Source organism: Streptosporangium sp. G12 (assembly GCF_052983175.1).
In genome coordinates, this window is record NZ_JBRIQO010000024.1 from 1 (window position 1) to 55,781 (window position 55,781).

Here is a 55,781-nt window from a genome sequence, read left to right on the forward strand (position 1 = left end):
TCGGCCTCCACCCGGATCGCTCCGGTGGTGAACCGGCACGAGGAAACGGCGCGGTGCTTGGACTTGAACCGGGGAAACCCGATCTTCGGCCCCTTACGGGTGCTGTTGCGGGAGGCCGACCAGTTCCTCAACGCCCGTACCACCCCGTCCAAGCCGCTGTTGTACGCCTCTTTGGAGTTGTCGGCCCACCACGGGGCGATGACCTCTTTGGAGGCGTTCCAGGCGCGGCGCAGGCCATACAGCGACCACGGCACCTCGGTCAGCATCTCATCGGCGATGTCGTAGGACTGCTCGGCCGCACGCTGATCCATCGCGGCCTTGATGCGGGCCAGGCCCCAGTTGAAGGCGAACCGGGACGCGCCGCAGTGGGAGGCGAGCAGGCGCGCCTGCTCGGGGGTGGGGTCCAGGGCGTAGCGGTAGGCCTGGTGGACCCGCATCAACCCTCCCCGTCACGGTACGTCATTGACCGTTAACGTAACGTAGGAGTCATGATCAATGACTACCCGATCGGCGAAGAGACAGACGCCCGCCTCGGTAGCGCATGAAGCCGTAGAGGGAGCCGGTGGTCTTGTCAGCCGTGGCGGTGTCGGTGGCGTCGATCTGGATCTCGTAGCCGCCCGCGACCGCCGAGGTGGGGTCGGTGGAGGCGGGCAGGTCGATGAAGACGCCTCCGCCGAAGAGACGCAGGCCTACCCCATGGTGGTTGCGTCGTGCGAGGCGACGGGATCGACGTCTGGGCCAGGATCAGCCGTCCGACCTTACAGGCGGGCACGGGCCAGGCGCCTTCCCGATACCACCGGTAAGCGGTGATCGGGTGGACACCCTGTGCCTTAACCCACTCTTTCAAGATCACTCACGTGTACTGATACCTGCTCCACCACCAACTGCTTCCAACCCCATGTCGCCTGGCTGTCACCCGGCCCTCGATCCGGACCGTGAGCCGGGTGCCCGGACCGCCGATCGCCCGGAACGCCGCTCGGAACAGGGCTCAGAACAGGGCGCTGGCCAGGTTCCTGCGGGCCCTGCCGATGGAGGGGTCGTCACCGGGGAGCGTGTCGAACAGTCCGAGCAGGTGCACCCTGGCCGTGTCGCGGTCGGCGCCCGAGGTGCGGCGCACCACGTCGACGAGCCGGTCGAAGGCCTTGTCCACCTCGCCGGAGAGCATCTCGAAGTCGGCGGCCAGGAGCTGGGCCTCGATGTCGGCGGGGTCGGCCAGGCGGCTCTGCAGGCCGGCCGGGTCGACGTCCTGGGTACGGCGGATCAGGCCGAGGCCGGCCAGGCCCAGCTTGGCGTCCTGGTCGTTCGGCGAGCGGGCCAGCAGCCGCTCGTACGCGGCCACCGCGCCGTCGAGGTCACCGGCGTCGATGGCCTGCTCGGCGGCGAGCACGTCCGGGTCGACCGGGGGTTCCTGCGGCTGCTGCTCCTCCGCCCCGTTCGCGGCCTCCTCACCGGGGGGCGGGAGGTACTGGGCCAGTGCCTCCATCAGCTGCGACAGCCAGTCGCGCAGCTGCGGCTCGGTGGCGATGCCCGGGACGACGGCCACCGGCTGCCCCTGGAAGATCGCGTACAGGGCGGGCACGTTCTGCACCCGGAGCGCCTGCGCGATCTGCGGGCTGAGCTCGACGTCGACCCTGGCCAGGACCCACCGGCCGGTGTTCTCCGCGGCCAGTTTCTCCAGAAGCTGGCTGTACTGCTTGGCCTGCTCGGCACGGGTGACGGTGAGCTCCAGCAGCACGAGGCCGTTCATGGAGCGTTCGACGACCTCGGTCGCGAAGTTGGCGTCGTCGATGTCGATGACCGGCGCCGGAACACCGCCGGTTCCCTGCGCGGTGGTCTCCCGCCGCGCCTGTGCCTCGAGTGCCTGCTTGCGGGCGCCGAGATCGACGGCGCCGTAGAGCGATCCGGGTCGAGTGAAGTCCGCTGGGCTCATGACTCCAATCCTGCCGTATCCCGGTCGATGCCCCGACGCGCCACCGCTAGAAGCGGGCCGGTTCGGTGTAGACGCCCCATTCGTCGCGCAGCGCGTCGCAGATCTCGCCCAGCGTGGCCTCGGCCCTGGCCGCGTCGAGCATGGCGGGGATCATGTTGCCCTCACCCTTGGCGACCTGCACCATCGTGGCCAGGGCTGCGTCCGCGGCCGCCTGGTCGCGGGTGGCGCGGCGCTCGGCCAGGACGCGGTTCTGCTCGCGCTCGACCTCATGACTGACCCGGAGGATCTCCAGCGGCTCGTCGATGGAGGCCGTGTGGCAGTTCACCCCGACGATCCTCTTCTCGCCCTTCTCCAGCTTTCGCTGGTAGTCGAAGGCCGCCTCGGCGATCTCGGACATGAACCAGCCGTCCTCGATGCCGCGCAGGATGCCCGAGGTCATCGTGCCGTCCGAGCCCATCTCCCTGATCCTCGTGAAGATCGCCTCGGCCTCGGCCTCCAGCCGGTCGGTCAGCGCCTCCACGTACCAGGAGCCGCCGAGCGGGTCGGCGACGTTGACGATCTCGGTCTCCTCCATGAGCACCTGCTGGGTGCGCAGCGCGATCTCCGCCGCCTTCTCGGAGGGCAGCGCGAGGACCTCGTCGAGCGCGTTGGTGTGCAGCGAGTTGGTGCCGCCGAGCACCGCCGCGAGCGCCTCGACCGCGGTGCGCACCACGTTGTTGTACGGCTGCTGCGCGGTCAGCGACACACCGGCCGTCTGGGTGTGGAAGCGCAGCCACTGGGCCTTGTCGGTCTTCGCGCCGTAGACGTCGCGCAGCCACCGCGCCCAGATCCGCCGGGCGGCCCTGAACTTCGCGATCTCCTCGAAGAAGTCGATGTGCGCGTCGAAGAAGAAGGACAGGCCCGGGGCGAAGACGTCGACGTCCAGGCCGCGCGACAGGCCCAGTTCCACGTAGCCGAACCCGTCGGCCAGGGTGAAGGCCAGCTCCTGGGCGGCCGTGGACCCGGCCTCGCGGATGTGGTAGCCGGACACGCTGAGCGGCTTGTACGCGGGGATCTCGGTGGCGCAGAACTCCATCAGGTCGCCGATCAGCCGCAGGTGCGGTTCGGGGGCGAACAGCCACTCCTTCTGCGCGATGTACTCCTTGAAGATGTCGGTCTGCAGGGTCCCGTTGAGCTTCCCGAGGGGCACCCCCTGCCGTTCGGCGGCGACGACGTACATGCAGAAGATCGGGACGGCCGGGCCGCTGATCGTCATCGAGGTGGTGGTGTCGCCGAGCGGGATGCCGTCGAAGAGCAGGTCCATGTCCAGCGCGGAGTCGATCGCCACGCCGCAGTGGCCGACCTCGCCGAGCGAGCGCGGGTCGTCGGAGTCGCGGCCCATCAGCGTCGGCATGTCGAAGGCCACGCTCAGCCCGCCGCCGCCCGCGCCGAGGATCATCTTGTAGCGCTCGTTGGTCTGCCTGGCGTTGCCGAACCCGGCGAACTGCCTGATGGTCCACGCCTTGCCCCGGTAGCCGGTGGGGTGCAGACCGCGCGTGAACGGGTACTCGCCGGGCCAGCCGATGCGCTCCATGCGCGGATCGCCGCCCTCGGGCCCGTAGACCGGCTCCACGTCGATCCCGGAGAGGGTGCGGAACTCCGCCTCGCGCTTGCGCGCCCCGTCGAACCGCGCCTGCCAGCGAGCCCGTCCCGCCTCGATCCGCTCAGCGTCCATGGCCAACTCCCTTGTACGGCATGTGGCTTCTTATCCGGCTTGTGGCCTCATGCAGATACTAGGACGTCCTATTAATTCTTGGCCAGGCGTACGGCCGCGCGCTGCGGGGGACCGCTGCCGGAGACGTGAGGCGGCGCCGGGGACTGGACCGAGGAGAGCGGGGTCGCGAGGAACGAGCGGCCTCGTTCGACGAGGGAAGGAGCCGGGTAAGAGCGGCCTCACCGCGACGCGCAGCGTCGCCTTCAGCCCGTGAGGCCGCGCCGGGGACTGGACCGAGGAGAGCGGGGTCGCGAGGAACGAGCGGCCTCGTTCGACGAGGGAAGGAGCCGGGTAAGAGCGGCCTCACCGCGACGCGTCGCCTTCAGTACTGGAAGTCGCCGGCGGCCACGCGGAGGGTTCTGAACAGGTCGAACATCTGGTCCAGCTTCGTCTCGTCGTACATGGGCAGGGCGAAGTCGGCGTCCATCAGGTCGGCGGTCGCCCGGCGGACGGTCTCGCGGCCCCGGTCGGTGATCTCGGCGAGCACGCCCCGGCCGTCGCGGGGGTTGGGCATGCGCCGCACCAGACCGGCACGTTCCAGGCGGCTCACGGTGTTGGTCACGCTCGTGGGGTGGACCATCAGGCGCTCGCCGATCTTGGAGAGCGGCAGCGCCCCCGTCCTGCTGAAGGTCAGCAGCACCAGCGCCTCGTACCGGGCGAAGGTCAAGTCATGCGGTTTGAGCAGCGTGTCCAGTTGCGACAGCAGGATCTGGTGCGCTCTCATGATCGATGTGACGGCGGCCATGGCCGAGGAGGGCCCGAAGTGAACGCGCCATGTCTCCGCGGCACGTTCGATGGGGTCAAACGGGAGATTCAGCTGACCTGTAACCACAGGGCTACGGTAGCGCGGCCTCATCCCGGTTCGCCCATATACGTAGAGTCACCGGACTGATGGCTTCACCAAGAACCCGGACGCCAAACGTCACGCTCCGTTATGGTTCCCACATCGAATGGTGAGGCCGTGGCCAAGTGGCCACGATGACTCAGTCCGGCCTGCGGGGGACGCGAGCCGGACCGGTGCCGAGGGGACCGGCGTCCGCACATTCACGGCACGGGGGGTGCTTGATGAACGACAACTTGACGGCGTTCGAACGCCGGACGGACTTCGGCTACACCGACACGGCGTGGGTTCTCACCACGCCGGCCGGTGCGTGAGCACAGGGGCGTTTCACGCGAGGAACTCCAGCAGAGCGGGCTGATGGCCGTCGCCATCCTGCTCGTGCTCGGGGTGGTCGCGGCGTGGAGCGTCCTGGTTCCCGGTGTCAGCGCGTGGGAGAACATCGTCGTCGCGGTGATCGGCTCGCTCCGGCTGACCGGCCCGGTGGCGGCCGCGTTCGCCGCCTGGGTGGCGGTGCGCAGGCGGCGCGGGACACGCGGGCGGTCGATGACGCCGTGGCAGGCGGTGCGGGCGCCACTCGCGATCCTGGTGGTGTCGGGGGGCGCGTTCACCGCCACCGTCGTGGTCCTGGCGGTCAGAACCATGATCACGGAGCAGGCCGGGCGGCTGCTGCCCAGCGGCCTGGTGATGGGCGCGGCCGGACTGGCGCTGTACGTCGTCATCGGCTGGGTGGTCGGCTGGCTGCTGCCGTGGACGATCACCCCGGTCCTGGCCGGGCTCGGCTGCTACAGCCTGTTCACCTGGCTGTGCCAGGGGCCGGCCTGGGGCGACCGGCTCGCCCCCGCGACGCGGGAGCCGTACGACCCGTTCCAGGGGCTGAACGCGGCGGCGTTCACCGACCAGACGCTCTGGCTGGTGGGGATCAGCTCGGCGCTGCTGCTCGGCTGGGCGGCGGTCGTGACGCGCCAGGCCCTGGTGCTGGCCGCCGCGCTGATCGCGGTGCTGGCCGCGGGGACCGGCATGGCCCGGCTGTTCACCGAGCAACAGCCGGTCTCGGCCCAGCAGGTCGTCTACAGCTGCCAGGAATGGCCGATCATGGTCTGCGTGCACCCGGGGATGCGCGCCGGCCTGCCCGAGCTGAGCGCGGAGTTCATCAAGATCGCGTCCCGGCTGGCGGGGACGCCCGGGGAGTTCTCCCGGGTGGAGCAGCACCCACGGCGCGACACCACCCCGGTCGCCGCGGGCGTGATCGCGATCCACGTCGACGACCTGGCGGCCGGGTTCGCCGAGAAGGCGGCCGACGAGTTCGTCGACGGCCTGGCCGCCCGGTGCGACGCCACCCCCGCGGCGGGCTACCGCGACATCGTGGCCGCGTGGCTGCGCGGCGAGCCTCTGCCCGGCGGACCGCTCCCGGAACACCGCTACGCCGCGGCGTGGTTCTCCGGCCTCACGGACGTCCAGCGGCGCGACTGGCTCCGGCTCTACTACGCCGACTTCACCGGCTGCCGGCTACAAAGCACTCACTTCGGGGGCCAGGCAGGGCAGACCTCTCAGACAGGGCAGACCGGGCAGGGGGCGGGGGGCGCCTCGACCGGCCCCGAACCCCGGCCCGGCACCGGCCACCAGGCACCCGGCGGACCCCCGTCCCCGGGAGCGAGCACCCTGGACGGCCCCTGGCGCGTCCCCTTCGCCGAAGGCGGCGCGCTCCCGTCGCCACGGGGATAGGAAGATCGGCATAGGCTCCGCGTGAGAAGGTCATCGTCCGGGGAAGGAGAGCGCTGTGAAAGCCTCCCAAGAAGCTCCGCCCGCGGCGCCCCAGGCGGCCCGACGCGGGCGCGGCTGGCGTTTCCTCGCCGGGCTGCTCGTCGTCGTCGTCCTTCTCGTCGTGGGCGCCCGCCTCACCTGGTCGTGGCTGAACCCGTTCGGCGAGGAGACGGTCGATCGCAGCCAGCCGGTGCTGCTGGAGTCCATCCACAACCTCAGCCGCTTCGAGGCCGCCACCGGCAACTTCCAGGTCGTGGTCGACCTGGAGAAGGACGCGGCCTTCCTGCCCGACGCGGTCAAGGGCAGCCGGACGCTCTTCGTCGGAGCCGGCGGCGTCGACGCCTACGTCGACTTCGGCGGCATCGCCGGCAACGCCCTGACGGTCTCCCCCGACCGTACCGAGGTCACGGTGAAGCTGCCCCGCGCCCAGCTGGAGAAGCCGAATCTCGACAACAAGCGCTCGTACGTCTACGCCCAGCAACGCGGTCTCTTCGACCGGGTCGAGGACCTGCTGTCCTCCTCCCCCGCCGACCAGCGGGAGCTCTACATGCTGGCCGAGAGGAAGATCGCCGAGGCCGCCCAGGCCAGCGACCTGCGCAACCGGGCCGACCAGAACACCAAGATCATGCTTGAGGGCCTGCTGAAGGGTCTCGGCTTCGAGAAGGTCACCGTCAAGTTCGCCGACGAGACCTGAGCCCCGGTGTCCGAGCCCCGGCACACGGGTTCGGACACCGGAACGCGGACCTCGCTCAGCCCGCGGCGGCCAGGAGCTCGTCCGCCGCGGTGTAGGGGTCGAGTCCCGCGTCCAGGACGCGGGTGGCGAGGGCGTCGAGGCGCCGGTCGCCGTGCAGGTGGGCGAAGCGGGAGCGCAGGGTGGTGAGGGCGATCGCCTCGATCTCGTCCCTCGCCCTGGCGTGGCGGCGGCGGACGAGCTCGCCCGACGCCTCCAGATAGGCCAGGTGGTCGTCAAGGGCGCCGACCACCTCCTCGCCCCCCTCGCCCCGGTAGGCCACGGTCTGCACGATCGGCGGCCTCCAGGGCCGCTCGACCAGGGCGATCATGTTGCGGAGCTCGCGGACGGTTGCCTGGGCGCCCTCGCGATCGGCCTTGTTCACCACGAACACGTCGGCGATCTCCAGGATGCCCGCCTTGGCCGCCTGGATGCCGTCGCCCATCCCGGGGGCGAGCAGCACGACGGTGGTGTCGGCCATCGAGGCGATGTCCACCTCCGCCTGGCCGACCCCGACGGTCTCGACGAGGATGACCTCGCAGCCGGCCGCCTCCAGGACGCGCAACGCCTGGGGCGTGGCCCACGACAGCCCTCCCAGGTGCCCCCGGCTCGCCATCGACCTGATGAACACGTCCGGGTCGGTGGCGTGGTCCTGCATCCGGACCCGGTCGCCCAGCAGCGCGCCGCCGGTGAACGGCGAGGACGGGTCGACGGCGAGCACGCCGACCCTCAAGTCCCGCTTGCGGAACGCGTGGACCAGCATGCCGGTCGAGGTGGACTTGCCGACGCCGGGAGAGCCGGTGAGCCCGATGATCCGGGCCCGGTGCGGCCGGTCCGCGCAGAGCAGCCCGGTGATCTCCCGCAGTCGCGGGGAGCCGTTCTCGACCATGGAGATCAGCCGGGCCACGGCCCGCGGCCTTCCCTCCCTGGCCATCGCGACCAGGTCGGAGACCTCCGCGGTCATGCCGAGGGGACGCGGATGATCAGGGCGTCGCCCTGCCCGCCACCACCGCAGAGACCGGCCGCGCCGAGACCGCCGCCCCTGCGCCTGAGCTCGTGGGCGAGGGTGAGCACGATGCGGGCGCCTGAGGCGCCGATCGGGTGGCCGACGGCGATGCCGCCGCCGTTGACGTTGATCCTGTCGAGGGAGACGCCGAGCTCCTTGGCCGACTGGAGGACGACCTGCGCGAAGGCCTCGTTGATCTCCAGCAGGTCGAGGTCGCCGACCGAGAGTCCCTGCTTGCCGAGGGCGTGCTTGATCGCGTTGGCGGGCTGCGACTGGAGCGAGTTGTCGGGCCCGGCGACGTTGCCGTGGGCGCCGATCTCGGCCAGCCAGTCGAGGCCGAGCTCCTCGGCCTTGGCCCTGGACATCACGACCACCGCGCAGGCGCCGTCGGAGATCTGCGAGGCCGACCCGGCGGTGATCGTGCCGTCCTTGGCGAACGCGGGCCGCAGCCGCGACAGGATCTCGACGGTGGTGTCCCCGCGCACACCCTCGTCGGCGGAGAAGACCACCGGCTCGCCCTTGCGCTGCGGGATGGCCACCGGCACGATCTCGTCGTCGAGCGTCCCGTTCTTGATCGCGGCCGCGGCGAGCTCGTGGGAGCGGGCGGAGTACGCGTCCTGCTCCTCGCGGGTGAGGCCGAGGCGCGCGTTGTGCCGCTCGGTGGACTCGCCCATGGCCACCTGGTCGTAGGCGTCGGTGAGGCCGTCGAAGGCCATCGAGTCGACGATGCCGGCGGAGCCGTACTTCACGCCCCTGCGCAGGCCGGGCAGCAGGTGCGGGGCGTTCGACATGGACTCCATGCCGCCCGCGACCACGATGTCGAACTCGCCGGCGCGGATGAGCTGGTCGGCCAGGGCGATGGCGTCCAGGCCGGAGAGGCAGACCTTGTTGATCGTCAGGGACGGCACGGTCATCGGGACGCCCGCCTTGACGGCGGCCTGGCGGGAGGGGATCTGACCGGCGCCCGCCTGGAGCACCTGCCCCATGATCACGTACTGCACCGCCTCGGGGGCGACGCCGGAACGCTCCAGCGCGGCCTTGATGGCGATGCCGCCGAGTTCGGCGGCCGACAGGCCGGACAGCGAGCCGAGCAGTCTTCCGATGGGCGTACGAGCTCCGGCGACGATGACGGAACCAGACATAAGTGGAGCCTCCCTGGCGGGCTTGGGGCGACTTTGCCACCATACCCATGAGTACATCAGCGATCGCCATGGAGGATGTCCCTATGTTCATGCGCATCGATCATGTGGGAATCGCCTGCCACGACCTTGAGGAGAAGATCGCTTTGTTCGAGCGGATCTTCGAGCTCACGGTGGTGGCCCGCGAGGTGAACACCGAGCAGGGAGTGAAGGAGGCCATGCTGCACATCGCCGACGGCGAGGGCGGTGGATCTTATATCCAGCTCCTCGAACCGCTCGGCCCCGACACGCCGGTCGGCAAATTTCTCGCGAAGCGCGGGGAAGGTGTTCATCATGTCGCCTTCGGCGTCCCGGACGTCGTGCAGGCCCTGGAGAAGATCGGCGACAGGGGTGTCCGCCTCCTCGACAAGCAGCCGCGCCACGGATCCCTGGGCTCCTCGATCGCTTTTCTTCACCCCAAAGACGTCGGGGGAATGCTCACCGAACTCGTGCAGGCCGCGGAAAGGCAAGCCGAGGTCACGCCGAATGCAAGAAACGCTGATACGTAACAAGTCACGCATAAAGCCGGACGAGACCGCCAACTCGGCACCGGCGGAGTACGCTGGCGTACCACCGGACGTGGATCCCGCCCCGGCTCCCGCTTCGGATGCCTGAAACCCCCGTCCGGCCCGTGTAGCCGTCTCGACAACCCAGGATCGAGCCTCCATGCAGTCCGACATCGACGCCCAGCTCAACAACTTCTTTGAAGACGCCCCCGCTCGGGAATTCGACGTGGTGCTCCGTGGCTATGACCGGCACCAGGTCCACGACCACCTGAAGCAGCTCGACAGCGAGCTCCGGCAGTCCCGGGAGCAGGTTCAGGGCCTGCAGCGGGATCTGTCCGACTCCCAGCGCCAGCTTCAGGAGCAGGAGCGCCCGACCTACTCGGGGCTCGGCGCCCGCATCGAGCAACTGCTCCGCCTGGCGGAGGAGCAGGCGACCGAGCTGGTCCAGGCGGCCAGGTCCGAGGCGAACGAGATCAAGGCGGCGTCCAAGGTCGAGGCCGCCGACCTGCGCGCCGCCGCCGAGAACGAGGCGGCCGAGAAGCGCGCCCTCGCCACCCGCGAGGTCGACGAGATGCGCACCAGCGCGGAGCGCGAGGCCGAGGAGATCCGCTCGACGGCCCGCCGCGAGGCCGACGAGCTGACCGCCACCACCGAGCGCGAGGTCTCCAAGCTGCGCGCCACCGCCGACCACGAGGTGGCCGAGAAGCGCGCCGACTCCGAGCGTGAGATCGCCAAGCTGCGCACCACCACCGAGCGCGAGGTGGCCCAGCTGCGCGCCTCGACCAAGCGCGAGCGCGACGAGGTCCTCACCACCGCCAAGCGCCAGGCCGACGAGATGCGCGCCCAGGCCCAGCGGGTGCTCGAGGAGTCCGAGGCCAAGCGGGCCCAGGACGAGGCGGAGTTCGAGATCCAGCTCGCCGCCAGGCGCGAGGAGGCCGAGCGCCAGGAGGCCGAGCGCCACGCCAACGCGCAGGCCGCGGCCCAGCAGCTGACGGCCACCGCCGAGCAGCGGGCGGCCACCGCCGAGCAGCGGGCCACCAAGGCCACGCAGCAGGCCGAGCAGACCCGCCGCGAGGCCGACACGCACGCCAAGCAGCTGCTGGCCAACGCGCGCAAGAACGCCGACCAGGTCGTCTCCGAGGCCAAGGCGAGCGCCGAGTCCATCGTCTCCGAGGCGAAGGCCGAGTCCGAGCGCAGCCGCTCGGTCGCCCAGCGCCAGGTCGACGAGCTGACCCGTCAGCGCGACAGCATCACCAGCCACCTCGCGCAGCTGCGCCAGCTGCTCGGTGGCGCGCCGCTCCCGGCCGCCGAGCCGGAGCCCGCGATCGCCGCGGCACCGCCGAAGCCGGCCATCCCCGCCGCCGCCAACGGCGCCGAGAAGCCGGTTCCCGCGCCCGCCAGGGCCGAGACGAAGGACGACGACGCGGAGTGGTGGCAGGAATAGGCGGCCGCTGACTCCGGGGCGTTGGCGACGGCTACCAGAGAGCCTGGCGACCTTCACGGTCGCCGGGCTCTTCCTGTCTCACCGCCGCCCCGCCAGGCCGTCCATGCCTGTGACGCCGCCACGGCGCGGCGATCGCGCCGCTCATCCGCGAGGTGGCGATCCCCTCATCCGCGAGGTGACGACCCCCCGGCGAGCCCGGCGACGAAGCCGGACACCGCCCGGTTGAACGCCTCGGGCTGCTCGACCGCGCTGAGGTGACCGGCCTTCTCGATCACGGCGAGCCGCCCGTCGGGCACGGCCTCGACCATCGCCTCCGCCTCGGCGAGCGGGGCGATCTCGTCCTCCTCACCCACGATCACCAGAACGGGCGTCTTGAGCGCCCGCAGCGTGTCGAAGGAGTCGGGGCGGCCCGCCATGGCCCGCTGCGCCCAGGCGACGGCCGTCGGCGGGGCCGACTGGACCAGCCCGCGCACCCGGCCGAACACCATCGCCCTGCGCCGCACGGTGGTCTGCCCGACCAGCCCGGGAAGCACCTCCCGCAGCAGGACGGACGTGCCCTCCTCCAGCACCGCGGCGGCGATCCGCTCGCGGTTGGACCTGGCGGCCTCCGGGTCGGCCCCCGCCTTGGTGCCGGCGAGGATCACCCCCAGCAGCCGGTCGGGGTGGCGGCGGCACAGGGCCATCGTCACGTAGCCGCCCATGGACAGCCCGCCGACGACCGCGCGGTCCACGCCCTCGCGGTCCAGCAGGCGTACGACGTCGTCGGCCATCACGTCGAGGGAGGGCTCGTCCTCGCCCAGCACCGAGCCGCCGAAACCGCGCAGGTCGGGGGTGATGACCTTGCAGACCGTGGACAGCCCCTCCCGCTGGGCCAGCCACATGGCCGACGAGAGGGGGAACGCGTGAAGGAGGACGACCGGAAGCCCCTCTCCCGCCGACCGTGTGTACAGCTGCACGCCGTCCACCGTATTCCCGGGGTCCCCTCCTGGCACCCCCGGTTCCACAACCGTTTATGACGTTGTGGTAACTCCGCCGTCAACGAACGGGACCCGCCCGGCGATACGGCGACGAAGATCCCGTGAGAGGTCCGAACCGGACAGGCTCCTAGGCGTCCGGGACCTCGGTGGGCAGGGGGTGGGCGGCCGGATTCACCCGCAGGACGATCCGGTCGAGGACGATGCGCACGTACGGCTCGCCGACCCACAGGTGCTTGGCGTCGTCGACACCGACGACCTCGGCCTGGGGCACCCTGGCGAAGCGCTCGCGGGCCTGCTCGGGACGCAGGTAGTCGTCGAACTCCGGGATCATCGCGGTCAGCGGCCGGCCGAACTCCGCCCACGCGTCGAGGTCGGCGTCGGTGGCCCGGTGCAGCGGCGGGGAGAGCAGGATCGCGCCCTCCACCAGCGGGTCGCGGCCCCACTTGAGCGCCAGCTCGGTGCCGAAGGACCAGCCGAGCAGCCAGACCCGGGGCAGGTCGTGGAAGTCGGCGTACTCCAGGGCGGCGGCGACGTCGAGGTGCTCGTCCTCGCCCCCGCCGAAGGCGCCCTGGGAGGTGCCCCGCTCCGAGGTGGTGCCGCGCGTGTTGAAGCGCAGCACGGCCAGGTCGGCGAGGGCGGGCAGCCGGTTGGCCGCCTTCTTGTAGACGTGGCTGTCCATCATGCCGCCGTGGGTGGGCAGCGGGTGCAGGCAGACCAGCGTGGCCACCGGGGGCCGGTCGGCGGGAAGGGCCAGCTCGCCGACGAGCGTCAGGCCGTCGCCGGTGTGCAGCTCGATCGGCTCCCTGCGCGCGGGCAGCACCGTAGAGGCCCGAATCTCCATGTCTCTCCTCGAATCCGCTTCGGCCGGCCGACGTCAGCGCCGGTCGTGGCCAGTCGTGCCGGTCGTGGCCGGCCGGTCAGTATCTGCTTCGGCCGGGACCGCGCCTGACCCGGTTGCGCCAGCACGCGGTGTGCCAGTGCCTGCGCTCGTCCTCCCCGCCCTGCCAGGCGGGCCAGCTGACCAGGTGCGGCAGGCCTGGCCTGATCTCCTGGTCGCAGCCGGGGCAGCGGTAGACCTTGTCCGCCGCGCCGCCGGTGACCCGGCGCACCTGCCAGTCGCCGTCGGGCCACTCCTCGGTACGGTCGAGGCCGGGCACGAAGCCGCCGACGGGACGGGAGTGTCCCCGGTTGCCGCCTCGGTCGAAGGGGTCGGCGCGGCGGGCCTTGCGGGGGCTCACGGCAGGTCTCGGATGCTCCGGACCCACGCGGCGCCGAGGTCGTCCGTCCCGGTCCCATCGGGTGTCCCGGTCACCTCGACCGCCTCAAAAGTGCTCGTCATCGCTCTCCCACCCTGCCCGCCAGGTCCGCCCCACATGGCGGACCGCCCTTTCCGGCATCGCAACAGTCTCCCAGAGAGGTACCGACTACCCCAAAAGCCGGTCGGGTGACCGAGGAGCAGACAGAAAGTACTTGAATCAGAGTTGAGTAGTAATTACCATTTGAGGATGTGAGCGGAGGAGGAGACGTGAAGGACGAGATGACACCGGAGGAGGCCCTGCGGCGGATCGCCGAGGTCGACCGGCGGACCAGGCGGCCGGCGCGCGTCGTCGGCCTGCTCTACGCGGTCGTCGGTCTGGGCACGATCGTCTACTGGCCCGTCATGTTCCTCGGCCCCGCCTGGTCGCGGGTCACGGCCGGGGTGGCGTGGATCGTGCTGACCGTCCTGTTCGTCGGATACCTCGGCGGCATGAGGGTCCAGGACCCGGAGGTCACCTGGGCCAACAGGTCGAACGGCCCCGTGACGATCTCGTACGTCGTCCTGGTCGTGATCGTGTTCGTGTTCGGCGCGTTCCTCCGTCCCGACGACCCGGGCGTCGGCTGGAGCGCGGCGCTGATCGCGCTGTCGCTCTGCGCGAGCGTCCCGCCCCTCTACGCGGCGTGGCGCGTGCTGCCGGCGGGGCGGTGAGCGTGGCGAACGGCACGAACGGCGACGCGAACGGCACGGAGGGGGCGGGCCGTACGCGTCGTACGGGCGGCGGCGCGGGCCGGGCGACGCGCGACGCGGGGAGCACGGGGGGTGGCACGGGAAGCACCGGGGGTGGCACGGGCTCGCACCCCCGGCACGACCTCGACGACGTCATCCACGCACCCGTCCGGCTGTCGATCATGGCCGCCCTCTCGGCCACCGACAAGGCCGAGTTCCGTTTCCTGCGCGACACGATCGAGGTCAGCGACTCGCTGCTCTCCAAGCACGTCATCACCCTGGAGGAGGCCGGCTACGTGCACGTGGAGAAGGCCTTCGTGGGTAAGCGTCCACGCACCTGGCTGGCCATGACCGACGAGGGCCGCCGGGCGTTCCATGACTACGTCTCCGTGTTGAGGCGCCTCACCGAGGGATCCCCCCAATGATCGAGTTAGACGACCTGCACAAACGGTACGGCGACAAGGTCGCCCTGGACGGTGTGACGTTCTCCGTGAAACCGGGCGAGATGTTCGGCTTCGTCGGAGCGAACGGCGCGGGCAAGACCACCACGATGCGCATCCTGATGGGCGTGCTGACCGCCGACTCCGGCTCGGTGCGCCGCGACGGCAAGGCCCTGACGTTCGACGACCGGCGCCGGTTCGGCTACATGCCGGAGGAGCGCGGCCTCTACCAGAAGATGAGGGTCGCCGAGCAGGTCGAGTACTTCGGCAGGCTCAGTGGACTGACCCCGAGCGGGGCCAGGAAGGCCACCGCCGACCTGCTCGAACGGCTCTCGCTCACCGAGCGCGCCAACGACGCGGTGGACGCGCTCTCCCTGGGCAACCAGCAGCGCGTGCAGCTCGCGGTGGCGCTGGTGCACGATCCCGAGGCGCTCATCCTGGACGAGCCCTTCTCCGGGCTGGACCCGCTCGCCGTCGACGCGCTGGCCGAGGTGCTCGCCGAGCGCCGCGCCGCGGGCGTGCCGGTGCTCTTCTCCAGCCACCAGCTGGACCTCGTCGAGCGGCTCTGCGACTCGGTCGGCATCATCTCCGCGGGCCGCGTGGTGGCCAGCGGCACGGTCGAGGAGCTGCGCGACCGGGAGGGGCGCGGCCGGCTCAGGGTGGTCGTCAGGGACGCCTCCCCCGGATGGGCCGCCTCCCTGCCGGGAGAGGTCACCGAGAAGGGCGACGAGGTCCTCGTCGCGGGCGTCGACGGCGACGGCCAGGAGATCCTGCGCCTCGCGGTCAAGGCCGGAAGGGTCGAGCACTTCGGCTGGCAGCGCCCCACGCTCACCGAGATCTTCAGGGAGGCCGTCGCGTGAACGGGTTGTGGCTGGTCGCGCGGCGGGAGATCGTCACGCGCGGCCGTACGAAGGCGTTCGTCATCGGGCTCGTGGTCAGCGCCCTCCTGGTCGCGGCGCTGGCGTTCCTGCCCAAGCTCTTCTCCGGGCCCGACTCCTACACCGTGGGACTCGCCGGAGCGCAGGCGCAGGCGCTGGAACCGGCCCTGACCGGCGCGGCGAAGGACGTGAAGATCACCATCAGGAAGTTCCCCGACGAGGGGGCCGCGGTCAGCGCGATCAGCCTCGACGAGGTGGACGCCGCCGTGGTGGACCGCCGCAGGGTGCTCGCCGACGGCGAGGTGGACGGCGAGCTCGGCCTGCTGCTGGAGACCGCGAACCAGACCACCCAGACCCAGCGGCAGCTGTCCGAGGCGGGCCTCGATCCGGCCAAGGTGGCCGCCGCCATGCGGGTCGCCCCCCTGGAGCAGGTCTCCATCGGCGCCGACGCCCGCTACGCGGGGGTGCGGGTGGGCATCGCGTCCCTGCTGGTCATGGTGCTGTTCTTCCTGCTCATCTACTCCTCCATGTACGTCGCGATGGGCGTGGTCGAGGAGAAGGGCAGCCGGATCGTGGAGATCCTGCTCACCTCGGTCCGCCCCTGGCAGCTGCTCGGCGGCAAGATCGTGGGGCTGGGCGCGCTCGCGCTGGCCAACATGGTCGTGATCATCGTGGCCGGTCTCGGCGCGGCGGCGGCGACCGGCCTCGCGGCCGACCTGCCCCCGGGCATGACGGGCATCGTGGTCAGCGCGCTGTTCTGGTTCATCCTCGGGTACGCCTTCTTCGCCGCGATGGCGGCGGCGCTCGGGTCGCTGGTGTCCAGGCAGGAGGACGCGAACAGCGTCCTGACCCCGATGACGATGCTCATGATGATCACCTACCTGGTCGCCTACTTCGCGGCGGTCCAGCCGGGCAGCCCGGTGGCCAGGATCCTGTCGCTGGTGCCGCCGTTCTCCTCGATGGTCATGCCGGTCAGGATGGCCGGGGGCGAGGTGTACACCTGGGAGATCCTCGTGGCGGCGGTCCTGATGCTGCTGGCGACGGTGGGCACCCTGATGCTCGGCGCCCGCATCTACAGCCGCGCGGTCCTGCGTACCGGCGCCCGCGTGAAGCTCTCCGAGGCGATGCGCTGACCCTGCGGCCCTTCCTCTCGACGGGCGTGACTCCCCGAGCCGTACGGCCGGGGAGTCCGTCTTCGTTCACCGGGCCGCCAGGTCATCAGGCCGCCCGGCCGGATCACGGGGATCCGGGCCTCGTCCGGCCGATAGGGTTCGGTCATGCGTCTGGTCATAGCGCGGTGCAGCGTGGATTACGTCGGGAAGCTCACCGCCCATCTCCCGATGGCGCCCCGGCTCATCCTCATCAAGGCCGACAGCAGCGTCTCCATCCACGCCGACGACCGGGCCTTCAAGCCGCTCAACTGGATGAACCCGCCGTGCAAGCTCCGCGAGGAGGAGGGCACCTGGACGGTGACCCACGGCAAGACCGGCGAGAAGCTCGTCCTCACCATGGAGGAGATCATCCACGACACCAGCCACGAGCTGGGCGTGGACCCGGGCCTGATCAAGGATGGCGTCGAGGCCCACCTGCAGGAGCTGCTCGCCGAGCACATCACCACCCTGGGCGCGGGCTGGACGCTCGTCCGCCGCGAGTACATGACGGCCATCGGCCCCGTCGACATCCTCTGCCGCGACCACACGGGCGCGTCCGTCGCCGTGGAGCTCAAGCGCCGCGCGGGCATCGACGCCGTGGAACAGCTCACCCGCTACCTGGAGCTGATGAACCGCGATCCCCTGCTCGCCCCGGTCGGCGGCGTCCTGGCCGCCCAGAGCATCGCGCCCCAGGCCAAGACCCTCGCCGAGGACCGCGGCATCCGCTGCGTCACCCTCGACTACGACGAGCTGCGCGGCATCGAGCGCAACGACACCCTGTTCTGAGTTCCGACGCCCGACGCACCGACGGCCGGTCTTCGGCGGGGATCTCCGCGATGCGATCCCGTGGGGATTCCCGCCCCGGGGCCGGGCGTCACGCCTGCTCCGTCAGTCACGCTCCCCGGCCGGCCTCCCGTCGCCGGGTGCCAGGTGCGGGGTGTGCGTCCTGACCGCTTCGAGCAGCCGGGCCTTCGACGGGTTCACCATCGCCTTTCCGGCCACGGTCACGGTCGGTACGGTCTCGTTCCCGTCCGCGACCGAGCGGACGAACGCCGCCGCCTCGGGATCTCTCCAGATGTTGACCTCGCTGTAGCGCAGCCGCGTGAAGCGCAGGCGCGTGCGCAACTTCATGCAGTACGTGCAACCGGGGCGCCAGTAGACGACCACGCCCCCGTGGTCCGCGTTCTCGTACGACGCCGTCCGGCCTCGGCGAGGCAGGTTCGTGACGACGAGCAACACGATGGCGAGAACGGCGAGAACAAGGAGCGCGAAGGACACCGGGGACATGGGGGAAGTATCTCAAGCCGCTCGTGACCTGACGGCATGGACCTCACCGACCTCGCCGGTCTCACCGCCCCGGCGCTTCGCGCGAACCAGGCTCAGGCCGTGTCTCCTCAGGGTCTCCTCAGGGTCTCCTCAGGGTCTCCTCAGGGCACCGCCCCGAACCCCGGGCGAAGGGCCTTTTCGGCCCCTCGCGCTCCCCGGTCGTTCTGTGGTCCCCCTGACGACGGTCCCCGTTACACCGGTTCCCCTGACAACCGAACCGGATGACGCGGCCCCGTGTCCTCCGTTCGGTGGACACGGGGTTCCATCGAACGTCGGTGCCGCACGGACCGTGCGAACGCGACGCTTGGGACATGCACACAGCGGTGAGAGTGAGAGGCCTGACCAAGCGCTACGGCGACGTCCAGGCCGTCGGGGGGATCGATCTCGACATCCACGCGGGCGAGGTGTTCGCGATCCTGGGCCCGAACGGGGCCGGGAAGTCCACCACGGTGGAGATCATGGAGGGACACCGCACCAGGGACGCCGGGGAGGTCAGCGTCCTGGGGGTGGACCCCGGCAGGCCCACCCGCGCGTGGCGTTCGCGGATCGGCGTCGTGCTGCAGACGGCCGACGACGCGGCCGAGGCGACCGTACGGGAGACCGTGCGGCATTTTGCCGGCTACTACCCGAGGGGCAAGGACCCGGACGAGGTGATCGAGCAGGTCGGGCTCACGGAGAAGGCGGACCAGCGCATCCGGAAGCTCTCGGGCGGCCAGCGGCGCCGGGTGGACGTCGCGCTGGGGGTGATCGGCGACCCGGAGCTGCTCTTCCTGGACGAGCCGACCACCGGGTTCGACCCGGAGGCCCGCAGGCGGTTCTGGGAGCTGATCGAGGGCCTGGCCCGCGACGGCACCACGATCGTGCTGACCACCCACTACCTGGACGAGGCCGAGGCACTGGCCGACCGGGTGGCCGTGGTCGCCGGGGGGCGGATCGTGGCCGAGGGCGAGCCCAAGACCCTGGGCGGCAGGGCCACCGCCAAGGCCCTGGTGAGCTGGTCCGACGCGGGTGAACGCCGCTCCCTGGAGACGGACACGCCGACCAGGACGGTCCTGGAGCTGACCGGCCGCTTCGACGGCGAGGTCCCCGAACTGGCCGTGACCCGTCCCACCCTGGAGGACGTCTACCTCCGCCTCATCGAGACCCCAGCCTGATCGTCTCCCGTACGAGCGCCGACCGATCCCCCGAGGTGATCAGCCATATGAGCCAGACCCTTGCCCGCCCTTCCGCCCCGGCCGTCCAGGCCGGGCAACCCTCCGTGATGCGACTGGGGCTGTCACGGATGGTCCTCGAGAACAGGATGTTCTTCCGCGAGCGGGACGCGGTGATCTTCACCTTCGCCCTCCCGATCGTCATGCTGGTGCTCTTCGGCTCGATCTTCTCCAGCGAGATGGAGGGAACCGGCCTGACCGTCTCCCAGCTCTACGTGGCCGGACTCATCGGGACCGCCGCGATGACGGGGTTCCAGAACCTCGGCATCAACGTCGCGATGGACCGTGACGACGGCACCCTCAAACGGCTGGCGAGCACCCCGCTGCCCCGTACCTCCTACTTCATCGGCAAGGCCCTCAACACCCTGTTCGTCTCCTTCCTGCAGGTCGTCATCCTGCTGGCCATCGGGGTCGCGCTGTTCGACCTGGACCTGCCGTCGGAGGCGTCCAGGTGGGTGACCTTCACCTGGGTGTTCGTGCTCGGTGTGGCCGGCTCGTCCCTGCTCGGGGTCGCGATCAGCAGCCTGCCCAGGTCGGCCAAGAGCGCCGGCGCGGTGATCGCGATGCCGTTCGTGGTGCTGCAGTTCATCTCCGGGGTGTTCATCCCCATCGGGCAGTTGCCGGCCTGGCTGGTGAACGTCGCCTCGATCTTCCCGCTCAAGTGGATGTGCCAGGGTTTCCGGTCGGTCTTCCTGGGTGACGCCGGTGCCACGCTCGAGGTCGCGAACTCGTACGAACTCGACCGGGTCGCCCTGGTTCTGGGAGCCTGGGCGATCGGAGGACTGCTGCTGTGCCTGATGACGTTCCGCTGGAAGAGCCGCCGAGACGGATGAGCCGCGACGGCCACACCGAGCCCCCCGTCCGGGGGGCCGGTGCCCACGCCTGGGAGTCGCTGTGGGGCTGGGAGATACTTCTGGTCCTCGGGCTCCTCCCGCCCATCTGGGGCGCGCTCGCCGCCGACGTGCCCGTGTCGGAGAAGGTGATCGTGGCGGGCTGCCTGGCCGCGATCCTGCCGCTCTACGTCCTGCTGGGCCGCCCGGCGATCGTCGGCGGTGACCGGGTGCGAGGGGCGATCTACATCGTCCTGCTGATCACGCTGTTCGTTCCCCCGGGGCTCACCGCGTCCTACGTGACGTTCGCCCTGTTCGGCCTGTGCCCGCAGTGCTTCATCGTCTTCCGCGTCAGGTGGGCGATCATCGCCATGATCGCGCTGAACCTCTCCCCGATGATCCGCTACCTGTTCCTGGAGGAGAATCCGGAGCCGTTCAACTTCCTGGTGGTCGCCATGACCACCATCTTCTTCTCCTCCACGTTCGGCATCTGGATCGAGCGGATCACCACGCAGAGCGGGGAGCGGGCCGCGCTCATCGAGGAGCTGGAGAGCAGCCGGGCCGAGATAGCCAGGCTCTCGGCCGAGCGCGGGGCACAGGCCGAGCGCGAGCGGCTCGCCGGGGAGATCCACGACACCCTGGCGCAGGGCTTCACCAGCATCATCATGCTGATCCAGGCGGCCGAGGCGCAGCCGGACCCGTCCCGTCACCTGGCGCTGGCCGTCCAGACGGCACGGGAGAACCTGACCGAGGCCCGTCTGCTGGTCACCACGCTGAGCCCGGCCCCTTTGAACGACTCGACCCTGGACGAGGCGCTGCGGCGGCTGACGAACCGGCTCGGCGAGGAGACGGACCTGTCCGGCGGGTTCGAGGTGCACGGGGAGCCCCGGCCGCTGAGCGCGCCCGTCGAGGTGGTGCTCGTCCGCGCCGCCCAGGAGGGCCTGGCCAACGTGCGCAGGCACGCGGCCGCGGAGTCCGTCGCGGTCTCGATCGCCTACCGCGACGGCTCCGTGCGGCTGGAGGTACGCGACGACGGACGCGGTTTCGAGCCGCTCGGCGGCCAGGGGTACGGCCTGCGGGGCATGCGCGCCCGCGTGGAGCAGGTCGGCGGGACCCTCACGGTGACGGGACTCCCCGGCGGGGGGACGGCACTCGAAGTGGTCGTCCCCACCGGCCGGCCCGCCCTCCCCGCCGACGGCGACCTCCCGGAGCCGACCGGCGCCCCCACCGATCCGCCCGCCCTCCCCGCCGACGATCCTCCGGACCTGCCCGGCGCCGCCGGCGGCCGGGCCGGCCAGCCCGCCCAGAGGGTGTGACACATGCTTCGCGTGATGATCGTCGACGATCACCCGGTGGTCCGCGAGGGCCTTCGGGGCATGCTGGAGGCCGACCCCGGGATCACGGTGGTGGGTGAGGCGGCGTCCGGGGACGAGGCCGTCGTACGGGCCGGGGAGCTCGCACCGGACGTGATCCTGATGGACCTGCGCATGCCGGACGGGGACGGGGTGAGCGCCACCTCGCGCATCCTCACCGGGCGGCCGGAGAGCCGGGTGGTCGTGCTGACCACCTACGAGACCGACGCCGACATCGTGCGGGCGGTCGAGGCCGGTGCGGCGGGGTATCTGCTGAAGGACACCTCCAGGGCCGACCTGCTGGCCGCGATCCGCTCGGCGGCGCGCGGGGAGACCGTGCTGTCGCCGTCGGTGGCGACCAGGCTGGTCACCCGGATGCGGGCTCCGGTGGCCGAGTCGCTGTCGCCACGCGAGACGGAGGTGCTCTCCCTGGTCGCCGGGGGGCTGACCAACGCGGAGATCGGCAGGGCCCTCTTCATCAGCGAGACCACGGTGAAGACCCATCTGCTGCGCGTCTTCGGAAAGCTCGGCGTCTCCGACCGCACCGCCGCCGTGACCACGGCCCTGGACCGGGGCCTGCTCACCCGCTAGCGCGGTGACCGCGTACGTTTCATCGGATGCGCCGGCGCGAGGTCACTCCTTGAGGTGCAGGGCGAGCTGGATCCGGTCGCGGAGGCCCAGCTTGCGCAGCACGCTGGAGACGTGGTTCTTGACCGTGCCCTCGGTGATGAACAGCCGGGCCGCGATCTCCCGGTTGGCGGCCCCCTGTGCGACCATCCTGGCCACCTCGACCTCGCGGGCGGAGAGCAGGTCCTGCCCGCGGAAGCGGGTGGAGAGCAGGTCCTCCGCCCGCGATCCGCCGCCCGCCGCGGGCGCGTGCCGGAGCTCGGCGACCAGCCTGGCGGCCACCGGGGCGCCGAGCACCGTCTCCCCCCGGCCCACCCGGTGGACTGCCGAGACCAGCTCCTCGGGTGAGCAGTCCTTGAGCAGGTAGCCCAGGGCGCCGCCGCGCAGCGCGCCGAAGATGTAGTCGTCCTCGTCGAAGGTGCTGAGCACGATCGCGGCCACCCTCGGGTGCTCCGCGGCGAGCCGGACGATCAGCTCGACCCCGTCCATCCCGGGCATCCGCGCGTCCACGAGAGCCACGTCCGGGTCGGTCTCCGCCACCACCCGCAGCGCCTCCTGGCCGTCGGCCGCCTCCCCCACCACCTCGATCCCGGGCTCGACCTCCAGCAGCTTGCGCAGCCCCCGGCGCATCAGCGCCTGGTCGTCGACCAGGATGATCCTGATCGAGCTCACGATCGCCTCCCCACTCCGGCCGGAGCGACCGGTAGCTCGGCCCGTAACGCGAACCCGCCCTCCGGGGCGTTGCCGCCGGTCAGCGTACCTCCGAGGGCCCGGGCCCGCTCGGTCAGCGCCGTCAGCCCGAAACCCCGCCGGGAGCGCTCGCCGGTGCCCTTGCCGTCGTCGGCGACCACGAGCACGGTCCGCGCCTCACCGAAGACGAGCCTGACGCTCACGTGCAGCGCCTCGGCGTGCCTGAGCGCGTTGGTCAGCCCCTCCTGCAGCACCCGGTACAGCACCAGCTCGGCGTCGGCGTCCAGCCGGTGCTCGGTGCCCTCCACCTCGAAGGTGACCGTGATGCCCGTGCCGTCGAACGAGGCGGCCAGCCGTTCCAGCGCCGCGCTGCCCACCCGGCCGTCCAGCCCGAGCGGGCGCAGCGCGCGCACCCATCGCCGGGCGTCGGCCAGCGCCTCGACGGTCAGCTCCTTGGCCTGGCGCACCTCGTCCCAGGCGGCGTCCGGGCGGCGCTCGCGGAAACGTTCGGCGTTCTCCAGATCCATCTTGATCACGGTCAGGTGGTGCCCGATCGAGTCGTGCATCTCCGCGGCCATCCTCGCCCGTTCCTCCGCGACCGCGAGCTCCCTGATCCGCCCCAGCAGGCGCCGCGTCTCCTCACGGCTGCGGCGCGCCTCCAGGGTGGACGAGGCCATCCCCAGCACGAACGCGGAGAACATCGCCATCTCCCCGACCTGGGCCAGCCCGTCGAGGACGGACTTGCCGAAGAGCAGCGGGACGGCCGCGAACAGGAACACCGCCAGAGACGTCAGGATGACCGACGCGGCGCGCATGCCGTACAGGAAGGCGAGGTTGGCGACGGCGATGAGGGGGAGCAGCGTGTGGGTGCCCCTGGAACCGGTGGCCCCCAGCAGCAGGGTGGCCACCAGGAACATCGGGGCCACGAAGCGGCGGCCTCGCGACAGGTCCCACGGCAACACCAGCCACAGGCCCGCGACCAGCGCGAGGTTCAGCCCGGTCAGCACGCGGGCGAGCGGGCCGCTGGGAGAGAGGACGTGGACGACGGCGGTGGCGACGAGCACGCCCCAGAACAGAACGCTGAACAGGAACGGCCGGTCGGCGTCGCGTAACCAGTCCAAACGCAGCATGCCACGACCTTAGGCCGCCGGACTCCCGATGGTGATCCCCCCACAGTCACCATGACGATGGTCATGGTCGTTTCTATCCGCCGCTCGATGTGCCGCGCGGCGCCCGTTTCTAATCTTGCCGTCCATGAAAGCCACTCGCCCCGTCTGGGCCGTGCTGATAACCATGGCCGCCATGTTCGTCCAGATCCTGGTCGGAACGTTGCCCGTCGTGTTGCTGATGGACCAGGGGAATCCGCTCTACAGACCGTTGGGCGTGCTCGGCACCACGGTCGCGTCGATCGCCCTGGTGTACGCGATCCGCCGTTGCCTGGGCCGCCAGAGCTGGTCGGGGGTGCGGCTGACGTGGTCCTGGTCCGCCGTGTGGCATGTGCCGGTCGGCCTGCTCGTCGGCGCTGTGCCGGTGGTCGCCGGGAACGCGCTCTCGGTGGCCCTGGGCGTGGCCACCTGGACCTCGTGGGAGCAGGGGGCGGCGCCCGCACTGCCCTACCTGGCGCTCGCGATCGCGATCATCGTGCTCGGCCAGGCGTTCCCCGAGGAGTTGCTCTGGCGGGGGCACCTGTTCGACACACTCTCGGACCGCCTGTCACCGCGCATGGTCCTGTTCGTCGTGTCGGCGGTCTTCGGCGTCATGCACATCGTCTCCCAGAGCCCGGCCGACGACCTCGCCGAGAAACTGCTCTACGTCGTGCTCGCGACCGCCCTGGGCTTCGCCTGCACGGCGGCGCGGGTGCGCAGCGGCGCGGTCTGGATGGCGGTCGGCGTGCACACCGGCTTCCACGTCGGCAACCTGCTGACGCCCACCAAGGATCTCCGCTACGACGTGCAGCTCATCCTGCTGACCTGCGCTCTCTTCCTGGCCGGGCTGGCCGTCCTGCCCCGGTCGGGCAGGAGCCCGCGCCCCGCCGACGCGGAGCTCCACTCCCGCCGGTGACGACCGTCCGGCCTCTGCGCCGCCCGCCGGGGACGAGCGGAGCCGAGAATGAGCGGGGGCCGGTGACCGGCGACCGTGTTTTTCCCGCTCCGGCCGGAATGGAGCGCACCTCGTTCGCGCGAACGGCAGGACCTTGACCGACTACTCAGACTTGTCACCTTCTTGCACCGGGGATGTAAGTAATAACACAACAACCCTTCCACAAAAAGGATCTTGCACCCATAATGGTTGATTCCGGGGGCCAGAACCATGAGGTGGAAGTGATAAAGCGAGTATCTGTCAACCCCGCGCTGACCTGCGGGAGCTTGACATGAATGGACGGTCCTACCGGGGAATGTCTGCGGAGGAGCGGCTGGCGGAACGCCGGGAGCGCCTCGTCTCCGCGGCGTACACCCTTTACGCCGACCCCGGATTCCCGGAAACGACGATCGAGAGATTGTGCGCCGCGGCACGCATCTCCAACCGCGCCTTCTATGAGTGTTTCTCGGGTCGCGACGAGCTGATGCAGACCGTGTACGACCGATGCGTGCGCGAGACGCTGGAGGAAATGTCGAAAGCCATCGACCAGGCCCCCGACACCCTGGCCTCCCGGGTCAAGACAGGGGTCACCAGTTACATCAACTTCGTCACCGGCGACAGGCGCCGCGCGCGGATCATGCATCTGGAGGTGCGCCGGGCGGGCGACTGCCTCACCACCTCCAGGCAGTCGGCCGTCGCGGCCTTCATCAAGACGATCGAGTCGAACGTCGCCGACCTGCCGGAGGCCACGAAGGCCAACCAGCGCCTCCTCGCGCTGGGCATGATCGGAGCGGTCCAGGAGCTGCTCATCGAGTGGGTCCTGGCCGACGACCCGCCTCCGGTCGGCAAGCTGATCGACACCGCCACGCACATCTTCCACAGGTCCTTCGTGACCTGACGCCCGCGGGAGACGAGAACGGGTCCGCCGGGCCCGTCCTCCGACATGTTCCGGCGCCGCCGTCGCCCCCGAGCTTCGGCGGCCGTCCGGATCAGGCCACCGCGGCCACGGGGAGTTCGACGGTGAGGACCCGGTTGAGCCGGGTCACCGCCAGCACCCGCATGACCCTCGGCGGCACCCCCCTCAGAATGAGACGGCGTTCCGCGCCCACAGCGCGGCGATGCGTGCCCACCAGCACCCCGAGACCGGTGGCATCGATCATTTCCAGCCTGGAAAGATCTACGATCAGGTCGCCGTGCCCGGAGTCGACCGCCTCGTGCAGCCGCGGGCGCACTCGGGCGACGGTTCCCACGTCGAGACGATTCCCGACGCCGACCACTTGAGCCCGGGGGTTACCAGGGACGCGCATGCCTCCTCCTCACGCCTGGCCGCCAAGGAGCGGCGGCCCGGCACAACGGCGGTGCGTCGCCATGGTCATCCGATCACGCACCGCGTCCATACGATGTCGCAGCGTACAAGAAGGTGCGAACCTCCCTTGCTCCCGATGCCGGCCATCTGACGAACATGTGGGTTCCTTGCCCGAATCAAGTGAGAAAACGCTGTTTAAAGCCAACCTTTTTGTTGAGCCGACCGGATCGCGGTGATCCGGTTGGTCGCGCCCAGTTTGGTGATGGCGCTGGACAGGTAGTTGCGGACGGTGCCCTGGGTGAGGTGGAGCGCGGCGGCGATCTCGGCGACCGAGGCCCCCTGAGCGGCCAGTTCCAGGGCACCGCGCTCGCGTTCGGTGAGGGGGCTCTCCCCCGCCATCATCGCCGAGGCGGCCATCTCCGGGTCGAGGTAGCGCCCGCCCGCGTGGACCTTGCGGATCGCCGTCGCCAGCTCGTCGGCGGAGGCGTCCTTGGGGATGAAGCCGCGCACCCCGGCCGCGAGTGCCCGCCTCAGGTGTCCCGGCCGCCCGAAGCTGGTCAGTATCAGCACCGCGCGGCCCGGCAGCTTCTCGGCGACGCTCAGCCCGTCCATCCCCGGCATCTCGATGTCCAGCACGACCACGTCGGGCCGGTGCTCCAGCACGGCCGCCGCCACCAGGTCCCCCCTGGCCACCTCGGCCACCACCTCGACGTCCGGCTCCAGGTCGAGCAGGGTGGCGATCGCCTTCCTGACCAGGTGCTCGTCGTCGGCCAGCAGTACCCGGATCACCGTGCCACCCCCGCCGGACCGCTCGCCCCGGCCGGAGGGCCCGGCAGCGCGGTCATCGTCTGGACCATCATCCTCCCCCAAGCGGAACCGTCGCCCGCAGCCTGAACTCCCCGGGGCCTCCGGGACCCGCCGTGACGGTTCCGCCGATGGCGGCGACCCGCTCCGACAGCCCGACGAGGCCGGTACCGCCTCGGCCCTCCACCCCTTCCACCCCGTCGTTCGTCATCGTCAGCACGACGCTTCCGTCGCGGACGGTCATCACGGTGCGACACTCGGTCGCGGAGCTGTGCCGCAGCACGTTGGTGGTGCCCTCCCTGACCACCCAGGCCAGCAGGGTGGCCACCCCCTCGGGTACCTGGTCGCGCGGCATCCGCAGCGTGCAGCGGATGCCGCCCGCCTCCAGCACCGCGGTCATCGCGCGCAGCTCTGCGGCGAGGTCGACCGTGCGGTAGCCGCGCACCGCCGTGCGGATCTCCTTGAGTGTCTGCCGCGCCAGGATCCGTACCTCGTCCATCTCCCCCGCCGCCCGCGCGGCGTCCACCCCCGACAACTTGGCGGCCACCTCGCTCTTGACGGCGATCGCGGAGAGGCTGTGGCCGACCAGGTCGTGCAGGTCGCGGGAGAAGCGCAGCCGCTCCTCGGTGACGGCCAGCCGGGCCTGCGCCTCCTTGCCCTCCTCCGCGGCTCTCACCACCTGCCAGAACCGGAGCTGGAGCCGGTTGGCCCACGGTGCCGTCGCGGCCACCCCGAGGTAGGCGCCGAGGGCGGGAAAGACTCCCTCCCGGTGCGGCGACAGGAACATGTCGGTGAGCCCGGGACCGGGATCGACGCTCGGAGCCGCGAGAAGCAGGCCGACGGCGATCGCCGCGGCGGTGGCGGCGATCGCGGCGGACCTGCCCAGCAGCAGTACGGCACCCGACGCCCAGGCCGGGCCGAGCAGTCCCCAGGACCAGGGGTGGCCGTCCTGGGTCAGCAGGAGGATCACCGCGACCATGGCCGAGGCGGCGATCTCGCCTCTCGCGCCGGTCCCGGCCACGGCCGCCTGGAGGATTCGCACGTACAGAACGCTGAAGACCAGCAGGCCCGGCACCCCGACTGCCAGCAGCGAGAGCCGGGACTGCCCGTCCGGGTCCCCCAGCGTGCTGAGAGGGCCGACCCAGGCCAGAACGAGGCCCAGGGTCAGGGAGAGCACGGTCATCCGGCGGAGCCCCTGGATGGGGGACCGCTGCCTCCTCCGGGAAAGCACGGAGGGGATGAGGCGCACGAGGCGTCTCATCCCTTTTTCAGCACTGTCGACTGACATTTCGTGATGAAGGCTAACCGTGCCGGGGTTCCCAGCGGAACAGCCATCGGGCCAGCAGTCCGGCCGCCGCGATCCAGACCAGCAGGATCGCGAAGGAGGGCAGCGCGGCCGCCCACTGTCCGCCCATGCTCAGCGCCGCCCCGCCCCCGTGGATGTGATCCCCGCCCAGGAAGGCGGTGCGCGCGATCTCCACGACCGGAGTCGCGGGGAGCAGGGCCGAGATCTCGCTCAGCCCGCCCGGCAGCGTGTCGCTGGGGAACGCGATCGGGGCGCCGACCAGCACGAACAGGAGCACCGGGAGCACCGTGATCTGGGCGAGCTCGGCGTTGGGCGTGAGGCCGGAGAAGGCGGCGGCGAGCAGGCCGAACAGCGCGACTCCCAGGACGGCGACGGTCACGAGCATCGGCACGTTGGCCACCGTGACCCCCTCGGACCGCCACATCCAGACGGCCAGGAGCGCCACCTGGGCGAGATAGAGCGCGAGCGCCCCGAGGGCACTGCCGGCGAGAATCGCCGGGCCCGACGGCTGGCCCGCCCGCAGCCGCTTGAGCACCAGTTCCTCGCGCCGGGCGGTGAAGGAGTTCACCAGGTTGACGAAGACCGCGAACACCAGCAACAACCCCGGCAACCCGGCCAGCACGAAAAGCTTCCCGGCCACGCCGTCGATCTTCTCGGCTCCGACGGCCTGGGTGTACAGCCAGGCCATCAGGAGCGGCAGCAGGAGCACGTTGAACAGGACCGTGGTGTTCCTGCCCACCAGGGTCAGGTCGATTTTCGCGAGCCTCATCGCGTGCAGTACGTCGGTTCCCATGATCATTCGCCCCTTCTCGCCGGTCCTGCCGCCACCGCTCCGTCGCGGGCCCCCCGGATCGCCCCGGCCGCTCCGGCCCCTTCCCCCTCCGACGTCTCCCCGGCCACGCGCATGAAGGCGTCCTCCAGGGTCCCCCGGCGGACGGCCAGCCGCTCCAGGGTCTCGCCGCGCGTGTCGGCCCAGGCCAGAAGCTGCCGCACCGCCGTGTGCGCGCGGGCCTCGACCCGTGCTCCGGTCAGGGTGTAGGTGACCCCCGTGTCGCCCGTGTCGCCGCCGTAGGTCAGCACGGGGGCCACGCCGTCCAGCGCGGGAAGATCGCCGAAGGCCCAGGAGATGCCGGGGAGGCGGAAGGAGATCCGGTCGCCCGACCCGGCCACCACCTCCTCGACGGTGCCCTGAAGGTGGATCCGGCCCTCGTGCATGATGGCCAGCCGGTTGGCGAGGCGCTCGGCCTCTTCCAGGTAGTGGGTGGTGAGCAGCACCGTGGTGCCGCCCGCCCGCAGGTCCTCGATCACCTTCCAGGTGGCGCGGCGCGCCTCGGGGTCCATGCCGGTGGTCGGCTCGTCCAGGAAGAGCACCTCCGGCCGGGAGATCACCGCCAGCGTGAGGTCGAGCCTGCGCCGCTGGCCACCGGAGAGCTGCCGCACCCTGGTCCTGGCCTTCCTGCCCAGCCCCGCCGTCTCCAGGGCGTCCATGGTCCGCGGATCCGTGCCCCTGCGCCGGCCGAGGAAGGAGGACGCCCCGGAGGGACGGGCGGGGGTGTCCCCGCGGCCCGCGTCCCGGCTCAGCCCCTCCCACAGGCCGACGGTCTCGGCGACCGTGAGGTCACCGAGGAAACCCCCTTCCTGCAGCATGATCCCCACGCGGGGCCGCAGCCGTCGCCGCTGCCCGACCGGGTCGAGTCCGAGCACGCGGACGCTGCCGCCGGTGGGGGCCCGGAAGCCCTCCAGGACCTCCACGGTGGTGGTCTTGCCGGCGCCGTTCGTGCCGAGCAGGGCGAACAGCTCGCCTCTCGGGACCGTGAAGGAGACGCCGCGCACCGCCTCGAAGTCGCCGTACGCCTGCCGGAGCCCGCCGACCTCGATCACGTTGTCGAGGCCGGCGGCCGCGGCGCCGGCTGGATCCGTCACCTGTGGTGTTCTCATGGGGACAATCGTCGTCGCCCCGCGTTTGACCAGGTAGTCGCCGATATCACCGGAAAGGTAGTGATCTTTAATGTGTTCCGGATGACAAATGTCAACTACGGGCGGGGCGGCAGCGCGGGGCGCCGGCGGGAGGGCCGGGTGGCGGGGTCGGGCGGAGTCGCCGCCGGGCGCTCGGCCAGCGCGGCCAGCGCGAGCCGTACCGCCTCCTCGATCTGCGGGTCCCTGTCCTCCGCCCAGTCACCGGGGGCGATGTCGACCTCGACGTCCGGATCGACGCCGTAGTTCTCCACGCCCCAGCCCAGCTCCTCGAACCAGAAGGAGTACTTGGGCACGGTGATGCGCGAGCCGTCGACCAGGCGGTGGGCGTCCTCGATGCCGATGACGCCTCCCCAGGTCCGGGTGCCCACCACGGGACCGAGCTTGTGGATCTTGAAGGCCGCGGTGACGATGTCGCCGTCGGATCCGGCGTTCTGGTCGGTGATCGCGACCAGCGGGCCCCGCGGCGCGTCCTCGGGGTAGGTGATCGGCGTCATGCCCCGGGGCAGGTCCCAGGCGATGACCCGGCGGATCAGCTTCTCGATGACCAGCTCGGAGGTGTGGCCGCCCCGGTTCCCCCGCACGTCCACCACCAGCCCCTCGAAGGTCATCTCCCTGCGCAGGTCACGGTGGAACTGTGCCCAGCCCTCGGCCACCATGTCCGGGATGTGCAGGTAGCCGAGACGTCCGCCGCCGAACTCCCTGACGCGCGCCCGGTTTCCGGCCACCCAGTGCTGGTAGCGCAGGCGCCGGTCGTCGCGGAGCGGCGTGACGACCACCCGCCGGCCACCGTCCAGGGTGAGCTCGACCGGCTTGTCGGCGGCGCCGACCAGCAACCGCGCGGGCCCCTCGGGCGGCACCGGACGGCCGTCGACCGCGAGCAGCGCCTCCCCCGGCTGCACGCTCGCCCCCGGCCCGGCCAGCGGCGAGCGGGCGTGCACGTCGGAGGACTCGGCGGGCAGCACCCGGTCCACCCGCCAGCGGCCGTCGTCGCCCCTGGAGAGGTCGGCGCCGAGCAGCCCGATCGGCTCGGAGGCCGGGTGGCCCCAGGGAGCGGCGTCGACGTAGGCGTGCGAGCTGCCCAGCTCGCCCGCGACCTCCCAGAGCAGGTCGGCGAAGTCGTCGGCGGTGGCGACCCGGTCCACCAGCGGCCGGTACTCCTCCAGCACGGCCTCCCACTCGACGTCGGCCATGTCCTCGACCCAGAAGTCGGCGCGCATCCGGCGGCCCAGCTGGGCGTAGGCGTGCCGCCGCAGCGCCCGGGGGTCGGCGGTGATCCGGATCCTGGACAGGTCGACGGTCGTGTCGTCGCCGTTCTTGCCCCCCTGTTTGCCCCCGGCCGGGCGGACCGTGAGCGTGTTCTTGTCGCTGACGACGAGCTGCGTGCCGTCACCGCTCACCCGGTACCAGTCGAGTTTTTCGACCACTTCCTCCCACTTGCGCTTGACCAGGTCGTAGCGGTCCAGCGCCGGACGGGGCGCCTCGCCCCCCACCTCGTCCCTGTCCTCGCCGAGCTCCCCGGCCAGCGGCTCCCGCAGCCAGACGAACCCGCCCTTGACCGCCCGCAGGTCCGAGTAGCGGCCCTCGGGCACCGGCACCTGCACGACCCTGGTGGCGATGCCGTCCAGGTCCACGGCGATCGCGCCGTCGTCCTTCTTGCCGTCGTCGTCGCCGGATCCCGGGCCCGAGTCGGCGGCCCGCCCCGCGGAGCTGGGCGCGAACGGGGACGGCGTGGACGCGGACAGCGGCACCAGGTAGGGCCGGTAGCCGAAGGGGAAGGACATGTCGAAGGAGTGCGCGTCGTAGACCGGGTCGAAGCCGCGTCGCGACAGGAACGCCAGATAGTCCCCCGCGAACGCGGGTGAGATGTCCACGAACCGGCCGTCGGTGACGTCGGTCACGCTCCGGTCCGCCACCCTGGCCAGCCTGATCCTGCGCAGCTGCGGGCCGTCCGGGTGCGACCAGGCCAGCCAGGCCGAGTCGGACGACCAGGTGAGACCGTTGATCTCCCCGTCGGCCCTGGACAGCTCCACGGCCTCGCCCGAGGCCACGTCGACCAGGAGCAGCCGCCCGTTCCTGCTGGTCACCGCGATCGTGTTCCCGTCGGGCGCGACGGCGAGGTCCCCGACCTCGCCCAGCGCGCCCACGGCGATCCTGCGGCTCTCCCCGCCCCCCGACGGGGCGATCTCCAGTCCCTGCGTCTCGCCGTCGTCGAAGACCCACACCACGCGGTCGTCACCGAGGATGCGGGGCCGTCCCGCCGACAGACCGTCGCTGAGCTGCCGCGCCGGGCCGTCCCGGTGGGTCACCCAGTGCACCGATCCCTGGACCTCCACCGCGCTGGCCCGCCCGGTCGCGTCCACGGCCAGGTCGTGCAGCCGCCTGCTCGCGTTGACCTGGTACGGCTGCCGCCCGCGCAGCGGGGAGCCCAGGGTGACGTCGAGCTTGCGGGCCTCGGCGTCGAGACCGTCCAGGAGATAGAGGTCTCCGGCGTTCTGGTAGACGATCCGGGTCCCGTCGGTGGTGGCGTGCCGGGCGTAGAAGACGTCGTGATCGGTGTGGCGGCGCAGGCCGGTGCCGTCCGGCTCGCAGGAGTAGAGGTTGCCGACGCCCTCGTGGTCGGAGACGAAGACGAGCCGCCCCCCGACGAGCATCGGGTTGGCGAGGTGGCCGTTGAGGTCGGCCAGGATCCGGGTGAAGTCACCCTCACCGCGCCGCACCCACAGCCGGCCCGCCGTGCCGCCCCGGTAGCGCTTCCAGGTCGCCGGATCGCGGGGAAGTCCCCCGGTGAGCAGCGCCACTGTGTCTTCCGGGTCCCCCGTGATCGACAGGTCGTTGACCGGGCCGTACGGCAACCGCTCGACGCGTCCCTCCCCGAGCACGTAGGCCCAGGTCTGCGAGACGAACGGCCGGCCGGTCGCGCTGATCGCGAGAATCTCGCCGTCCGGCGTCCAGCCGCGGGTACGGGTCCGCGCGTCTCCCCAGTAGGTCAGCCGTTCCGCCGAACCGGATTCCAGATCCGCCAGGTGGACCTCGGGAGCGCCGTCGCGGACGCTGGTCCAGGCGACCTTGGTGCCGTCGGGTGAGAGGCGGGGATGACCCGCGGGGGCCCGGTCCGAGGAGAGGCGCCACGCCCGGCCGCCGTCCGCCGGGGCCGCCCAGACGTCGTCGTCGGCGACGAAGGTCAACGTCTCGCGGGAGATGTGGGGGAATCGCAGGTAGAAACCAGAAACCATCAACAAATCATATTGTCCACTATCGGGTTGATCGGGAGAGTTTTTTGGCCGATACGCTGAGCCACATGACGCGAGCTGACAGAGACAAACCGGTGGTGCTCTCGAAGATCTACACCCGTACCGGGGACGACGGCACGACCGCGCTCGGCGACATGAGCCGCACCCGCAAGACCGATCCGCGCCTGGCCGCCTACGCGGACGTCGAGGAGGCCAACGCGGCGATCGGCGTGGCCCTCGCCACGGGGGCCCTGGAGGCGGACGTCACCGCCGTCCTCGGCCGGATCCAGAACGAGCTGTTCGACGTCGGGGCCGACCTGTGCGCCCCGCTCGTGGAGAACCCCGAATTCCCGCCGCTGCGGGTCGAGCCCTCCTACGTCGACTGGCTGGAGGCCCGGTGCGACGAGTTCAACGAGCGCCTCACGCCGCTGCGCAGCTTCATCCTGCCCGGCGGAACCCCGGCCGTGGCCGCGCTCCACGTCGCCAGGACCGTGGTCCGGCGGGCCGAGCGGACCGTCTGGTCGGCGCTGGAGGCCCACGACGACGTCAACCCGCTGACCGCGAGATATCTCAACCGGCTGAGCGACCTGATGTTCATCCTCTGCCGGGTGGCCGCGGACGGCGACGAGATCCTCTGGAAGCCCGGCGGCACCCGCTGAGGAAAAGGCCCCGGATACCCGGCGCACCCGCCGAGAAGGTGAGGAGGGCTCAGGCGACGTCGAGGTAGGCGCTGGGCGGGGCGGACTCCAGCCAGGCGACGAAACCGGTCAGGGCGCGGTATCCCATGGCGAGCTCGAAGGCGTCCTGCCCGTTGCGGCACTCGATCGCCGTCACACCCTCGATGAACCCGAAGAACTCACCGGACCCGACCCTGCGACGCCCGGAAACGACAAGGCCGCGCCTCACGATGACGTGGCGCGGCCTTGGAAGCAGACCTATGAGCGGGATCCAGTTGAGGTGGCCGTCGGCGTAGCGGGCCACCCCCACCCGCCAGCCTCGCTCCTTCGACAGGGAGCGCAGGCAACAGAGCACCGATCCCCGGGAGCGGGTCAGTATCAGAACCCGGAGTCCCAGGAGGGCGACGAGCAGCCCCAGCACGATGAGAACATCCACCACCATGTCTGCTCGCCCCCCAAAAGCGCGTACAGCCTAAGAAGCAGAATTTATCCGACTTCTTCCCCGGCCGCGCGCAACCGGGCCCTGGCACGCTTGGCCTCCGCGACCGCGTCCGCGTTCTCCTGGTCGGACTCGACCGAGGCCTGAGCCCGCTCCAGCGCGCTCTTCGCACGGGCGACGTCGACCTCGGAGCCCAGCTCGGCCAGCTCGGCCAGAATGGACACCTCGTCGTCGGCCACCGAGAGGAATCCTCCGTGGACGGCGGCGACGAGGTCGGCTTCGCCGTCGCCTCGCTTGATCTTCAGCAGACCGCCCTCGACGAGAACGCCGAGCACGGGTGCGTGCTTAGGCATGATACCGATCTCGCCGTCGACGGTCTTGGCAATCACCATGTCGGCCTCACCGGACCAGATCTCACGCTCCGGGGAGACGACGCCTACTCGCAGCTTCGCCACTTTCTCTCCAGTTCCTTATCGAACCAGGCGCCGGTACGGCCGCGTGACCGTACCGGCGCCGAAGGCGACTAGCGGGCGAGTTCCTTGGCCTTGGCCACGGCCTGGTCGATGCCGCCGACCATGAAGAACGCCTGCTCGGGCAGGTGGTCGTAGTCGCCGGCGCACAGGCCCTTGAACGAGGCGATGGTCTCGTCCAGCGGGACGTTCTCACCGGGCTGGCCGGTGAACGCCTCGGCGGCGTACATCGGGTGGGACAGGAAGCGCTCGATGCGACGGGCCCGGTTGACGGTGACCTTGTCCTCTTCCGAGAGCTCGTCGATACCGAGGATCGCGATGATGTCCTGCAGCTCCTTGTACTTCTGCAGGATCCGCTTGGTCTCCTGGGCCACGCGGTAGTGCTCCTCGCCCACGATCAGCGGGTCGAGGATCCGCGAGGTGGAGTCGAGCGGGTCCACCGCGGGGTAGATGCCCTTCTCCGAGATCGGCCGCGAGAGAACGGTCTGCGCGTCGAGGTGCGCGAACGCGTTGTGCGGGGCCGGGTCGGTGATGTCGTCCGCGGGGACGTAGATCGCCTGCATGGAGGTGATCGAGTGACCGCGGGTCGAGGTGATGCGCTCCTGGAGGACACCCATCTCGTCGGCCAGGGTCGGCTGGTAACCCACCGCGGACGGCATGCGGCCGAGCAGGGTGGACACCTCGGAACCGGCCTGGGTGAACCGGAAGATGTTGTCGATGAACAGCAGCACGTCCTGCTTCTGGACGTCACGGAAGTACTCCGCCATGGTCAGGGCGGAGAGCGCGACGCGCAGACGGGTACCCGGGGGCTCGTCCATCTGGCCGAAGACGAGGGCGGTGTCCTTGAGGACGTTCGCCTCCTCCATCTCCAGCCAGAGGTCGTTGCCCTCACGGGTGCGCTCGCCGACGCCGGCGAACACCGAGGTGCCACCGAAGTTACGGGCGACCCGGCGGATCATCTCCTGGATCAGAACGGTCTTGCCCACGCCCGCGCCGCCGAACAGGCCGATCTTGCCGCCCTGCACGTACGGGGTGAGCAGGTCGATGACCTTGATGCCGGTGGTCAGCATCTCGGTGCGCGACTCGAGGGTGTCGAAGGCGGGCGACGGGCGGTGGATGCCCCAGCGCTCGTTGATCTGGAGCGAGGAGGTCTCGACGTCCAGCGACTCGCCGAGGGTGCTCCACACGTGGCCCTTGACGACGTCGCCGACGGGGACCGAGATGGCCGCGCCGGTGTCGGTCACCGGGGCGCCACGGGTGAGGCCGTCGGTGGGCTGCATGGAGATCGCGCGGACGAGGTTGTCACCCAGGTGCTGGGCGACCTCCAGGGTGAGGACCTTGGCCTCACCCTGCAGCTCGACGTCCACCTTGAGGGCGTTGTAGATCTCGGGCATCGCCTCGACGGGGAACTCCACGTCGACGACGGGACCGGTGACCCGCGCGACGCGGCCCACGCCGGTCTCAACAGTCTGTGCAGTCATTTCACTCTTTCCCCGCTGCGGAGTCGGCCAGCGCGTTCGCGCCACCGACGATCTCGCTGATTTCCTGGGTGATCTCGGCCTGGCGGACCTGGTTCATCTGCTGGGTGAACACGCGGATGAGCTCGTTGGCGTTGTCGGTGGCCGACTTCATGGCCCGGCGGCGCGCGGCTTCCTCCGAGGCCGCCGACTGGAGCAGCGCGGTGAAGATGCGCGACTCCACGTAACGCGGCAGCAGCGTGTCGAGGACCTCGCCCGCGGTGGGCTCGAACTCGAAGTACGGCAGCGGCGTGTCGGACGGGTCCTCCGCGGTCTCCTCGACCTCGAGCGGAAGGATCCGCTTGACCACGACCTCCTGCGTCAGCATCGAGACGAACTCGGTGGAGACGATGTGGATCTCGTCCACCCCGTCCTCGGCCGAGAAGGCCTCGATCAGCGTGCCGGCGACCTCCTTGGCGTCGGAGTAGGCGGGCTTACGGGAGAACCCCGTCCACTGCCCGCCCATCTCACGGTTACGGAAGGCATGCCAGCCGACGCCCTTGCGGCCCGTCACGAAGGGCACGGGCTCGACGCCCCTGTCCCTGAGCAGGTTGCCGAGCGCCTCCGCCTCACGCAGGATGTTGGCGTTGAAGCCGCCGCAGAAACCGCTGTCGCTGGTGACGATCAGGACGGCGGCCCTGGTGGGCTGCTCCTTGGCCACCGTCAGCGGATGGTCGGTGGTGGAGGTGTTGCTGACCACGCCCGTGACGGCGCGGGTGATCTCGCGCTCGTACGGCACGGCGGCCTGCATCCGCTGCTGAGCCTTGACGATGCGGGACGAGGCGATGAGCTCCTGGGCGCGGGTGATCTTCGCCGTGGACTTGACCGACTTGATCCGCCGCCGCAGCAGTCTTAGCTGGGCACCCATCGGCTACTTCTTCTCTGCCGTGCGGACTCGCTTCGTGATCTTCTCCTGGCCGACCTCGCCCTCGCCGAGCGCGGCGACCGGCTCGTCGTTGACCAGGTACTCACCGGAGGAGGTCTCGAAGCTCTTCTTGAACTCGGTGATGGCGTCCTTGAGAGCGGTCATCGTGTCGTCGGGCAGGTCGCGGGTCTCGCGGATGCCGTCGAAGATGCCCTTGTTCTCGCGGCCCAGGTAGTCGAGGAACTCCGTCTCGAAGCGGCGGATGTCCTCGACCGGGACGTCGTCGAGCTCACCGGTCGTGCCGGCCCAGACCGAGACGACCTGCTTCTCGACCGGGAACGGGCTGTACTGGGCCTGCTTGAGCAGCTCGACCAGGCGCTGGCCGCGCTCCAGCTGGGCGCGGGAGGCCGCGTCCAGGTCGGAGGCGAAGGAGGCGAACGCCTCCAGGTCACGGAACTGCGACAGCGACAGGCGCAGCGTGCCGGCGACCTTCTTCATCGCCTTGATCTGCGCGGAGCCGCCGACTCGGGAGACGGAGACACCGACGTTGATGGCCGGACGCACACCCGCGTTGAACAGGTCGGTCTCGAGGAAGCACTGGCCGTCGGTGATGGAGATGACGTTGGTGGGGATGAACGCCGAGACGTCGTTGCCCTTCGTCTCGATGATCGGCAGACCGGTCATCGAGCCGGAACCCATGTCCTTGGACAGCTTCGCGCAACGCTCAAGGAGGCGGGAGTGCAAGTAGAAGACGTCGCCGGGGAACGCCTCGCGGCCCGGCGGGCGGCGCAGCAGCAGGGAGACGGCGCGGTAGGCGTCGGCCTGCTTGGTCAGGTCGTCGAAGACGATGAGGACGTGCTTGCCCTGGTACATCCAGTGCTGGCCGATGGCCGAACCGGTGTAGGGCGCGAGGTACTTGTAACCGGCCGGGTCGGACGCCGGAGCGGCGACGATGGTGGTGTACTCCATCGCGCCCGCCTCCTCGAGGCGGCCCTTGACCTGGGCGATCGTGGAGCCCTTCTGGCCGACCGCGACGTAGACGCAGAGAACCTGCTTGTCGGGGTCGCCGGAGAGCCAGTTCTCCCGCTGGTTGAGGATGGTGTCCACGGCGACGGCGGTCTTGCCCGTGCCACGGTCACCGATGATCAGCTGGCGCTGGCCGCGGCCGATCGGCGTCATGGCGTCGACCGCCTTGAGACCGGTCTGCAGCGGCTCCTTCACCGGCTGGCGCTGGACCACCGAGGGGGCCTGGAGTTCGAGGGCGCGCAGGCTCTCGGACTCGATGGGGCCCTTGCCGTCCAGGGGAACGCCCAGCGGGTCGACCACTCGGCCGAGGAAGCCGTCGCCGACCGGCACGGACAGGACCTCGCCCGTCCGGCGGACCGACTGGCCCTCCTCGATCTTGCTGAAGTCGCCCAGAACAACGACACCGATCTCCCGGACGTCCAGGTTCAGTGCCAGGCCACGCGTGCCGTCCTCGAACTCAAGCAGCTCGTTCGCCATCGCCGAGGGAAGGCCGGAGACATGGGCGATACCGTCGCCGCAGTCGACGACGGTCCCGATCTCCTCGCGCGCGGCACCTTCCGGCTCGTACGCCTGGACGAAGCGCTCAAGTGCGTCCCGGATCTCGTCCGGCCGGATCGTAAGCTCCGCCATCTCTCTTCAGTCTCCCTATTCGCCTAGCCGGCCAACCGGCGGCGGACTTCTTCGATTCGTCCCGCGATGGTGGTGTCGATGAGATCGTCCCCGATGCGAACCGAGAACCCTCCCAGCACCCGCGGATCCACCTCGACGTTCAGATGAACGTCGCGGCCGTACGAGGTGCGCAGCCACGTGGCGAGACGCTGCTTCTGCCCCTCTGAAAGCACGACGGCGCTGCGCACCACCGCGACGAGGCGCTGCCGCTGGGCGGCGACCAGCTTGCCGAACTCCTCAAGCCCACCGTCCAGGCTACGTCCTCTCGGATGCAGCACGAGCTGGGTGACCAGCCGCAGGGTGGTGGGGGCGACCTTCGCGGCCAGGAGGGAGCCCAGAAGCTCCCGCTTGGCGGACTCGGGGGCCGCCGGCGCCGTCAGGGTCCGGTGAAGCTCCAGGTTCGAGGCGGCGATGCGCCCGAACCGGAACAGCTCGTCCTCGACGTCGTCGAGCCTGCCCTGCGCCTCCGCCTCGGCCGAGGCCGCGATGACGCCGAGCCGCTCCAGGGAGTCGGCCAGGTCACGCGAACGCGCCCACCTGGCGGACACGGCCGCGGCGACCGTCTCCAGGGCGGCGTCGCTGATCTTGCCCTCCAGCAGCACCCGGACGATCTGCGCCTTCTGGGCCGCGGGACCGGCCGGGTCGGAGAGGTTGCGGCGGAGCCCGTGTTCGCGGTCGAACAGGGCGGCGACCGAGAAAAGCTCGTCGGCCAGCGTGCCGAGGTCCGCGCTTCCCGCGACGGCGTTGAAGCGCTCTTCGACCTCGGCCAGCGAGGCCCTGCTCAGGCCCCTCATCAGCCGCTCACCGACACTCGCGCGTCACGCCTGGTTCGCCGTGTCATCAGCGGACCGCCGCGTTGCTCGACTCGAGCTCCTCGAGGAACCTGTCGACGGTACGGCGCTGGCGCGCCTCGTCCTCCAGGGACTCCCCGACGATACGACCGGCCAGCTCGATCGACAGGCGGCCGAGCTCCGTGCGGAGCTGGGCGAACGCCTGCTGGCGGTCGGCCTCGATCTGCAGGTGGGCGGCCTCGACCAGGCGGCGAGCCTCGGCCTGGGCCTCCTCGCGGAGCTCGGCCTTGATCTGCGCACCCTGCTCACGGGCCTCCTCACGCAGCCGCGAGGCTTCGTGACGGGCTTCGGAGAGCTGGTCCTTGTACTGCTTGAGCAGCGCCTGGGCCTCGGCCTGCGCGTCCTCGGCTCGCTTGATGCCGCCTTCGATCGCATCGGTCCGCTCGACCAGGGTCTTCTGGATGCGCGGGGTGAGGATCTTACCGACGACGAAGAGGACGAAGAAGAAGGCGAAGCCGCCGACGACAAGCTCGTAGGTGTGCGGGAGGAGGGGGTTAGCCCCCTCCTCCGCTGCCAGGAGCGAAGCTGCCTGAATCATTTGTGCAGCCTTCCGTCAGAGGTTTTTCTGCGTCTTACTGACCGAACATGAACGGCGCGACAAGGCCGATGAGGGCCAGCGCCTCGGTGAGGACGAAGCCGAGCAGCATGTTCTGGCGGATCAGGCCGTAGGCCTCGGGCTGGCGGGCGATGGCCTGCACACCCTGACCGAAGATGATGCCGACGCCGATGCCGGGGCCGATGGCGGCGAGGCCGTAGCCGATGGAACCGAGGGAGCCGGTGACCTCAGCGAGGATTCCCATTGCCATGGTGTTGTGTTTCCTTTACAGGTCGGCCGGTGAAGGCTCACCGGTCTGGATATTCGAGGGAGGTCTGTGCGTCTAGTGGTCGGCGTGGAGCGAGTTGCCGATGTACATCGCGGCGAGCATCGCGAAGAGGAACGCCTGCAGGAACTGGATGAACATCTCGAAGCCCGTCATCGCGATCGTCATGATCACGCCGACCACGCCGAGCGGTGCGCCCAGCGGGGTGAGCTTCTCGAAGAGGAACCAGAAGCCGACGAGGCTGAAGAAGGCCAGGATGATGTGGCCGGCGAACATGTTGGCGAACAGTCGCACCGCGTGCGTGAAGGGCGCGATGATCATGTTGGACAGGAGCTCGATCGGGGCCAGCAGCACGTAGATCGGCTTGGGCAACCCCGGGGGGAACATCATGTTCTTGAAGTAGCCGATCGCGCCCTGGTGCTTGACACCCAGGTAGATCTTCAGGATGTAGACGCTGAGGGCGAGCACGATCGGGAAGGCGATGTGCGAGGCGACCGGGAACTGCAGGAACGGGATGACGCCCATCAGGTTCCAGACCCAGACCAGGAAGAACATGCTGAGCAGCAGGCCCATCCACCGGTCGGCGTCCTTGCCGAGGAACGGCCGGGCGACCTGGTCGCGGACGAACATGTAGCCCATCTCGCCGATGTTCTGCACGCCCCGCGGCACCAGCTTCGGGTTGCCGAAGGCCGACCAGCAGAAGCCGATGACGAGGATCGAGCTCAGCAGGGCCAGCAGCACCGGCTTCGTGAGCCAGGCGACGCCCGAGACGATCGGGGCGGCGTCGAAGAGTTCGAGTCCCGGAGGCGTGAACTCGTCCCCGGGAGCGAGGAGCGTCAGCGTGCTCACGCGGCGTTCCCTTCAGCGTGGTAGGTGATCGAAATGGCTTCGTCAGCGAAGCGACCGCCGCCGAAGGCTAGCGACCGTACTTCCGGTAGACCAGGTAGACGGATAGAGCGACCCCGAGAATCAATCCGATCGGGGTGAAGGCGACCACGCCAGTCCACTTGGACAGCAACCAGCCCCCACCGCCGTACAGGATCATCCCGGAGAGGAGATAACTGGGGATCGACCAGGCGGCGTTGGCGAAGTCGCGGCCGTCGTCTTCGGGCCGGATTTTCTTTTCGCTCATCGCGGGCATGACGATAGCAGTCGCGGTGAGGACTAGTCATATCGGGCAGGGTCCAGGCCGCCAGCGAGATGATACGCCTCATCGCGGATCGCCCTGACCTGGAACCCGGCCATCGGGGTCGACGTAGAGCATCTTGAGTTTCATGAAGCCGCGCATCTCGCCGACCGTCCAGGCGATCGTGCACGCGATGGCCGCCCAGCCGAAGGCCTTGGGCTCGAACGCGGTGGCGTCCTCGAAGGTCTTGAGCAGAGCCATGATCACGAGAATCTTCACCGCGTAGCTCAGCACCGCGGCGGTCATCATCATCATGGGCGACACGCGGCTCGCGTACGAGACGGCCATGATGCCGAGGGTAAAGAAGACACCGACGACCACGGTCCCGATCGCGGCGCCGAGCGCTCCCTTGGCTCCGGCCAGCAACGCCGCGACGAGGATCACGACCAGCCCCACCAGCACCGTGGGTATCGCAGCCCCCTTCAGAAGGCGCACGTCGTTGGCCAGCATCGGCACTCCAAGTGACTGTTATCAAGCGAGCGATTGCTACCTTGCAGGTCTGGGCAGGTTCACCATCTGCTAGTGAAAGCTATCACAAGCTCATGGAAGAGCGCCTTTACCTGCCGTTTCAAGTGAACGATCAAGGAGCCGGGGAAAGCGGCTCAAAGCGGCGTCTCAGGGTTTGAGAAACCGTGCCGGGGCGCGCTGAGTGACAGGTCGGGCCGCACCGGCAGGGTGGCCGTGTCGTCGCCGGCGGCGGCCGGACGGTGCCCCGGCGCCTCCGCGGGATACGGATGGGGCCTGACCCGGCCCGGCTGCCGCTCGCCGGGGTGCGCGTGCCGCCCGGGTCCCTCCGCGGGGCCGCCGGAACCTGCGGGACCCGTGGGATCGAGCGGGCCGCGCCCGTCACCGCGCCCGTCACCGCGTCCGTCGCCGCGCCCGTCGCCCTGGCCCTCGGCCCCGCCGAGGTCACGGCGGGCGCGCCAGCGGGGCAGCGCCATCATCACCAGCACGCCGATGGCGAGCAGCACGGTCAGCGGGAACAGGATGAGCGGGACGCCCTCGATGGACAGCGCCACGACCGCGAAGGCGAACAGGAAGGTCCACGCGTACATGATCATGACGCTGCGGCGGTGCGAGTGGCCGATGTCCAGCAGCCGGTGGTGCAGATGCCCCCGGTCGGGCGAGAACGGCGACAGGCCGTTGGACGTGCGCCGGATCACCGCCATGATCAGGTCCAGCAGCGGGAGCACCAGGATCGCGACCGGCACGAGAAGGGGGAGGATGACGGGGAAGCCGTTGATGTTGCTGGAGTCGAGCGGTGTGACCAGGATCATCGTGGAGGCGAGGACCAGGCCGATCAGCATCGCCCCCGTGTCGCCCATGAAGATCTTCGCCGGGTGGAAGTTGTGCGGCAGGAAGCCCAGGCAGACCCCGATCAGCACCGAGGCGATGACCGCCGTCGCGTTGATGCTGGTGTCGCCGTAGTCCTTCGACAGGGCCACCGAGTACGTCCACGTGGCCATCGCGGCGATGCCGACGATCCCCGCGGCCAGCCCGTCGAGCCCGTCGACGAAGTTGACGGCGTTGATCATGACGACCACGATCAGGATCGTGATCAGCGGGCTCAGCGTCGAGTCGAGGGTGGTCTGCCCGCCCAGCACCGTGGGCAGCGGGAGCCACGGCAGGCTGACGCCGAAGGTGACGAGCACCCCCGCGGCGCCGATCTGCCCGGCGAGCTTGACGAGGGCGTCCATCCCCAGCCAGTCGTCCAGGAAGCCGGTCAGCGTGATCAGGCCGCCCGCGGCGATCAGCGCGATCACGATCTTTCCCTGACCCTCGGCCAGCTTGCCCCCGGCGTAGGGCAGCTCGGCGGCGATCAGCAGACCGGCGACGAGGCCGCCGTACATCGCCAGACCACCCAGCCTGGGCGTCGGCGTGGTGTGCACGTCACGATCGCGGACCTCGGGCATGGCACCGATACGGACGGCGAAAACGCGGATCAGCGGAACCAGCAGATACGTCACCGCGGCCGCGACGAGCGCCATGAGTAGATATTCGCGCACGGAACCAGTTTCGCGGATAGACCGGCCACCTGTGACCGGAAAACGACACAGAACAGCTCATAGTTCGCTGGGATATATCCGGTGGGTCCTCGTCAGCACCGCGGCGCGCTCCCGTATCTCACCCGTCGCGTCGGGGTTGCGGATGACCTGCGCCACCATCGAGGCCACCTCCTTCATCTCCTCGGGCCCCATCCCCTGGGTCGTGACGCAGGGGGTGCCGACCCGGATCCCGGACGTCACCGTGGGCGGCTCCGGATCATAGGGGATCGCGTTGCGGTTCAGCGTGATCCCGGCCGCTTGACACCGCTGCTCGGCCACCGCGCCGGAGATCCCGACGTCGCGCAGGTCGATCAGCGCCAGGTGGCTGTCGGTGCCCCCCGAGACGGGCCGCATGCCCTCGGCGGCCAGCGCGTCGGCCAGCACCTGGGCGTTGGCCACCACCCGCCGCGCGTACTCCGCGAACTCCGGCCGCAGCGCCTCGCCGAACGCCACCGCCTTGGCCGCCACCGCGTGCATGAGCGGGCCGCCCTGCACGAACGGGAAGACCGCCCGGTCGATCCTGGGACCCAGCTCCCGCGTGCACATGATCCCGCCGCCCCTCGGACCGCGCAGCGCCTTGTGCGTGGTGAAGGTCACCACGTCCGCGTACGGCACGGCGGAGGGCAGCGCCCGCCCGGCCATCAGGCCGACGGTGTGCGCGACGTCGGCGAGCAGCCAGGCGCCCACCTCGTCCGCGATCCCCCGGAAGGCGGCGAAGTCGATCTCGCGGGGGTAGGCGGTGGCACCACAAATGATCATCTTGGGCTGGTGCCGCAGCGCCAGCTCCCTGACCTCGTCGTAGTCGATCAGCTCGGTGTCCCTGCGCACGCCGTACGCCACGACGTCGAACCAGCGTCCCGAGAAGTTGACCTTGGAGCCGTGTGTGAGGTGGCCGCCGTGCGACAGCTCCATCGCCAGCATGGTGTCACCCGGCTGGAGCAGGGCCGCGTAGGCCGCCAGGTTCGCCGAGGCGCCGGAATGAGGCTGCACGTTGACGTGCTCGGCGCCGAACAGCCGCTTGGCCCGGTCGATTGCGAGCCGCTCGGCCCGGTCGACGACCTCGCACCCGGCGTAGTAACGCCTGCCGGGGTAGCCCTCGGCGTACTTGTTGGTGAGCGTCGAGCCGAGCGCGGCGAGCACGGCGGGCGAGGTGAAGTTCTCACTCGCGATCAGTTGGACGCCTCCGCGGAGCCGGTCGAGCTCGTCGAGCAGCACGCTCGCGATCTCCGGGTCCTCGCGCTGCAGGAGACCGAAATCTGGCCCGTAGTACGGTTCTGCGCCCATGGCTCACACCCCGAAGACGACGACTCACCCCCACTGTAAGCCCGCCGTCCCCGGTTATCCCATGTCAGGGACGCGCCGCCCCGGGACAGCGTGTCGCGGAGGACCGCCGCCGCCGGGAGGCCGCCTCACGAGAACGCGTGCGGGGCTCCGGCTTTGACCGGCACCCATCTCGGCGTGTCGGCCGCCTGGTCGCTGATCGACGTCAGGATCGCCTGCCGGTAGAGGCTCAGACGGGTGCGCCACTCCGTCATGTCCTCGACGTAGCGGCCGGAGACGGGGGCGTCCCAGACGTCCCTGCTCCTGGCGAGCTGGTAGGCCTTGTCCAGGCTGGCGGTCAGCGTGTCGAGCACGGGGAGCACCTGCCTCCACATCATGACCAGCCGCTGGTAGTCGGGGTTGAACTCCCACGACGTGACGGCGTCCGGGGACGGCAGCCCGTTGTTGGCCGAGGCCGGCGGGGTCTCCCCCGGCTGCAGCGGCTGCGGTGCGGGTGGATCCACGAACATCACAGGCTCCTCACCCTCGCTGACACGCTCCCTGCCTCCTGCTCACTCACCGCTACCCGGTGCCTCGTGCTCATCCGGCCGCCGCTTCGCGCTCACGGCGCTCACGGTCTCGCGCCCGCGTTCCGGTGATCACCGGCCGCCGCCCGGGGGCGGGATCGGCCGCAGCGGGTCTCCCGGTTCCACGTCGCCCGCCGGGCCGTCGGGCCGGATGTCCATGGGCGCCCAGGCCCCCTCACCCCAGGTCTCCCCGTCGGGCACGCTCACGCCCGGCATCTCCAGCGGCTCGATCTCGCGGGCGTTGTCGGCGAGCGTCCTGAGCGCGTCGAGATCGAGCGGGCTCGCCTCGGCGGTGACGACGTCGCTGCCGTCGTTCGCCCACCGGGCGGCCGAACCCTCGCCCGGCTGCGCGGCCGCCCCGCCGGGCGCCGCCCCCGCCGCCTGCCCGGACGTGCCCTCGGCACCGCGGGCGTCACCGGAGATCGCGTCGCCGATGGACGGCACCGGCCCCCCGGCGGGCCGGGTGGCCGCCTCGCCCGAGGCCGTGCCCGCCGTCTGGATCGCGGGCTCACCGGAGGCCGTCCCTGCGGGCCGGGGCGCGGCGGGCTCTCCGGAGGTCGTACCGGTGGACTGGGGGGTGGTGTCGCCACCGGTGCCCGGCGGCTGGACGGTCTGGTCCGTTGCCGGGCCCGCGGTGTCGAGGAGCGGGTACGCGGGCTTGGCGGAATCGAGCGGGCCGTGCGGCTCGACCCAGCCGGGCTGCCCGGTGGTGCCGGAGACATTGTCGATCGCGGGCATCTCCAGCGGCGGGATGTCCTCGATGTTCTTCAGCAGCTCGTCGACCTCGGCCGCCGTGGGCGCGTCGAGCGGGATCTGGAGCACCTTCACCCCGTCGACCTCCACGATCTTCGCCTTGGAGTCGCTCTGGTCGATGTCGTCGGGGTGGTCCTTCCTGGGGGTGTCGAGGACGGTGTCACCGGAGGAGCCGCCCTCCTCCCTCGGCGAGCGCTCGTCGCCCTTGGAACCGGCGTCGCCCTTGGCGTCGGGATCGTTCGCGGGCGCGTCGCCGGTGGAATCCCCGCGCGGGGTCGTCTCGTCGCCCTTCGAGCCCGTGTCGCCCTTGGCGTCGGAGTCGTTCACGGGCGCGTCGCCGGTCGGATCCTGCCCGCGCGGCGTCGTGTCGTCCGCGTTGACGATCTCCGGCCGGGTGTCGTCGGCCCTGGGCGGCTCCGGCGCGGGCGCGGACTCCCCCTGCGGCGTCCCCGGCACGAGGCCGGTGTCCGGGGTGGAGGTCTCGGGCGTACGCGGGACGCCGGGCGCCTCGCGCGGCGCGGTGTCGACCGGCTGTCCCCCACCCTGCGGGTTCTCCCCCGGTCCGGGGACCGCGGGCTTCAGGTCCTCGACCCTCGGCGTCTCCGGCCGCGCGTCGTCGGCCCTCGGGGCGTCCGGCGCGGGCGCGGAATCCTGCCTGGGAGCCTCCGGCGCGGGCGCGCCCTCGGCGTTCGGTGTCCCCGGCGCGGGCGCGCCCTGGGCGTTCGGCACCTCCGGGACGCGATCCGGCGCGGGCGCCTCGGGCCGGGTGTCCTCGGCCCTCGGCGCGTCCGGCAGGGACGGGGAATCCGGGGTGCGGGCCTCCGGCGGGGGCGCGGAATCGCCTTCCGGGACCTCCGGTACGGGATCCGGAGCAGGAGGCTCGGGGCGTGGCTCCTCGGCTCTTGGAGGCTCCGGCGCGGGATCGGGCTTGGGAGGCTCGGGGCGCGGCTCCTCTGCCCTCGGGGGCTCCGGCGCGGGATCGGGCTTGGGGTCGGGTTTGGGAGGCTCGGGGCGCGGCTCCTCTGCCCTCGGAGGCTCCGGCGCGGGATCGGGCTTGGGAACCTCGCGCGGCGCACTGTCCGTCGGCTTGCCGCCCTCCTTGGGCGTCTCCCCCTCCCGCGGGGAGGTCTCGTCGGCTTTCGACCCCGTTTCCGGCTTCCGGTCGTCCGCTCCGGACGCCTCGGGTTTCGGCGTCTCCTTCCGATCGTCCCGATCGTCGCGCGGGGAGGCCTCGTCACCCTTCGAACCCGCCTCGGGCTTGGCCTCGTCGCCCTTCGGGGTGTCGGCCTTCGGGGTGTCGGCCTTCGGGGTGTCGGGCTTGGTGTCGGGCTTGGAGGAGTCCTTGGGATCGTCGCGCCGCGTGCTCTCGTCCGACTGGTCGCCGACGCGGGGTTTGTCGTCCGCCCCGACCGCCGGCTTGAGATCCTCCGCCTTCGGGCTCTCGGGCTTCGCACCGTTCTGGGAACCGGCCTCCGGCTTGGCGCCGTTCTGGGAGTCCGTCTGCGGCTTCGCCCCCTCGCCCTGGGAGCCCGTCTCGGGCTTCGGGTCCCCGGCCTTCGGCTCGGTGGGAGGCGCCGTCGCGTTCTGGCTGACCTTCTTCTCCAGTAACGCCACGCGGGCGGAGACGTCTCGGACCATCACATCGCACGCGTCGGCGATCTGGACGGGTCGGTGGGTCGACTGCGAGGACAGGCCGGCCCCGCTCATCATCTGCGAGACCCTGCCCTCGACGTTCCGCATCTGCTCGGCGGCCCGCTGCACCTCGGACAACAGGTCGCGGACCAGCTTGGGGTCCATTCCTTCGAACTTGCCCATGGACGTCTCCCAGGAAGTGTCGGCCCACTTCAAGGTACCGGGGAGACAGCCCGGCGTCACGGTGATAATCAGATGGCATGGAACACGGCATATGCCGTGGACGCGCTGGTCAGTTGTCGGGCTCCGAGCCCGTGTCCGTCGCGACGTAGCCGATCACACCGCGCAGCTTCTCCACGCTGATCGCCCCGCGCCGCAGCAGCCTGGGCACCGCGGTGGTCAGGTCGAGGATCGTCGAGGGGATGTCGCTCTCGCACGGCCCCGCGTCGAGATAGACCGACACCGAGTCGCCGAGCTGCTTCTCCGCGTCGGCGGCGGTGGTGGCGGCCGGGGCGCCGGAGCGGTTGGCGCTGGAGACGGCCAGCGGGCCGGTCTCCTTGAGCAGGTCGAGGGCGACCGCGTGCAGCGGCATCCGGATGGCGACGGTGCCCTTGGCGTCACCGAGATCCCACGACAGCGACCGGTTCACGCGGCAGATCAACGTGAGCGGGCCCGGCCAGAAGGCGTCGACGAGATCCTGGCCGTACGGGCCGAGGTTCTCCACCAGGGCGTTGGCGGCCCGGACGGTCCCGACCAGCACGGGCACCGGCATGTCACGGCCGCGCCCCTTGGCCGCCAGCAGGGCGGTGACCGCGGCGGGCGTGAAGGCGTCGGCGCCGACACCGTAGACGGTGTCGGTCGGGAGCACCACGAGCTCCCCCCGCTGGAAGGCGGAGGCGGCCTCGAGCAGGCCGGTGGCTCGCTGCTCGGCATCCATACAGTCATAACGTCGGCTCACGGCGTGCATCCTATTCCTGGCCGAATCGAGCGGTGACGAAGCGGTCCCTGCGCGTCAGATCCTGGCGGCTGCGCACGTCGCGCCAGCCGTTCTCCTCGGAGAAGATCAGATATACCGGAGTGCCCTGCTGGTCGGCGTGCTCCACGGCGACGAACCCGCCGGGACGGAGCAGCCTCCTGGAGGTCCGCTCGACCGCCCTGACCTCGTCGAGGCCGTCGCTGCCCGATCCGTACAGCGCGCGGTGCGGGTCGTAGTCGCGGACCTCGGGGTCGCGGGGGATCGCGCCCGGCGGGATGTAGGGCGGGTTGGAGATCACCAGGTCGACCTGGCCGTCCAGCTCGGAGAGGGCGTCGGCCAGATCCTCCGGGTGCAGGTGGACCCGGCCCTGGCCGTACTCGATGATGTTGCGCTTGGCCCAGGTGTAGGCGCCCGGGTCGACCTCGACCGCGTGCACGGTGGCCAGCGCGACCTCCTGGGCGATCGACAGCGCGATGGCGGCCGAGCCCGTCCCGAGATCCACGACCACCGGCGAGGCGACGTCCATCTCCCGCAGCCGGTCGATCGCCCAGCCCGCCACGACCTCGGTCTCCGGGCGCGGTACGAAAACGCCGGGCCCGACCTCCAGGGACAGGTAGCGGAAGTAGGCCCGCCCGGTGATGTGCTGGAGCGGCTCGCGGGACTCCCTGCGGGCGACGCCCTCCCAGAACAGGGCGTCGAAGTCGGAGTCCTTCACCGTGTGCAGCTCGCTGCGGCGCACGCCGTGCACACACGCGGCGATCTCCTCGGCGTCGGTGCGCGGCGACGGCACACCTGCCTCGGCGAGCCGGGCGGTGGCGAGGGCGATCTCGTCCAGCAGAAAGGTCATGGGCGCGTTCTATGAATGGGCGAGCTACGAATGGGCGGCGAGCTTCTCCGCCATCTCGGCGTCGAGCAGGGACTGGATGACGGCCGAGAGGTCTCCGTCGAGCACCTGGTCGAGGTTGTAGGCCTTGAAACCGACGCGGTGATCGGAGATGCGGTTCTCGGGGAAGTTGTAGGTGCGGATGCGCTCGGAGCGGTCGACCGTGCGGATCTGGGACTTGCGCTCGGCCATGGCGGCGGCGTTGGCCTCCTCCTCGGCGATCGCCTGCAGGCGGGCCCGCAGGATGCGCATGGCCGACTCCTTGTTCTGGAGCTGGCTCTTCTCGTTCTGGCAGGAGGCGACGACACCCGTCGGGACGTGCGTGATCCGCACGGCCGAGTCGGTGGTGTTGACGCTCTGGCCACCGGGGCCGCTGGAGCGGTAGACGTCGATGCGCAGGTCGTTCGGGTCGATCTGGACGTCGACATCCTCGGCCTCCGGGTAGACGAGCACCCCGGCGGCACTGGTGTGGATGCGCCCCTGCGACTCGGTGACCGGGACCCGCTGGACGCGGTGCACGCCGCCCTCGAACTTGAGCCTCGACCAGACGCCCTCGTCGCCCCTGGCCTTCAGGGCGATCGTGACGTCCTTGTAACCGCCGAGGTCGGAGTGGGTGGCGTCGATCAGCTCGGTCTTCCAGCCGATCCGCTCGGCGTAGCGCAGATACATCCGCAGGAGGTCTCCGGCGAACAGGGCGGACTCCTCGCCCCCCTCGCCCGCCTTGATCTCCATGATGATGTCCTTGTCATCGTTGGGATCGCGCGGGACGAGCAGGTGCCTGAGCTTCTCCTCCAGCTCGGGAATCCGGGCCTCCAGCTCCTTGGCCTCCTCGGCGAACCCCTCGTCCTCCGAGGCCAGCTCCCGCGCCGTGCCGAGGTCGGACTGGACGCCCTCGAGCTCGCGGTAGGTGGCGACGATCGGGGTCAGCTCGGCGTAGCGCCTGCCGAAGGTGCGCGCCTGCTTCTGGTCGGCGTGCACGGAGGGGTCGGCGAGCTTGAGTTCCAGCTCGGCGTACTCACTGAGCAGCTCGTCGAGATTCACCGTGCGTCCTTCCTTGAAAGCCCTTGTCAGCCTGCCTCATCACCACGAACGCCGACCCGGGCCCCCACAAGGGGGGTTCTCCGAGCCGGCGCCGGGATGAGAGCTACTGGCCCGCGGGCTTCTTGCCGAAGCGCTTCTCGAAGCGCGCCACCCGGCCGCCGGTGTCCAGGATCTTCTGCTTGCCCGTGTAGAAGGGGTGGCAGGCGGAGCACACGTCGGCGTGGATCACGCCGTTCTTGGCGGTGCTGCGGGTGGTGAAGGAGTTACCACAGGTGCAGGTCACCTGGGTCTCGTTGTACTCCGGGTGAATGTCGGGCTTCATATCGCCTTTTCCTCTCCAAAACGCGGTCGCCGGGTCGCCACTGTCTCTCGCCTGTGAGGCTTGCGCGCTGAGCACACCGGGGTGCGCGCGGGCGGGAACCGGAACCGCTACGGTTCGGCTACCAGTGTGCCAGATCCTCCAACCATCCCAGGCCACAAGACATTCCCCACCCCGGTGACCCGCGGTCCCAGAACGGACACGGCGTGCTCACGGCCCCCTGGCGAGCGCGATATCCGTGAGGGGACCGGAACCCCGGACCCCGCGGGGAAACCAGGGGCTCCAGGCCCTCACCTTCCCAGGTACGCGAGCACGGCGAGGACCCGGCGATGATCGTCGGCGGCGGGCTCCAGCCCGAGTTTGCCGAAGATGCTGGAGATGTGCTTCTCCACGGCGCCCTCGGTGACGAGCATCCGCCCGGCGACCGCGGTGTTGGAGCGCCCCTCCGCCATCAGGGCCAGGACCTCGCTCTCCCTGACGGTCAGGGACTCCAGGGGGTCGCCCTTGCGCTGGCGGCTCAGGAGCTGCCCGATCACCTCGGGGTCGATGACCGTCCCCCCGGCCGCCACCCGGCGTACGGCGTCGAGGAACTCGGCCACGTCCGCTATCCGCTCCTTGAGCAGGTAGCCGACCGCCGCGGCGCCGCCGCCGATGAGCTCCGTGGCGTACTGCTCCTCGACGTACTGCGACAGGACGAGGATCGGCAGCCCCGGCCGCCGGGACCTGGCCTCCAGAGCGGCGCGCAGCCCCTCGTCGGTGTGGGTCGGCGGCATCCGCACGTCGACGACGGCCAGGTCCGGATCGTGCTCGTCGACCACCGTCACCAGGCCGGGGCCGTCGCCCGCCACCCCGACGGTCTCGATGCCCCCGTCGGCCAGCAGCCTGGCCAGTCCCTCGCGCAACAGCACCGAGTCCTCGGCGATCACCACCCGCATGGGTCTCACGTTCTCACCATTCGCAGGGCAACTCCGCCCTGATCATCGTGGGGCCGCCCAGCGGGCTGTCGACGGTCAGGGTGCCGTCGATGGTCGCGGCCCGGTCGGCCAGTCCGGCGAGGCCGCTGCCCGGCCGCGGCACGGCGGCGCCGACCCCGTTGTCGTAGACCTCGACGATCACCCGCTGCTCCTGGCGGCTCACCCGGATGAACGCCTCGGTGGCCTCGGAGTGCTTGGCGAGGTTGCTCAGGCACTCGGCCACGACGAAGTACGCGATGCTCTCCACCGCGGGCGGGGGCCGGTGGGAGACCTCCACCGACAGGTCCACCCGTACGGGCGCGCGGGCGGCGAGCGACGACAGGGCCGCGCTCAGCCCCCTGTCGGTGAGGATCGCCGGGTAGATGCCCCTGGCGAGGTCGCGCAACTCGGCGATGGCGGCCTTGGTACCCCGGTGCGCCTGGGCCAGGAGCTCCCTGGCCGCGTCGGGGTCGGAGTCCAGTTTGGCCTGGGCCCGGCCCAGGTCCATGGCCACGGACAGCAGCCGCTGCTGGGCGCCGTCGTGCAGGTCCCGCTCGATCCGGCGCCGCTCGGCCTCGGCCGCGTCCACCCCGCGGGCCCGGCTGGCCCGCAGGTGGGCGGCACGGGCGGCCAGCCGGTTCTTCTCGCTCGTCCCCAGCAGGGCGACGCCGAGCAGGCCGTGCAGCCAGGCCATGCCACGGGTCGCGTAGAGGGCCGCGAGCAGGAAGCCGACCCCGATCAGCGTGCACAGCAGCGCCCTCGGCACGCTGTCGATCGGCAACTCGTCGATGGGCGTCATCGGCTGCCCGGCCAGCAGCAGGGGCAGTGGCGCGATCGTCAGGCTCAGTCCGAGGATCCACAGGACCGCCGTGACGGTGAACTCCGCGATCCCGATCGGCAGCAGCAGGAGGAGATAGAGCAGGTCCTTCCAGGTCGCGGGGTCGACGAACATGTCCTTCCAGCGCAGGAACAGGTTGTCGCCCTCGGAGGGCCGGTACGGGCTGGGGATGTCGACGCCGAAGGCCAGCCGCAGGAACCGGCGCTCCAGTATCGCGGCGCCTCGCCAGGCCAGCATGGTCAGGGCGAGCAGCGGCAGTCCGACCCACACGAGCACCATCACCAGGGAGGCCGGGATCACGGACGCGAGGAACGCGAAGCAGGCGAGGCCGTAGAACATGCTGACCAGCAGGTAGGGAACGGCCCGCCAGGTCATCGGGTCGACGAGCATGCCCAGGGGGCCGTTCGGACCGAGCGGCACGCGCCGCCTGAGCGGCGTCCTGACCGCGGTCGTGCTCGCCAGCGTCTCGGCCGTCATGCGCCTCCCCTGTCCCCGGTCAGCCCGTCGTACGCCGTCCTTGTCGCGTCCCGCCGTCCCTCGCGCGTCTGGCGTCTCCTCGCGCCGCCCGCCTTCGCGTGACCGCCCCCCTCCTCGCGTGCCGTCCACGCGCCGCGGTCATCGCGGGCGCGGACCCGGGAGCCGCGCGGGAAAAAGCGTCCTGAAGTAGGGATATCCCGAAGTACGGGGTCGCACAAGGGCTTTGGAAACGCGAACGCCCCGGCCGGAGGGGCCGGGGCGTTCGACGTACGGCGGGTGATCAGTCGCGCTCGGAGCTGACCGTCGTCTTCTGCACCTGGAGCAGGAACTCCGCGTTGGACTTGGTCTCCCTCATCTTCTCCAGGAGAAGCTCGAGGGCCTGCTGCATGTCCAGGGCGTGCAGCACGCGGCGGAGCTTCCAGGTGATCTGGAGCTCGTCCTTGCCCATGAGGATCTCTTCCTTACGGGTGCCGGACGCGTCGACGTCCACCGCGGGGAAGATCCGCTTGTCGGCGAGCTGCCGGTTGAGCTTGAGCTCCAGGTTGCCCGTGCCCTTGAACTCCTCGAAGATGACCTCGTCCATCTTGGAGCCGGTCTCGACCAGCGCGGTGGCGAGGATCGTCAGCGAGCCGCCGTTCTCGATGTTGCGGGCGGCGCCGAAGAAACGCTTCGGCGGGTAGAGCGCGGTGGAGTCGACACCACCGGACAGGATGCGGCCGGAGGCCGGGGCCGCCAGGTTGTAGGCGCGGCCCAGCCGGGTGATCGAGTCGAGCAGCACGACCACGTCGTGGCCGAGCTCCACCAGGCGCTTGGCACGCTCGATGGCGAGCTCGGCGACCGTGGTGTGGTCCTCGGCCGGGCGGTCGAAGGTCGAGTGGATGACCTCGCCCTTCACCGACCGCTGCATGTCGGTGACCTCTTCCGGACGCTCGTCCACCAGGACGACCATCAGGTGGCACTCGGGGTTGTTGCGGGTGATCGCGTTGGCGATCGACTGGAGGACCATCGTCTTGCCCGCCTTGGGCGGGGAGACGATGAGACCACGCTGGCCCTTGCCGATCGGGGCCACCATGTCGATGATCCTGGTGGTCAGGATGTTCGGCTCGGTCTCCAGGCGCAGGCGCTCCTGCGGGTAGAGGGGGACGAGCTTGTTGAAGTCGGGCCGCTGCCGCGCCTGCTCCGGGTCCATGCCGTTGACCGTGTCGAGGCGGACGAGCGCGTTGAACTTCTCGCGGCGCTCACCGTCGCGGGGCTGGCGGACGGCGCCGGTGACGACGTCACCCTTGCGCAGGCCGTTGCGGCGGATCTGGGCCAGCGAGACGTAGACGTCGTTGGAGCCCGGCAGGTAACCGCTGGTCCTGACGAACGCGTAGTTGTCGAGGATGTCCAGGATTCCGGCGATCGGGATCAGGACGTCGTCGTCGCCCACCACGGGCTCGTTGCTGTCGAAGCGCTCGCGGCCGCGGCGGTTGCGCTCGCGGAACCGGCCGCGACGGCCACGGCGGTCGTCGTCGTCGCCCACGCCGTGCTGGTCGTTGCGGTCCTGCGGGCCCCGGTTCTGCGGGCCGCGGTCGCCGCGCTCGCCCCTGTCACCGCGCTCGCCCCTGTCACCGCGGTCGTTGGTGCGGTCGCCGCGGTCGTTGAGACGCTCGCCGCGGTCGTTGGACCGCTCGCCGCGCTCACCGCGGTCGTTGAGCCGGTCGCCGCGGTCGTTGAGCCGCTCCCCGCGGTTCTGGCCGGCGTCGGCGGCGCGCTGGTCGGCGCGGCCGTCGTTGCGGTTGTCGGGGCGGTTGTCGCCGCGCTCACGGCGATCGTTGCCCCGCTCGCCGCGCTCGCTGTTGCGGCCACGGCGCTCGCCGCGCTCGCGACGGCTCTCGCCGCGCTCGCCACGGCCCTCGGCCGGGGCGGTGTCGATGGTCTGCTGCTCCACGACGGGCTCGGGCGCGACGACGGCGGCCACGGGCTCGGGGGCGGGGGGCGCCTGCTCCACGACGGGCTCGGCGGCCACGACGGGGCGGGAACGTTCCCTGCGGGTGCGCGCCGGACGCTCGGCGACCGGCTCGGCCACGACGGCCGGGGCGGCCACGGCAGGAGTCTCCTTGACGGCGGCGGGAGCCTGGGCGCTCTCGGTGGAGACGCCCTGCTTCTCCTGGATGGCCGCGATCAGCTGGCTCTTGCG

The 55,781-nt window shown here is 70.6% G+C and carries 56 protein-coding genes and 1 pseudogene (1 of these 57 running past the window's edge); 16 read left to right on the forward strand and 41 right to left on the reverse strand.

The window, feature by feature from the left end:
- The 5 genes and pseudogenes from ACVCAG_RS32405 to ACVCAG_RS32425 form a co-directional block, all read right to left on the reverse strand.
- Positions 1-437: helix-turn-helix domain-containing protein (locus ACVCAG_RS32405; protein ID WP_440087280.1), on the reverse strand; the 437-nt coding region annotated here is incomplete at its 3' end.
- A 290-nt stretch (positions 438-727) separates the two neighbouring features.
- A pseudogene (locus ACVCAG_RS32410) lies at positions 728-853 on the reverse strand (IS607 family transposase); the annotation flags it as partial.
- Between the two features lie 135 nt (positions 854-988).
- Positions 989-1,930 (reverse strand): tetratricopeptide repeat protein, encoded by a 942-nt coding sequence (locus tag ACVCAG_RS32415; RefSeq protein ID WP_447191019.1) that lies wholly within the window; start codon positions 1,928-1,930, stop codon positions 989-991.
- 46 nt (positions 1,931-1,976) lie between these two features.
- The gene (locus ACVCAG_RS32420; RefSeq protein ID WP_440087278.1) at positions 1,977-3,644 is read right to left on the reverse strand and encodes a methylmalonyl-CoA mutase family protein; all 1,668 of its coding nucleotides are present in this window, start codon (positions 3,642-3,644) and stop codon (positions 1,977-1,979) included.
- A 361-nt stretch (positions 3,645-4,005) separates the two neighbouring features.
- Positions 4,006-4,539, reverse strand: coding sequence for a MarR family transcriptional regulator (locus tag ACVCAG_RS32425; protein ID WP_440087277.1), 534 nt, complete (start codon positions 4,537-4,539; stop codon positions 4,006-4,008).
- A 291-nt stretch (positions 4,540-4,830) separates the two neighbouring features.
- Between ACVCAG_RS32425 and ACVCAG_RS32430 the strand changes: the two genes are divergently transcribed.
- Complete coding sequence (locus tag ACVCAG_RS32430) at positions 4,831-6,246, forward strand: hypothetical protein (RefSeq protein ID WP_440087276.1); 1,416 nt, start codon at positions 4,831-4,833, stop codon at positions 6,244-6,246.
- Positions 6,247-6,301: 55 nt separating this feature from the next.
- A complete protein-coding gene (locus ACVCAG_RS32435; RefSeq protein WP_440087275.1) occupies positions 6,302-6,979 on the forward strand; it encodes a DUF4230 domain-containing protein in 678 nt (225 codons plus the stop codon).
- A gap of 55 nt (positions 6,980-7,034) precedes the next feature.
- Here ACVCAG_RS32435 and meaB read toward each other — a convergent pair whose 3' ends face one another.
- Together meaB and ACVCAG_RS32445 are read right to left on the reverse strand one after the other, a co-directional pair.
- The gene (gene meaB, locus ACVCAG_RS32440) at positions 7,035-7,979 is read right to left on the reverse strand and encodes a methylmalonyl Co-A mutase-associated GTPase MeaB (RefSeq protein ID WP_440087274.1); all 945 of its coding nucleotides are present in this window, start codon (positions 7,977-7,979) and stop codon (positions 7,035-7,037) included.
- Positions 7,976-9,163 carry an acetyl-CoA C-acyltransferase gene (locus ACVCAG_RS32445; RefSeq protein WP_440087273.1) on the reverse strand — a complete coding sequence of 396 codons (1,188 nt, stop codon included), beginning with the start codon at positions 9,161-9,163 and terminating at the stop codon, positions 7,976-7,978. The genes meaB and ACVCAG_RS32445 overlap by 4 nt, the downstream gene beginning before the upstream one ends.
- A gap of 83 nt (positions 9,164-9,246) precedes the next feature.
- On the opposite strand from ACVCAG_RS32445, the gene mce reads away from it, so the two are divergent.
- Both mce and ACVCAG_RS32455 read left to right on the forward strand, forming a co-directional pair.
- A complete protein-coding gene (gene mce, locus ACVCAG_RS32450; protein ID WP_440087272.1) occupies positions 9,247-9,708 on the forward strand; it encodes a methylmalonyl-CoA epimerase in 462 nt (153 codons plus the stop codon).
- Positions 9,709-9,865: 157 nt separating this feature from the next.
- Positions 9,866-11,149 carry a DivIVA domain-containing protein gene (locus tag ACVCAG_RS32455; RefSeq protein WP_440087271.1) on the forward strand — a complete coding sequence of 428 codons (1,284 nt, stop codon included), beginning with the start codon at positions 9,866-9,868 and terminating at the stop codon, positions 11,147-11,149.
- Between the two features lie 164 nt (positions 11,150-11,313).
- Here the strand turns inward: ACVCAG_RS32455 and ACVCAG_RS32460 are convergent, their stop codons facing one another.
- The 3 genes from ACVCAG_RS32460 to ACVCAG_RS32470 form a co-directional block, all read right to left on the reverse strand.
- A complete protein-coding gene (locus tag ACVCAG_RS32460; protein WP_440087270.1) occupies positions 11,314-12,105 on the reverse strand; it encodes an alpha/beta fold hydrolase in 792 nt (263 codons plus the stop codon).
- Between the two features lie 148 nt (positions 12,106-12,253).
- Entirely contained in the window at positions 12,254-12,967 is a 714-nt protein-coding gene (locus ACVCAG_RS32465; protein WP_440087269.1) for an alpha/beta hydrolase, read from the reverse strand.
- A 76-nt stretch (positions 12,968-13,043) separates the two neighbouring features.
- Complete coding sequence (locus tag ACVCAG_RS32470; RefSeq protein WP_440071814.1) at positions 13,044-13,364, reverse strand: ATP/GTP-binding protein; 321 nt, start codon at positions 13,362-13,364, stop codon at positions 13,044-13,046.
- 287 nt (positions 13,365-13,651) lie between these two features.
- On the opposite strand from ACVCAG_RS32470, the gene ACVCAG_RS32475 reads away from it, so the two are divergent.
- The 5 genes from ACVCAG_RS32475 (at position 13,652) to nucS (ending at position 17,365) form a co-directional block, all read left to right on the forward strand.
- Positions 13,652-14,092, forward strand: a complete 441-nt coding sequence (locus ACVCAG_RS32475) for a hypothetical protein (RefSeq protein ID WP_440087267.1) — start codon at positions 13,652-13,654, stop codon at positions 14,090-14,092.
- Positions 14,065-14,535, forward strand: a complete 471-nt coding sequence (locus ACVCAG_RS32480; RefSeq protein ID WP_447191020.1) for a winged helix-turn-helix domain-containing protein — start codon at positions 14,065-14,067, stop codon at positions 14,533-14,535. The genes ACVCAG_RS32475 and ACVCAG_RS32480 overlap by 28 nt, the downstream gene beginning before the upstream one ends.
- The gene (locus tag ACVCAG_RS32485) at positions 14,532-15,410 is read left to right on the forward strand and encodes an ATP-binding cassette domain-containing protein (RefSeq protein ID WP_440087265.1); all 879 of its coding nucleotides are present in this window, start codon (positions 14,532-14,534) and stop codon (positions 15,408-15,410) included. The genes ACVCAG_RS32480 and ACVCAG_RS32485 overlap by 4 nt, the downstream gene beginning before the upstream one ends.
- Positions 15,407-16,561: an ABC transporter permease gene (locus ACVCAG_RS32490; protein WP_440087264.1), complete on the forward strand. Its 1,155-nt coding sequence runs from the start codon at positions 15,407-15,409 to the stop codon at positions 16,559-16,561. Before ACVCAG_RS32485 ends, ACVCAG_RS32490 begins: the two co-directional genes overlap by 4 nt.
- 144 nt (positions 16,562-16,705) lie before the next feature.
- Entirely contained in the window at positions 16,706-17,365 is a 660-nt protein-coding gene (gene nucS / locus ACVCAG_RS32495) for an endonuclease NucS (RefSeq protein WP_440087263.1), read from the forward strand.
- Positions 17,366-17,467: 102 nt separating this feature from the next.
- Here the strand turns inward: nucS and ACVCAG_RS32500 are convergent, their stop codons facing one another.
- A complete protein-coding gene (locus ACVCAG_RS32500; RefSeq protein WP_440087262.1) occupies positions 17,468-17,866 on the reverse strand; it encodes a glutaredoxin domain-containing protein in 399 nt (132 codons plus the stop codon).
- Between the two features lie 350 nt (positions 17,867-18,216).
- Here ACVCAG_RS32500 and ACVCAG_RS32505 point away from each other — a divergent pair, with 350 nt between their 5' ends.
- The 4 genes from ACVCAG_RS32505 to ACVCAG_RS32520 are packed head-to-tail and all read left to right on the forward strand — an operon-like array spanning position 18,217 to position 21,889.
- The gene (locus ACVCAG_RS32505) at positions 18,217-19,059 is read left to right on the forward strand and encodes an ATP-binding cassette domain-containing protein (RefSeq protein ID WP_440087261.1); all 843 of its coding nucleotides are present in this window, start codon (positions 18,217-18,219) and stop codon (positions 19,057-19,059) included.
- Positions 19,060-19,106: 47 nt separating this feature from the next.
- On the forward strand, positions 19,107-19,949 hold the full coding sequence (locus tag ACVCAG_RS32510) for an ABC transporter permease (RefSeq protein ID WP_440087260.1): 843 nt from the start codon (positions 19,107-19,109) through the stop codon (positions 19,947-19,949).
- On the forward strand, positions 19,907-21,262 hold the full coding sequence (locus tag ACVCAG_RS32515; RefSeq protein WP_440087259.1) for a histidine kinase: 1,356 nt from the start codon (positions 19,907-19,909) through the stop codon (positions 21,260-21,262). The genes ACVCAG_RS32510 and ACVCAG_RS32515 overlap by 43 nt, the downstream gene beginning before the upstream one ends.
- A 3-nt stretch (positions 21,263-21,265) precedes the next feature.
- Positions 21,266-21,889: a response regulator gene (locus tag ACVCAG_RS32520; protein ID WP_440087258.1), complete on the forward strand. Its 624-nt coding sequence runs from the start codon at positions 21,266-21,268 to the stop codon at positions 21,887-21,889.
- Between the two features lie 42 nt (positions 21,890-21,931).
- On the opposite strand, the gene ACVCAG_RS32525 is transcribed toward ACVCAG_RS32520, so the two are convergent.
- Both ACVCAG_RS32525 and ACVCAG_RS32530 read right to left on the reverse strand, forming a co-directional pair.
- Positions 21,932-22,555 carry a response regulator gene (locus ACVCAG_RS32525; RefSeq protein WP_440087286.1) on the reverse strand — a complete coding sequence of 208 codons (624 nt, stop codon included), beginning with the start codon at positions 22,553-22,555 and terminating at the stop codon, positions 21,932-21,934.
- A 38-nt stretch (positions 22,556-22,593) separates the two neighbouring features.
- On the reverse strand, positions 22,594-23,745 hold the full coding sequence (locus tag ACVCAG_RS32530) for a histidine kinase (protein ID WP_440087257.1): 1,152 nt from the start codon (positions 23,743-23,745) through the stop codon (positions 22,594-22,596).
- Positions 23,746-23,869: 124 nt separating this feature from the next.
- On the opposite strand from ACVCAG_RS32530, the gene ACVCAG_RS32535 reads away from it, so the two are divergent.
- Positions 23,870-24,676: a CPBP family glutamic-type intramembrane protease gene (locus ACVCAG_RS32535; protein ID WP_440087255.1), complete on the forward strand. Its 807-nt coding sequence runs from the start codon at positions 23,870-23,872 to the stop codon at positions 24,674-24,676.
- Between the two features lie 310 nt (positions 24,677-24,986).
- Positions 24,987-25,592, forward strand: coding sequence for a TetR/AcrR family transcriptional regulator (locus ACVCAG_RS32540; protein ID WP_362679946.1), 606 nt, complete (start codon positions 24,987-24,989; stop codon positions 25,590-25,592).
- Between the two features lie 91 nt (positions 25,593-25,683).
- Here ACVCAG_RS32540 and ACVCAG_RS32545 read toward each other — a convergent pair whose 3' ends face one another.
- From ACVCAG_RS32545 to ACVCAG_RS32570, 6 genes are all read right to left on the reverse strand, one after another.
- On the reverse strand, positions 25,684-26,001 hold the full coding sequence (locus tag ACVCAG_RS32545) for an STAS domain-containing protein (protein WP_362679943.1): 318 nt from the start codon (positions 25,999-26,001) through the stop codon (positions 25,684-25,686).
- 194 nt (positions 26,002-26,195) lie between these two features.
- Positions 26,196-26,789, reverse strand: a complete 594-nt coding sequence (locus tag ACVCAG_RS32550; RefSeq protein WP_440087253.1) for a response regulator — start codon at positions 26,787-26,789, stop codon at positions 26,196-26,198.
- 67 nt (positions 26,790-26,856) lie between these two features.
- Positions 26,857-27,987 carry a histidine kinase gene (locus ACVCAG_RS32555; protein ID WP_440087251.1) on the reverse strand — a complete coding sequence of 377 codons (1,131 nt, stop codon included), beginning with the start codon at positions 27,985-27,987 and terminating at the stop codon, positions 26,857-26,859.
- Between the two features lie 118 nt (positions 27,988-28,105).
- Positions 28,106-28,903 (reverse strand): ABC transporter permease, encoded by a 798-nt coding sequence (locus tag ACVCAG_RS32560; RefSeq protein ID WP_440087250.1) that lies wholly within the window; start codon positions 28,901-28,903, stop codon positions 28,106-28,108.
- Between the two features lie 2 nt (positions 28,904-28,905).
- On the reverse strand, positions 28,906-30,048 hold the full coding sequence (locus ACVCAG_RS32565) for an ATP-binding cassette domain-containing protein (protein ID WP_440087249.1): 1,143 nt from the start codon (positions 30,046-30,048) through the stop codon (positions 28,906-28,908).
- A 95-nt stretch (positions 30,049-30,143) separates the two neighbouring features.
- The gene (locus tag ACVCAG_RS32570; protein ID WP_440087248.1) at positions 30,144-33,320 is read right to left on the reverse strand and encodes a S41 family peptidase; all 3,177 of its coding nucleotides are present in this window, start codon (positions 33,318-33,320) and stop codon (positions 30,144-30,146) included.
- A gap of 65 nt (positions 33,321-33,385) precedes the next feature.
- Here ACVCAG_RS32570 and ACVCAG_RS32575 point away from each other — a divergent pair, with 65 nt between their 5' ends.
- The gene (locus ACVCAG_RS32575; RefSeq protein WP_440087247.1) at positions 33,386-33,976 is read left to right on the forward strand and encodes a cob(I)yrinic acid a,c-diamide adenosyltransferase; all 591 of its coding nucleotides are present in this window, start codon (positions 33,386-33,388) and stop codon (positions 33,974-33,976) included.
- 49 nt (positions 33,977-34,025) lie between these two features.
- On the opposite strand, the gene ACVCAG_RS32580 is transcribed toward ACVCAG_RS32575, so the two are convergent.
- The 22 genes from ACVCAG_RS32580 to rho form a co-directional block, all read right to left on the reverse strand.
- Positions 34,026-34,436 carry a DUF2550 domain-containing protein gene (locus ACVCAG_RS32580; protein ID WP_344744681.1) on the reverse strand — a complete coding sequence of 137 codons (411 nt, stop codon included), beginning with the start codon at positions 34,434-34,436 and terminating at the stop codon, positions 34,026-34,028.
- Between the two features lie 44 nt (positions 34,437-34,480).
- On the reverse strand, positions 34,481-34,888 hold the full coding sequence (locus tag ACVCAG_RS32585; RefSeq protein WP_440087246.1) for a F0F1 ATP synthase subunit epsilon: 408 nt from the start codon (positions 34,886-34,888) through the stop codon (positions 34,481-34,483).
- Between the two features lie 68 nt (positions 34,889-34,956).
- Complete coding sequence (gene atpD, locus ACVCAG_RS32590; protein ID WP_350973502.1) at positions 34,957-36,384, reverse strand: F0F1 ATP synthase subunit beta; 1,428 nt, start codon at positions 36,382-36,384, stop codon at positions 34,957-34,959.
- Between the two features lies 1 nt (position 36,385).
- Positions 36,386-37,288 (reverse strand): F0F1 ATP synthase subunit gamma, encoded by a 903-nt coding sequence (locus tag ACVCAG_RS32595; RefSeq protein ID WP_440087245.1) that lies wholly within the window; start codon positions 37,286-37,288, stop codon positions 36,386-36,388.
- A gap of 3 nt (positions 37,289-37,291) precedes the next feature.
- The gene (gene atpA, locus ACVCAG_RS32600; protein WP_440071834.1) at positions 37,292-38,941 is read right to left on the reverse strand and encodes a F0F1 ATP synthase subunit alpha; all 1,650 of its coding nucleotides are present in this window, start codon (positions 38,939-38,941) and stop codon (positions 37,292-37,294) included.
- Between the two features lie 23 nt (positions 38,942-38,964).
- Complete coding sequence (locus tag ACVCAG_RS32605) at positions 38,965-39,774, reverse strand: F0F1 ATP synthase subunit delta (RefSeq protein WP_440087244.1); 810 nt, start codon at positions 39,772-39,774, stop codon at positions 38,965-38,967.
- Positions 39,775-39,820: 46 nt separating this feature from the next.
- Positions 39,821-40,369, reverse strand: a complete 549-nt coding sequence (locus ACVCAG_RS32610; RefSeq protein ID WP_440087243.1) for a F0F1 ATP synthase subunit B — start codon at positions 40,367-40,369, stop codon at positions 39,821-39,823.
- A gap of 34 nt (positions 40,370-40,403) precedes the next feature.
- On the reverse strand, positions 40,404-40,631 hold the full coding sequence (gene atpE / locus ACVCAG_RS32615) for an ATP synthase F0 subunit C (protein WP_030906562.1): 228 nt from the start codon (positions 40,629-40,631) through the stop codon (positions 40,404-40,406).
- A gap of 78 nt (positions 40,632-40,709) precedes the next feature.
- Positions 40,710-41,501 (reverse strand): F0F1 ATP synthase subunit A, encoded by a 792-nt coding sequence (gene atpB / locus ACVCAG_RS32620; RefSeq protein WP_440087242.1) that lies wholly within the window; start codon positions 41,499-41,501, stop codon positions 40,710-40,712.
- 67 nt (positions 41,502-41,568) lie between these two features.
- Positions 41,569-41,784 carry an AtpZ/AtpI family protein gene (locus ACVCAG_RS32625; protein WP_362679901.1) on the reverse strand — a complete coding sequence of 72 codons (216 nt, stop codon included), beginning with the start codon at positions 41,782-41,784 and terminating at the stop codon, positions 41,569-41,571.
- A gap of 78 nt (positions 41,785-41,862) precedes the next feature.
- Positions 41,863-42,288, reverse strand: coding sequence for a hypothetical protein (locus tag ACVCAG_RS32630; RefSeq protein ID WP_440071837.1), 426 nt, complete (start codon positions 42,286-42,288; stop codon positions 41,863-41,865).
- 152 nt (positions 42,289-42,440) lie between these two features.
- Entirely contained in the window at positions 42,441-43,844 is a 1,404-nt protein-coding gene (locus ACVCAG_RS32635; RefSeq protein ID WP_440087241.1) for a glycosyltransferase family 4 protein, read from the reverse strand.
- Positions 43,845-43,901: 57 nt separating this feature from the next.
- On the reverse strand, positions 43,902-45,167 hold the full coding sequence (locus ACVCAG_RS32640) for a serine hydroxymethyltransferase (protein WP_440087240.1): 1,266 nt from the start codon (positions 45,165-45,167) through the stop codon (positions 43,902-43,904).
- A 125-nt stretch (positions 45,168-45,292) separates the two neighbouring features.
- Entirely contained in the window at positions 45,293-45,673 is a 381-nt protein-coding gene (locus ACVCAG_RS32645) for a hypothetical protein (RefSeq protein WP_362679889.1), read from the reverse strand.
- Positions 45,674-45,802: 129 nt separating this feature from the next.
- Positions 45,803-48,298, reverse strand: a complete 2,496-nt coding sequence (locus tag ACVCAG_RS32650; protein ID WP_440087239.1) for a hypothetical protein — start codon at positions 48,296-48,298, stop codon at positions 45,803-45,805.
- Between the two features lie 109 nt (positions 48,299-48,407).
- Positions 48,408-49,073, reverse strand: a complete 666-nt coding sequence (locus ACVCAG_RS32655) for an L-threonylcarbamoyladenylate synthase (protein ID WP_440087238.1) — start codon at positions 49,071-49,073, stop codon at positions 48,408-48,410.
- A gap of 10 nt (positions 49,074-49,083) precedes the next feature.
- Positions 49,084-49,938, reverse strand: a complete 855-nt coding sequence (gene prmC / locus ACVCAG_RS32660) for a peptide chain release factor N(5)-glutamine methyltransferase (RefSeq protein ID WP_440087237.1) — start codon at positions 49,936-49,938, stop codon at positions 49,084-49,086.
- 24 nt (positions 49,939-49,962) lie between these two features.
- Entirely contained in the window at positions 49,963-51,015 is a 1,053-nt protein-coding gene (prfA, locus tag ACVCAG_RS32665; protein ID WP_344744662.1) for a peptide chain release factor 1, read from the reverse strand.
- A 103-nt stretch (positions 51,016-51,118) separates the two neighbouring features.
- A complete protein-coding gene (rpmE, locus tag ACVCAG_RS32670) occupies positions 51,119-51,337 on the reverse strand; it encodes a 50S ribosomal protein L31 (protein WP_362679879.1) in 219 nt (72 codons plus the stop codon).
- A gap of 287 nt (positions 51,338-51,624) precedes the next feature.
- Positions 51,625-52,269, reverse strand: a complete 645-nt coding sequence (locus ACVCAG_RS32675; RefSeq protein WP_440087285.1) for a response regulator — start codon at positions 52,267-52,269, stop codon at positions 51,625-51,627.
- A 13-nt stretch (positions 52,270-52,282) separates the two neighbouring features.
- Positions 52,283-53,602 carry a sensor domain-containing protein gene (locus ACVCAG_RS32680; protein ID WP_440087236.1) on the reverse strand — a complete coding sequence of 440 codons (1,320 nt, stop codon included), beginning with the start codon at positions 53,600-53,602 and terminating at the stop codon, positions 52,283-52,285.
- A 280-nt stretch (positions 53,603-53,882) separates the two neighbouring features.
- Positions 53,883-55,781 carry the 3' portion of a transcription termination factor Rho gene (gene rho, locus ACVCAG_RS32685; RefSeq protein WP_440087235.1) on the reverse strand. It continues 180 nt past the right edge of the window, so 1,899 of the gene's 2,079 nt are visible here — the last part of the coding sequence; its start codon lies off the right edge, out of view; its stop codon occupies positions 53,883-53,885.

Excerpts from the sequence above, each read along its gene's own strand:
- ACVCAG_RS32650 (WP_440087239.1), bottom strand. The coding sequence starts at position 48,298 with ATGGGCAAGTTCGAAGGAATGGACCCCAAGCTGGTCCGCGACCTGTTG.
- ACVCAG_RS32540 (WP_362679946.1), top strand. The coding sequence starts at position 24,987 with ATGAATGGACGGTCCTACCGGGGAATGTCTGCGGAGGAGCGGCTGGCG.
- ACVCAG_RS32465 (WP_440087269.1), bottom strand. The coding sequence starts at position 12,967 with ATGGAGATTCGGGCCTCTACGGTGCTGCCCGCGCGCAGGGAGCCGATC.
- ACVCAG_RS32525 (WP_440087286.1), bottom strand. The coding sequence starts at position 22,555 with ATGCGCCGGGGGCTGCGCAAGCTGCTGGAGGTCGAGCCCGGGATCGAG.
- ACVCAG_RS32455 (WP_440087271.1), top strand. The coding sequence starts at position 9,866 with ATGCAGTCCGACATCGACGCCCAGCTCAACAACTTCTTTGAAGACGCC.
- mce (WP_440087272.1), top strand. The coding sequence starts at position 9,247 with ATGTTCATGCGCATCGATCATGTGGGAATCGCCTGCCACGACCTTGAG.
- ACVCAG_RS32605 (WP_440087244.1), bottom strand. The coding sequence starts at position 39,774 with ATGAGGGGCCTGAGCAGGGCCTCGCTGGCCGAGGTCGAAGAGCGCTTC.
- ACVCAG_RS32420 (WP_440087278.1), bottom strand. The coding sequence starts at position 3,644 with ATGGACGCTGAGCGGATCGAGGCGGGACGGGCTCGCTGGCAGGCGCGG.
- ACVCAG_RS32545 (WP_362679943.1), bottom strand. The coding sequence starts at position 26,001 with ATGCGCGTCCCTGGTAACCCCCGGGCTCAAGTGGTCGGCGTCGGGAAT.
- ACVCAG_RS32680 (WP_440087236.1), bottom strand. The coding sequence starts at position 53,602 with ATGACGGCCGAGACGCTGGCGAGCACGACCGCGGTCAGGACGCCGCTC.
- atpA (WP_440071834.1), bottom strand. The coding sequence starts at position 38,941 with ATGGCGGAGCTTACGATCCGGCCGGACGAGATCCGGGACGCACTTGAG.
- atpD (WP_350973502.1), bottom strand. The coding sequence starts at position 36,384 with ATGACTGCACAGACTGTTGAGACCGGCGTGGGCCGCGTCGCGCGGGTC.
- ACVCAG_RS32415 (WP_447191019.1), bottom strand. The coding sequence starts at position 1,930 with ATGAGCCCAGCGGACTTCACTCGACCCGGATCGCTCTACGGCGCCGTC.
- ACVCAG_RS32595 (WP_440087245.1), bottom strand. The coding sequence starts at position 37,288 with ATGGGTGCCCAGCTAAGACTGCTGCGGCGGCGGATCAAGTCGGTCAAG.
- atpE (WP_030906562.1), bottom strand. The coding sequence starts at position 40,631 with ATGGGAATCCTCGCTGAGGTCACCGGCTCCCTCGGTTCCATCGGCTAC.
- ACVCAG_RS32505 (WP_440087261.1), top strand. The coding sequence starts at position 18,217 with ATGCACACAGCGGTGAGAGTGAGAGGCCTGACCAAGCGCTACGGCGAC.
- ACVCAG_RS32510 (WP_440087260.1), top strand. The coding sequence starts at position 19,107 with ATGAGCCAGACCCTTGCCCGCCCTTCCGCCCCGGCCGTCCAGGCCGGG.
- ACVCAG_RS32500 (WP_440087262.1), bottom strand. The coding sequence starts at position 17,866 with ATGTCCCCGGTGTCCTTCGCGCTCCTTGTTCTCGCCGTTCTCGCCATC.
- ACVCAG_RS32535 (WP_440087255.1), top strand. The coding sequence starts at position 23,870 with ATGAAAGCCACTCGCCCCGTCTGGGCCGTGCTGATAACCATGGCCGCC.
- ACVCAG_RS32645 (WP_362679889.1), bottom strand. The coding sequence starts at position 45,673 with ATGTTCGTGGATCCACCCGCACCGCAGCCGCTGCAGCCGGGGGAGACC.
- ACVCAG_RS32530 (WP_440087257.1), bottom strand. The coding sequence starts at position 23,745 with ATGCTGCGTTTGGACTGGTTACGCGACGCCGACCGGCCGTTCCTGTTC.
- ACVCAG_RS32625 (WP_362679901.1), bottom strand. The coding sequence starts at position 41,784 with ATGAGCGAAAAGAAAATCCGGCCCGAAGACGACGGCCGCGACTTCGCC.
- ACVCAG_RS32630 (WP_440071837.1), bottom strand. The coding sequence starts at position 42,288 with ATGCTGGCCAACGACGTGCGCCTTCTGAAGGGGGCTGCGATACCCACG.
- ACVCAG_RS32610 (WP_440087243.1), bottom strand. The coding sequence starts at position 40,369 with ATGATTCAGGCAGCTTCGCTCCTGGCAGCGGAGGAGGGGGCTAACCCC.
- ACVCAG_RS32445 (WP_440087273.1), bottom strand. The coding sequence starts at position 9,163 with ATGTCTGGTTCCGTCATCGTCGCCGGAGCTCGTACGCCCATCGGAAGA.
- ACVCAG_RS32520 (WP_440087258.1), top strand. The coding sequence starts at position 21,266 with ATGCTTCGCGTGATGATCGTCGACGATCACCCGGTGGTCCGCGAGGGC.
- ACVCAG_RS32575 (WP_440087247.1), top strand. The coding sequence starts at position 33,386 with ATGACGCGAGCTGACAGAGACAAACCGGTGGTGCTCTCGAAGATCTAC.
- rpmE (WP_362679879.1), bottom strand. The coding sequence starts at position 51,337 with ATGAAGCCCGACATTCACCCGGAGTACAACGAGACCCAGGTGACCTGC.
- nucS (WP_440087263.1), top strand. The coding sequence starts at position 16,706 with ATGCGTCTGGTCATAGCGCGGTGCAGCGTGGATTACGTCGGGAAGCTC.
- ACVCAG_RS32555 (WP_440087251.1), bottom strand. The coding sequence starts at position 27,987 with ATGACCGTGCTCTCCCTGACCCTGGGCCTCGTTCTGGCCTGGGTCGGC.
- ACVCAG_RS32675 (WP_440087285.1), bottom strand. The coding sequence starts at position 52,269 with ATGCGGGTGGTGATCGCCGAGGACTCGGTGCTGTTGCGCGAGGGACTG.
- prmC (WP_440087237.1), bottom strand. The coding sequence starts at position 49,938 with ATGACCTTTCTGCTGGACGAGATCGCCCTCGCCACCGCCCGGCTCGCC.
- ACVCAG_RS32425 (WP_440087277.1), bottom strand. The coding sequence starts at position 4,539 with ATGAGGCCGCGCTACCGTAGCCCTGTGGTTACAGGTCAGCTGAATCTC.
- ACVCAG_RS32485 (WP_440087265.1), top strand. The coding sequence starts at position 14,532 with ATGATCGAGTTAGACGACCTGCACAAACGGTACGGCGACAAGGTCGCC.
- meaB (WP_440087274.1), bottom strand. The coding sequence starts at position 7,979 with ATGACCGCGGAGGTCTCCGACCTGGTCGCGATGGCCAGGGAGGGAAGG.
- ACVCAG_RS32580 (WP_344744681.1), bottom strand. The coding sequence starts at position 34,436 with ATGGTGGTGGATGTTCTCATCGTGCTGGGGCTGCTCGTCGCCCTCCTG.
- ACVCAG_RS32640 (WP_440087240.1), bottom strand. The coding sequence starts at position 45,167 with ATGGGCGCAGAACCGTACTACGGGCCAGATTTCGGTCTCCTGCAGCGC.
- ACVCAG_RS32560 (WP_440087250.1), bottom strand. The coding sequence starts at position 28,903 with ATGGGAACCGACGTACTGCACGCGATGAGGCTCGCGAAAATCGACCTG.
- ACVCAG_RS32565 (WP_440087249.1), bottom strand. The coding sequence starts at position 30,048 with ATGAGAACACCACAGGTGACGGATCCAGCCGGCGCCGCGGCCGCCGGC.
- ACVCAG_RS32570 (WP_440087248.1), bottom strand. The coding sequence starts at position 33,320 with ATGGTTTCTGGTTTCTACCTGCGATTCCCCCACATCTCCCGCGAGACG.